58 protein-coding genes (1 of these 58 cut by a window edge) are annotated in these 57,671 nt (G+C 37.8%); 36 read left to right on the forward strand and 22 right to left on the reverse strand.

Features of this window, described 5'->3' with window-relative positions:
- The first annotated feature begins 592 nt into the window (after positions 1 to 592).
- The 5 genes from AC6CH7_RS13660 to AC6CH7_RS13680 all read left to right on the forward strand — a co-directional run bounded on the left by AC6CH7_RS13660 (position 593) and on the right by AC6CH7_RS13680 (position 6,495).
- Positions 593 to 1,357, forward strand: a complete 765-nt coding sequence (locus tag AC6CH7_RS13660) for an ROK family protein (RefSeq protein ID WP_498263271.1) — start codon at positions 593 to 595, stop codon at positions 1,355 to 1,357.
- A gap of 4 nt (positions 1,358 to 1,361) precedes the next feature.
- On the forward strand, positions 1,362 to 2,774 hold the full coding sequence (gene gnd, locus AC6CH7_RS13665) for an NADP-dependent phosphogluconate dehydrogenase (protein ID WP_498263272.1): 1,413 nt from the start codon (positions 1,362 to 1,364) through the stop codon (positions 2,772 to 2,774).
- A gap of 37 nt (positions 2,775 to 2,811) precedes the next feature.
- On the forward strand, positions 2,812 to 4,323 hold the full coding sequence (gene zwf / locus AC6CH7_RS13670) for a glucose-6-phosphate dehydrogenase (RefSeq protein WP_294869824.1): 1,512 nt from the start codon (positions 2,812 to 2,814) through the stop codon (positions 4,321 to 4,323).
- On the forward strand, positions 4,323 to 5,048 hold the full coding sequence (pgl, locus tag AC6CH7_RS13675) for a 6-phosphogluconolactonase (protein WP_498263273.1): 726 nt from the start codon (positions 4,323 to 4,325) through the stop codon (positions 5,046 to 5,048). Before zwf ends, pgl begins: the two co-directional genes overlap by 1 nt.
- 214 nt (positions 5,049 to 5,262) lie before the next feature.
- On the forward strand, positions 5,263 to 6,495 hold the full coding sequence (locus AC6CH7_RS13680) for a purple acid phosphatase family protein (RefSeq protein ID WP_498263274.1): 1,233 nt from the start codon (positions 5,263 to 5,265) through the stop codon (positions 6,493 to 6,495).
- Here AC6CH7_RS13680 and AC6CH7_RS13685 read toward each other — a convergent pair.
- Complete coding sequence (locus AC6CH7_RS13685; protein ID WP_498263275.1) at positions 6,492 to 7,073, reverse strand: DUF4833 domain-containing protein; 582 nt, start codon at positions 7,071 to 7,073, stop codon at positions 6,492 to 6,494. The two genes, AC6CH7_RS13680 and AC6CH7_RS13685, sit on opposite strands and share 4 nt — an antisense overlap.
- A 163-nt stretch (positions 7,074 to 7,236) precedes the next feature.
- Here AC6CH7_RS13685 and AC6CH7_RS13690 point away from each other — a divergent pair, with 163 nt between their 5' ends.
- From AC6CH7_RS13690 to AC6CH7_RS13700, 3 genes are all read left to right on the forward strand, one after another.
- Positions 7,237 to 7,977, forward strand: a complete 741-nt coding sequence (locus AC6CH7_RS13690) for an ATP-binding protein (protein WP_498263276.1) — start codon at positions 7,237 to 7,239, stop codon at positions 7,975 to 7,977.
- A 173-nt stretch (positions 7,978 to 8,150) separates the two neighbouring features.
- Complete coding sequence (locus tag AC6CH7_RS13695; protein WP_498263443.1) at positions 8,151 to 8,354, forward strand: DUF4143 domain-containing protein; 204 nt, start codon at positions 8,151 to 8,153, stop codon at positions 8,352 to 8,354.
- Positions 8,355 to 8,416: 62 nt separating this feature from the next.
- On the forward strand, positions 8,417 to 8,737 hold the full coding sequence (locus AC6CH7_RS13700) for a hypothetical protein (RefSeq protein ID WP_048904601.1): 321 nt from the start codon (positions 8,417 to 8,419) through the stop codon (positions 8,735 to 8,737).
- A gap of 69 nt (positions 8,738 to 8,806) precedes the next feature.
- Here AC6CH7_RS13700 and AC6CH7_RS13705 read toward each other — a convergent pair whose 3' ends face one another.
- Complete coding sequence (locus tag AC6CH7_RS13705) at positions 8,807 to 10,123, reverse strand: OmpA family protein (protein WP_498263277.1); 1,317 nt, start codon at positions 10,121 to 10,123, stop codon at positions 8,807 to 8,809.
- A gap of 235 nt (positions 10,124 to 10,358) precedes the next feature.
- On the opposite strand from AC6CH7_RS13705, the gene AC6CH7_RS13710 reads away from it, so the two are divergent.
- The 11 genes from AC6CH7_RS13710 (at position 10,359) to AC6CH7_RS13760 (ending at position 20,529) form a co-directional block, all read left to right on the forward strand.
- Complete coding sequence (locus tag AC6CH7_RS13710) at positions 10,359 to 10,838, forward strand: MepB family protein (protein WP_498263278.1); 480 nt, start codon at positions 10,359 to 10,361, stop codon at positions 10,836 to 10,838.
- Between the two features lie 928 nt (positions 10,839 to 11,766).
- Positions 11,767 to 14,046: an Ig-like domain-containing protein gene (locus AC6CH7_RS13715; protein WP_498263279.1), complete on the forward strand. Its 2,280-nt coding sequence runs from the start codon at positions 11,767 to 11,769 to the stop codon at positions 14,044 to 14,046.
- A 32-nt stretch (positions 14,047 to 14,078) separates the two neighbouring features.
- A complete protein-coding gene (locus tag AC6CH7_RS13720) occupies positions 14,079 to 14,846 on the forward strand; it encodes a hypothetical protein (protein WP_498263280.1) in 768 nt (255 codons plus the stop codon).
- Positions 14,847 to 14,880: 34 nt separating this feature from the next.
- Positions 14,881 to 15,828: a T9SS type B sorting domain-containing protein gene (locus tag AC6CH7_RS13725; protein WP_498263281.1), complete on the forward strand. Its 948-nt coding sequence runs from the start codon at positions 14,881 to 14,883 to the stop codon at positions 15,826 to 15,828.
- The gene (locus tag AC6CH7_RS13730; protein ID WP_498263282.1) at positions 15,825 to 16,814 is read left to right on the forward strand and encodes a PorP/SprF family type IX secretion system membrane protein; all 990 of its coding nucleotides are present in this window, start codon (positions 15,825 to 15,827) and stop codon (positions 16,812 to 16,814) included. Before AC6CH7_RS13725 ends, AC6CH7_RS13730 begins: the two co-directional genes overlap by 4 nt.
- A 169-nt stretch (positions 16,815 to 16,983) precedes the next feature.
- Positions 16,984 to 17,226: an AAA family ATPase gene (locus AC6CH7_RS13735; protein WP_498263283.1), complete on the forward strand. Its 243-nt coding sequence runs from the start codon at positions 16,984 to 16,986 to the stop codon at positions 17,224 to 17,226.
- On the forward strand, positions 17,223 to 17,837 hold the full coding sequence (locus tag AC6CH7_RS13740; RefSeq protein WP_498263284.1) for a DUF8612 domain-containing protein: 615 nt from the start codon (positions 17,223 to 17,225) through the stop codon (positions 17,835 to 17,837). Before AC6CH7_RS13735 ends, AC6CH7_RS13740 begins: the two co-directional genes overlap by 4 nt.
- Before the next feature lie 37 nt (positions 17,838 to 17,874).
- On the forward strand, positions 17,875 to 18,075 hold the full coding sequence (locus tag AC6CH7_RS13745) for a hypothetical protein (RefSeq protein WP_498263285.1): 201 nt from the start codon (positions 17,875 to 17,877) through the stop codon (positions 18,073 to 18,075).
- Positions 18,076 to 18,334: 259 nt separating this feature from the next.
- Complete coding sequence (locus tag AC6CH7_RS13750; RefSeq protein ID WP_498263286.1) at positions 18,335 to 19,408, forward strand: sensor histidine kinase; 1,074 nt, start codon at positions 18,335 to 18,337, stop codon at positions 19,406 to 19,408.
- A complete protein-coding gene (locus AC6CH7_RS13755; RefSeq protein ID WP_498263287.1) occupies positions 19,383 to 20,144 on the forward strand; it encodes a LytR/AlgR family response regulator transcription factor in 762 nt (253 codons plus the stop codon). Before AC6CH7_RS13750 ends, AC6CH7_RS13755 begins: the two co-directional genes overlap by 26 nt.
- A gap of 148 nt (positions 20,145 to 20,292) precedes the next feature.
- A complete protein-coding gene (locus AC6CH7_RS13760) occupies positions 20,293 to 20,529 on the forward strand; it encodes a hypothetical protein (RefSeq protein ID WP_172663739.1) in 237 nt (78 codons plus the stop codon).
- A gap of 53 nt (positions 20,530 to 20,582) precedes the next feature.
- Here the strand turns inward: AC6CH7_RS13760 and AC6CH7_RS13765 are convergent, their stop codons facing one another.
- The gene (locus tag AC6CH7_RS13765; protein ID WP_498263288.1) at positions 20,583 to 20,942 is read right to left on the reverse strand and encodes a DUF4172 domain-containing protein; all 360 of its coding nucleotides are present in this window, start codon (positions 20,940 to 20,942) and stop codon (positions 20,583 to 20,585) included.
- Positions 20,943 to 21,044: 102 nt separating this feature from the next.
- On the opposite strand from AC6CH7_RS13765, the gene AC6CH7_RS13770 reads away from it, so the two are divergent.
- The 7 genes from AC6CH7_RS13770 to AC6CH7_RS13800 all read left to right on the forward strand — a co-directional run bounded on the left by AC6CH7_RS13770 (position 21,045) and on the right by AC6CH7_RS13800 (position 26,543).
- The gene (locus AC6CH7_RS13770) at positions 21,045 to 22,172 is read left to right on the forward strand and encodes an NAD(P)/FAD-dependent oxidoreductase (protein ID WP_498263289.1); all 1,128 of its coding nucleotides are present in this window, start codon (positions 21,045 to 21,047) and stop codon (positions 22,170 to 22,172) included.
- Complete coding sequence (locus tag AC6CH7_RS13775) at positions 22,173 to 22,904, forward strand: methyltransferase domain-containing protein (RefSeq protein WP_498263290.1); 732 nt, start codon at positions 22,173 to 22,175, stop codon at positions 22,902 to 22,904.
- A gap of 12 nt (positions 22,905 to 22,916) precedes the next feature.
- On the forward strand, positions 22,917 to 23,969 hold the full coding sequence (locus tag AC6CH7_RS13780) for a type III polyketide synthase (protein ID WP_498263291.1): 1,053 nt from the start codon (positions 22,917 to 22,919) through the stop codon (positions 23,967 to 23,969).
- A gap of 142 nt (positions 23,970 to 24,111) precedes the next feature.
- Complete coding sequence (locus AC6CH7_RS13785; RefSeq protein WP_498263292.1) at positions 24,112 to 24,558, forward strand: 3-hydroxyacyl-ACP dehydratase FabZ family protein; 447 nt, start codon at positions 24,112 to 24,114, stop codon at positions 24,556 to 24,558.
- Positions 24,551 to 25,825, forward strand: a complete 1,275-nt coding sequence (locus AC6CH7_RS13790) for a beta-ketoacyl-[acyl-carrier-protein] synthase family protein (protein WP_498263293.1) — start codon at positions 24,551 to 24,553, stop codon at positions 25,823 to 25,825. The genes AC6CH7_RS13785 and AC6CH7_RS13790 overlap by 8 nt, the downstream gene beginning before the upstream one ends.
- Before the next feature lie 2 nt (positions 25,826 to 25,827).
- Positions 25,828 to 26,082, forward strand: coding sequence for an acyl carrier protein (locus AC6CH7_RS13795; RefSeq protein ID WP_498263294.1), 255 nt, complete (start codon positions 25,828 to 25,830; stop codon positions 26,080 to 26,082).
- Complete coding sequence (locus AC6CH7_RS13800) at positions 26,079 to 26,543, forward strand: 4'-phosphopantetheinyl transferase family protein (RefSeq protein WP_498263295.1); 465 nt, start codon at positions 26,079 to 26,081, stop codon at positions 26,541 to 26,543. The genes AC6CH7_RS13795 and AC6CH7_RS13800 overlap by 4 nt, the downstream gene beginning before the upstream one ends.
- Here the strand turns inward: AC6CH7_RS13800 and AC6CH7_RS13805 are convergent.
- The 3 genes from AC6CH7_RS13805 to AC6CH7_RS13815 all read right to left on the reverse strand — a co-directional run bounded on the left by AC6CH7_RS13805 (position 26,538) and on the right by AC6CH7_RS13815 (position 30,187).
- Positions 26,538 to 27,416 carry a Ppx/GppA phosphatase family protein gene (locus tag AC6CH7_RS13805; RefSeq protein WP_498263296.1) on the reverse strand — a complete coding sequence of 293 codons (879 nt, stop codon included), beginning with the start codon at positions 27,414 to 27,416 and terminating at the stop codon, positions 26,538 to 26,540. The genes AC6CH7_RS13800 and AC6CH7_RS13805 overlap by 6 nt on opposite strands.
- Before the next feature lie 4 nt (positions 27,417 to 27,420).
- Positions 27,421 to 29,475 (reverse strand): polyphosphate kinase 1, encoded by a 2,055-nt coding sequence (gene ppk1 / locus AC6CH7_RS13810; protein WP_498263297.1) that lies wholly within the window; start codon positions 29,473 to 29,475, stop codon positions 27,421 to 27,423.
- A 100-nt stretch (positions 29,476 to 29,575) separates the two neighbouring features.
- Positions 29,576 to 30,187, reverse strand: a complete 612-nt coding sequence (locus tag AC6CH7_RS13815) for a hypothetical protein (protein ID WP_498263298.1) — start codon at positions 30,185 to 30,187, stop codon at positions 29,576 to 29,578.
- A gap of 116 nt (positions 30,188 to 30,303) precedes the next feature.
- Between AC6CH7_RS13815 and AC6CH7_RS13820 the strand changes: the two genes are divergently transcribed.
- Together AC6CH7_RS13820 and AC6CH7_RS13825 are read left to right on the forward strand one after the other, a co-directional pair.
- The gene (locus AC6CH7_RS13820; RefSeq protein ID WP_172663750.1) at positions 30,304 to 30,795 is read left to right on the forward strand and encodes a YajQ family cyclic di-GMP-binding protein; all 492 of its coding nucleotides are present in this window, start codon (positions 30,304 to 30,306) and stop codon (positions 30,793 to 30,795) included.
- The gene (locus AC6CH7_RS13825; protein ID WP_498263299.1) at positions 30,795 to 31,235 is read left to right on the forward strand and encodes a GNAT family N-acetyltransferase; all 441 of its coding nucleotides are present in this window, start codon (positions 30,795 to 30,797) and stop codon (positions 31,233 to 31,235) included. The genes AC6CH7_RS13820 and AC6CH7_RS13825 overlap by 1 nt, the downstream gene beginning before the upstream one ends.
- Positions 31,236 to 31,254: 19 nt before the next feature.
- Here AC6CH7_RS13825 and AC6CH7_RS13830 read toward each other — a convergent pair whose 3' ends face one another.
- Entirely contained in the window at positions 31,255 to 32,565 is a 1,311-nt protein-coding gene (locus AC6CH7_RS13830) for a nicotinamide mononucleotide adenylyltransferase (RefSeq protein ID WP_498263300.1), read from the reverse strand.
- A 104-nt stretch (positions 32,566 to 32,669) separates the two neighbouring features.
- Between AC6CH7_RS13830 and AC6CH7_RS13835 the strand changes: the two genes are divergently transcribed.
- A complete protein-coding gene (locus AC6CH7_RS13835) occupies positions 32,670 to 34,385 on the forward strand; it encodes an ABC transporter ATP-binding protein (RefSeq protein ID WP_498263301.1) in 1,716 nt (571 codons plus the stop codon).
- Positions 34,386 to 34,393: 8 nt separating this feature from the next.
- Here AC6CH7_RS13835 and AC6CH7_RS13840 read toward each other — a convergent pair whose 3' ends face one another.
- Positions 34,394 to 35,296, reverse strand: a complete 903-nt coding sequence (locus tag AC6CH7_RS13840; protein WP_498263302.1) for a mechanosensitive ion channel family protein — start codon at positions 35,294 to 35,296, stop codon at positions 34,394 to 34,396.
- 110 nt (positions 35,297 to 35,406) lie between these two features.
- Between AC6CH7_RS13840 and rnr the strand changes: the two genes are divergently transcribed.
- Positions 35,407 to 37,539, forward strand: a complete 2,133-nt coding sequence (rnr, locus tag AC6CH7_RS13845; protein WP_498263303.1) for a ribonuclease R — start codon at positions 35,407 to 35,409, stop codon at positions 37,537 to 37,539.
- A gap of 18 nt (positions 37,540 to 37,557) precedes the next feature.
- Positions 37,558 to 38,526: a polyprenyl synthetase family protein gene (locus tag AC6CH7_RS13850; RefSeq protein WP_498263304.1), complete on the forward strand. Its 969-nt coding sequence runs from the start codon at positions 37,558 to 37,560 to the stop codon at positions 38,524 to 38,526.
- On the opposite strand, the gene AC6CH7_RS13855 is transcribed toward AC6CH7_RS13850, so the two are convergent.
- Positions 38,523 to 39,485 (reverse strand): response regulator, encoded by a 963-nt coding sequence (locus AC6CH7_RS13855; RefSeq protein WP_498263305.1) that lies wholly within the window; start codon positions 39,483 to 39,485, stop codon positions 38,523 to 38,525. The genes AC6CH7_RS13850 and AC6CH7_RS13855 overlap by 4 nt on opposite strands.
- 210 nt (positions 39,486 to 39,695) lie before the next feature.
- On the opposite strand from AC6CH7_RS13855, the gene AC6CH7_RS13860 reads away from it, so the two are divergent.
- Positions 39,696 to 40,076 (forward strand): helix-turn-helix domain-containing protein, encoded by a 381-nt coding sequence (locus AC6CH7_RS13860; protein ID WP_498263306.1) that lies wholly within the window; start codon positions 39,696 to 39,698, stop codon positions 40,074 to 40,076.
- Here AC6CH7_RS13860 and AC6CH7_RS13865 read toward each other — a convergent pair.
- The 5 genes from AC6CH7_RS13865 to AC6CH7_RS13885 all read right to left on the reverse strand — a co-directional run bounded on the left by AC6CH7_RS13865 (position 40,073) and on the right by AC6CH7_RS13885 (position 43,945).
- A complete protein-coding gene (locus tag AC6CH7_RS13865) occupies positions 40,073 to 40,945 on the reverse strand; it encodes an endonuclease/exonuclease/phosphatase family protein (protein WP_498263307.1) in 873 nt (290 codons plus the stop codon). The genes AC6CH7_RS13860 and AC6CH7_RS13865 overlap by 4 nt on opposite strands.
- A gap of 185 nt (positions 40,946 to 41,130) precedes the next feature.
- Positions 41,131 to 41,550, reverse strand: a complete 420-nt coding sequence (gene rpmA, locus AC6CH7_RS13870; RefSeq protein ID WP_498263308.1) for a 50S ribosomal protein L27 — start codon at positions 41,548 to 41,550, stop codon at positions 41,131 to 41,133.
- Between the two features lie 58 nt (positions 41,551 to 41,608).
- On the reverse strand, positions 41,609 to 41,920 hold the full coding sequence (gene rplU / locus AC6CH7_RS13875) for a 50S ribosomal protein L21 (RefSeq protein WP_498263309.1): 312 nt from the start codon (positions 41,918 to 41,920) through the stop codon (positions 41,609 to 41,611).
- A gap of 81 nt (positions 41,921 to 42,001) precedes the next feature.
- On the reverse strand, positions 42,002 to 42,430 hold the full coding sequence (locus AC6CH7_RS13880) for a hypothetical protein (protein WP_235207026.1): 429 nt from the start codon (positions 42,428 to 42,430) through the stop codon (positions 42,002 to 42,004).
- Positions 42,431 to 42,517: 87 nt separating this feature from the next.
- Entirely contained in the window at positions 42,518 to 43,945 is a 1,428-nt protein-coding gene (locus AC6CH7_RS13885) for a dicarboxylate/amino acid:cation symporter (RefSeq protein ID WP_498263310.1), read from the reverse strand.
- A gap of 129 nt (positions 43,946 to 44,074) precedes the next feature.
- Between AC6CH7_RS13885 and AC6CH7_RS13890 the strand changes: the two genes are divergently transcribed.
- Positions 44,075 to 44,572 carry an RNA polymerase sigma factor gene (locus tag AC6CH7_RS13890; protein WP_498263311.1) on the forward strand — a complete coding sequence of 166 codons (498 nt, stop codon included), beginning with the start codon at positions 44,075 to 44,077 and terminating at the stop codon, positions 44,570 to 44,572.
- The gene (locus tag AC6CH7_RS13895) at positions 44,559 to 45,158 is read left to right on the forward strand and encodes a hypothetical protein (RefSeq protein ID WP_498263312.1); all 600 of its coding nucleotides are present in this window, start codon (positions 44,559 to 44,561) and stop codon (positions 45,156 to 45,158) included. Before AC6CH7_RS13890 ends, AC6CH7_RS13895 begins: the two co-directional genes overlap by 14 nt.
- Before the next feature lie 141 nt (positions 45,159 to 45,299).
- Here AC6CH7_RS13895 and AC6CH7_RS13900 read toward each other — a convergent pair whose 3' ends face one another.
- Positions 45,300 to 45,734 (reverse strand): nuclear transport factor 2 family protein, encoded by a 435-nt coding sequence (locus AC6CH7_RS13900; RefSeq protein WP_498263313.1) that lies wholly within the window; start codon positions 45,732 to 45,734, stop codon positions 45,300 to 45,302.
- Between the two features lie 72 nt (positions 45,735 to 45,806).
- On the reverse strand, positions 45,807 to 46,661 hold the full coding sequence (locus AC6CH7_RS13905) for a helix-turn-helix transcriptional regulator (protein WP_498263314.1): 855 nt from the start codon (positions 46,659 to 46,661) through the stop codon (positions 45,807 to 45,809).
- Positions 46,662 to 46,868: 207 nt separating this feature from the next.
- On the opposite strand from AC6CH7_RS13905, the gene AC6CH7_RS13910 reads away from it, so the two are divergent.
- Complete coding sequence (locus AC6CH7_RS13910; RefSeq protein ID WP_498263315.1) at positions 46,869 to 49,754, forward strand: ligand-binding sensor domain-containing protein; 2,886 nt, start codon at positions 46,869 to 46,871, stop codon at positions 49,752 to 49,754.
- The gene (locus AC6CH7_RS13915; protein ID WP_498263316.1) at positions 49,747 to 50,379 is read left to right on the forward strand and encodes a response regulator; all 633 of its coding nucleotides are present in this window, start codon (positions 49,747 to 49,749) and stop codon (positions 50,377 to 50,379) included. The genes AC6CH7_RS13910 and AC6CH7_RS13915 overlap by 8 nt, the downstream gene beginning before the upstream one ends.
- Before the next feature lie 2 nt (positions 50,380 to 50,381).
- Here the strand turns inward: AC6CH7_RS13915 and AC6CH7_RS13920 are convergent, their stop codons facing one another.
- From AC6CH7_RS13920 to AC6CH7_RS13945, 6 genes are all read right to left on the reverse strand, one after another.
- A complete protein-coding gene (locus AC6CH7_RS13920; protein WP_498263317.1) occupies positions 50,382 to 50,990 on the reverse strand; it encodes a hypothetical protein in 609 nt (202 codons plus the stop codon).
- 52 nt (positions 50,991 to 51,042) lie between these two features.
- Positions 51,043 to 52,950 (reverse strand): beta-N-acetylhexosaminidase, encoded by a 1,908-nt coding sequence (locus AC6CH7_RS13925; protein ID WP_498263318.1) that lies wholly within the window; start codon positions 52,948 to 52,950, stop codon positions 51,043 to 51,045.
- A gap of 118 nt (positions 52,951 to 53,068) precedes the next feature.
- Positions 53,069 to 54,031: a thioredoxin-disulfide reductase gene (gene trxB, locus AC6CH7_RS13930; protein ID WP_498263319.1), complete on the reverse strand. Its 963-nt coding sequence runs from the start codon at positions 54,029 to 54,031 to the stop codon at positions 53,069 to 53,071.
- Between the two features lie 106 nt (positions 54,032 to 54,137).
- Positions 54,138 to 55,766 carry an acyl-CoA carboxylase subunit beta gene (locus tag AC6CH7_RS13935; protein ID WP_498263320.1) on the reverse strand — a complete coding sequence of 543 codons (1,629 nt, stop codon included), beginning with the start codon at positions 55,764 to 55,766 and terminating at the stop codon, positions 54,138 to 54,140.
- A 388-nt stretch (positions 55,767 to 56,154) separates the two neighbouring features.
- The gene (gene fabF / locus AC6CH7_RS13940) at positions 56,155 to 57,405 is read right to left on the reverse strand and encodes a beta-ketoacyl-ACP synthase II (protein ID WP_498263321.1); all 1,251 of its coding nucleotides are present in this window, start codon (positions 57,403 to 57,405) and stop codon (positions 56,155 to 56,157) included.
- A gap of 96 nt (positions 57,406 to 57,501) precedes the next feature.
- A protein-coding gene (locus tag AC6CH7_RS13945) for a MutS-related protein (protein WP_498263322.1) crosses the window boundary here: on the reverse strand, positions 57,502 to 57,671 show its final stretch. 1,174 nt of this gene lie beyond the right edge of the window; the window shows 170 of its 1,344 coding nt (coding positions 1,175-1,344); its start codon lies off the right edge, out of view — the gene reads right to left on this strand; the stop codon is at positions 57,502 to 57,504.

Raw genomic sequence — 57,671 nt, forward strand, 5'->3', positions numbered from 1 at the left:
CGCATGCCAGATCGCCTGCCAATCGAGCAGACTGAACAGCAACAAGTAAATAATTTAAAATATTTTTAAAACGATTTAGCTAGGGATCTCTACAATCGTTAGATTGCACAGCCTAGCTTCAGCATTTAAAAATGGCATGTTATGCCCAAGAAAAAAATTGCGATTATGCCGTGAGAACTCACTACATAGCTTTTTAGTAAAAGTTTGATTCATAGTTTGGCTTATTAGGTTAGTATTTGGTTTCCCGACAATGACTTATGGTGCTAAATCGATTATCTATAACAATAATACGAAAGAAAATTTAAATTCCAAATCTTTTACATCATTTTTTTTACACAAAATGACATAAGTGCATTCGATTGCCAAATAAGCCCTAATTAGCCCAGAAACCCATACTACAACGTTATCGTAGTAAAGATTTATTTAAGCGTCTATTATATATAAGGAGTATTCAATATTTTTCCATCTAAGCTACAATTATCACCTTGTAGTAATTATTAAAATATAAATACATAAACATGTCCTTTTTAATGAATGAAAATTTGTTATTTTGAACTATATTATAAAAGCAGGCCCCTTACACAAAACAGATATGCCAGTTAAGCAAAAAAAAGAAAGCGGAAACAACATTTTATCGATAGATATAGGCGGTACCAGTATTAAAGCCTGTATATTAAGTTCAAAAGGAGACCTGCTCTCTGAATTCAAAAAACTGCCTACCCCAAAAAATTCAACACCCGAAGAAGTTATTAAAACCGTCAAGGAATTGGCATCATCGCTCGAAGACGATTTCGACAGGATATCAATCGGTTTTCCCGGATACGTTAAATGTGGTAAAGTAGAAACAGCTCCAAACCTGGCCAAAAATAAATGGACCAATGTTAACCTTGCTCAACAAGTAAGTAATTTATTTAACAGACCTGTCCGACTTATTAATGATGCCGACCAACAAGCACTTGGAATTGTAAGTGGTATCGGTTTCGAAATTGTATTCACAGTAGGTACCGGTTTTGGTACTGCACTTGTATTTGATGGCGAACTACTCCCCCATTTTGAACTTGCTCATCTACCGGTATCAAAAACAAAGGACTATGATGATTACATAGGAACCAAAGCTTTTGAGAAAATTGGAAAGAAAGACTGGAACGAACGTTTAGAACGTATCATCCAAATCTATAAAACAGTATTCAATTACGACACATTATACATTGGTGGTGGAAATTCCAAGCACATTACCTTTGAGCTTGATCATAACATTCACCTGGTAACCAACAAAGACGGCATCAAAGGCGGTGCTAAACTTTGGGAAGTTGCCGAAAAATATCACGTATACACAACCCGCCCTAACGACAAATAAAATAATGAAGAATAAATACACTTTAGGAATGATTGGCCTCGGAACCATGGGCCGAAATTTATTGCTTAATATGGCCGATAATGGCTTTCAGGTTACAGGCTATGATAAGGATGCCCGCATGCTTAAAAAGCTTGAAGAAGATGGTAAGGCCCATAACTTAAAAGGATTTGAGTCATTAGAGGATTTTATACAAAGCCTTGAACTTCCAAGAAGGATTATGCTTTTAGTACCTGCTGGGAAAATTGTTGACAGCGTAATTCAGGAACTTGTTCCTTTGCTTGATAAAGGTGATATGATCATCGACAGCGGAAACTCTCACTTTACTGACACAAGCAGAAGAGCAATAGAGCTTTCAGACCAGGGCATCCACTTCTTTGGAATGGGTATATCTGGTGGCGAAGAAGGTGCCCGTTTCGGACCAAGCATGATGCCAGGCGGGGATAAAGCGGCTTACAATGCTGTAAAACCTATTCTTGAGGCTGTTTCTGCAAAAGTTAACGGCGATCCTTGCGTAGCGTACATTGGCCCCGGTGCTTCCGGTCACTTTGTGAAAATGGTTCACAATGGTATTGAGTATTCAATGATGCAAATTCTTGCCGAAACTTACGACCTTTTAAAGAACGTACTTGGCTATAACAATGAGCAGATATACAACACATTTGAAAAATGGAACAATGGCAGGTTAAAATCTTTCCTACTGGAAGTAACCCGCGACATTTTTAAAGTTAAAGATAAAAAAACCGGAAGCTACCTAATTGATGTCATCAAAGATCAGGCAAAATCTAAAGGTACAGGAAAATGGACGTCGCAAGTCTCTATGGATTTGCAGTTACCTATTCCAACTATAAACGAGTCAGTAAGCGCACGTGATTTGTCAAAATTCAAAACACTCCGTGTTGCACTATCACAAGCATTACCGCATCAGCAAATTAAAGTTGAAGATGCAGCTGCATTCGAAGTACAACTAGAGCAAGCGCTTTATTTTGCTATGATTACCTCTTACGCTCAGGGACTTCATTTGTTGGAGCAAGCCTCTGCAGAATTCAAATATGAGCTAAACCTGAAAGAAATTTCTCAAATCTGGCGTGGCGGATGTATTATCCGCGCGGTATTACTTGAAGACATTTATCAGGCTTACAAAAAACAACCGGAGCTACCGCATTTATATTCAGACGAGAGCATCCAAAATCAGTTAAAAGAAATTATCCCGGGCACAAGAAATGTTGTGATAACAGCATTAAACAATGGTATTGCAATTCCTTGCTTCGCCTCTGCCCTTACCTATTATGATTCCCTTAGAACGGATAAATCACCACTAAACCTAACCCAGGCACAGAGAGACTTCTTTGGCGCGCATACTTTTGAACGCATTGATGAAGAAGGTATTTTCCATGCCGATTGGAACGAGAACAATTAACTAAATCACAACCTACACTGCACATAATAACATTCTAATGAAAACTAGCCTCAACGTTAACCCAACCATAGTAGTAATTTTTGGCGGTACCGGTGACTTAAATTTGCGAAAACTTGCGCCCGCTCTTTACAACTTATACACAGACGGCTACATGCCTGAAAAGTATGCCATTATCGGAACTGCCCGTAGGCCACTTACTGATGAAAAATTCAGAGAGAATCTAATGGATGGAGTAAACAAATTCTCAAGATCAGGAAAAGTAAAGCAGGAAAAGTGGAACAAATTTGCAGAAAATGTTATTTATAATTCTGTTGATGTAGAGACACCTGAAAGCTTCGGTTTACTTAAAAAAAGCATAGAGAAACTTCAGAAAGAATTTGGTCCCAAAACACAGGTTATCTACTACCTTGCTGTAGCGCCAAACTTGTTTCCTCTTATCGCTAAGTGCCTGTCAGATTATGGATTGGCAGGAACTGAAGACAACTGCCGTATTGTAATCGAAAAACCTTTCGGAAGGGATCTTGAAACCGCTAAAGAACTAAATTGTATTCTTACCGGCATATTTACCGAGAAACAGATCTATCGTATAGATCATTACCTGGGTAAAGAAACCGTGCAGAACATAATGGCTTTCCGTTTTGCAAACTCATTCCTTGAGCCACTTTGGAACCGTACTTATATCGATCACATTCAAATTTCTGTAACGGAGCAACTTGGCGTTGGCGATAGAGGGGGCTATTACGAAGGTGCTGGTGCATTAAGAGACATGATTCAGAACCACCTGCTTCAACTACTTTGTTTAATTGGCATGGAAACACCGGTAAACTTTGATGCAGATGAGATCAGAAACAAAAAGGTTGATGTATTAAAAGCAATGCGTCCGTTTAGCCCTGAAGATATTCGTTTCAGCACAGTTAGAGGTCAGTATACCAAAGGATGGGTAGAAGGCAAGGAAGTACCGGGATACAGACACGAAACTGGCGTAGATGCCAATTCCAACACTGAAACCTTTGCTGCAATTAAGTTTTTTGTAGACAACTGGAGATGGCAGGGAATTCCGTTTTACGTACGTACCGGAAAACGTCTGTTCCAAACATCTTCATTAATTACCATTCAGTTTAAAGATGTACCACATCATATCTTCCCTTCTGGAGTAACTGAGCACTGGCAACAAAACAGATTGATCATCAGTATTCAACCTGAAATGAGTATCCGTTTGCAGGTACAAGGTAAAAGGCCAGGATTAGACATGGTATTAAACCCTGTTGACATGGTATTTGACTACAAAGGAACCTATAGCTCAGAAACACCTGAGGCTTACGAGACGCTTCTATTAGACGTTATGACAGGCGATCAGACTCAGTTTATGCGTGCCGATCAGGTAGAAGCTGCTTGGGAATTGTTAATGCCGGTTGTTAACGCATGGGAAAGCAAAAAATCTTTAAGCTTCCCCAATTACACTGCAGATTCATGGGGACCAGAAGACGCCGAAGCGCTGATTGCCAGAGATGGCTTCCACTGGTTTGCATTACCACTAAATAAAGAATAATGAATTTATTAATTTATAAAACTCAAAGCGAATTATTTGAGGATCTGATAGAATATATAATAACCATTGCCAATCAATCAATTGCAGAAAACGATTGCTTTAATTTTGTATTAACCGGTGGAAACTCACCTAAAGCTTTATACGAATTACTAGCTACCACTTATCGCGATAAAATTGATTGGTCTAAAGTATATTTCTTCTTTGGCGATGAGCGCAATGTATTGCCAAGCCACGAAAGTTATAACGGCTTAATGGCTAAAAGAGCAATACTAGATCCTTTGAATATTGCCAAAGACCATATATTTTATGTAGATACTACCCTTGCTCCTGAAAAGGCTGCAATTGAGTATAACAAAGCGATATCTGCACATTTTAATGGTGCAGATATCATTTTTGACCTGATCCTTCTTGGAATGGGCGATGATGCACATACTGCTTCGTTGTTCCCTGGAACATCTATTCTTGATAACAAGGAAGTAGAAGTAGATTCAGTATTCGTAGAAAAACTTTCTACGTACAGAATCAGCTTTACTGCGCCGCTAATTAACAAAGCTAAAAACATTGCTTTCCTTGTTTTTGGTGAGACTAAAGCAGAAGCTGTAAAACACGTTATCGAAGCTCCAAAAAAGAATACAAAATTGTATCCTTCACAATTAATCAACCCTGTTGATGGTAGTGTAACATGGTTTCTAGATGATGATGCAGCAAGCCTGTTAGATAGCTAGTAAAGTCATTGAGCAATAAAAAGGGGCAAATACTAAGTATTTGCCCCTTTTTATTGCTCAAACGTCGCCATCTCTCCTATCGATGACGGCGTGTATTATCGTATGATGTCATTGCCACTTCTTTGTATTTTCAATTCCCCAAAAAATACAAGTATGTTACAAAACAGAAATATTCCAATTTAGTATCTTGCTACTAAAATACTCCTTATTTGTTATGGAAAAAGAAATGAATGCATTACCCCGTCGTCAGTTTCTGGGCAATGTATCAAAAGCAGGAATACTAGGTTCATTAGCTGCCTTTTTACCAGGCAGTAGCTCCGCCGAGGTACTTAAATCCTTTACCGCTATCCCAGAAGACGGGCATACCTTTTTAACAAAACCCTATCTGCAATTACCTTCGGCAGACGGCATGACCATAAGGTGGGTTACCAACAAACTGTGTTACAGCTGGATTGAATACGGCGAAGGGAATAATCTAAACCTAAAGGCCCATAATGTAACCGACGGCCTGGTTGATGCCCACAACAGAATAAACTTTGTTAAATTAAAAGACCTAAAGCCAGATACAAAATACAGTTACCGTGTATTGTCTAAGGAAATTACAGATTTTCAACCCTATTCTTTAAAATACGGAGAAACCATCTTTAGTAAGACCTATTCATTTAGCACACCAAAAGCAAATCCTGAGGCAGTTTCATGGCTTATATTAAACGATATTCATGATCGTCCGGCATCAATCCCACATCTGCTAAAATTAAACAACGAGGATTACGATTACGTATTTTTCAACGGTGATATTTTTGACTTCCAGAAAGACGAACAACAGATCATAGACCACATGCTTAATCCATCTACAGATGTATTTGCAAGTACAAAACCGTTTATGTTCGTTCGCGGTAATCACGAAACCAGAGGAAAGTTCTCTCGTGAACTAAAAGACTATTTTTCTACTAAAGACGACAAAGGATATTTTGCTTACCAATGGGGTCCTGTTTTCAATATTGTATTAGATACCGGTGAGGATAAGCCTGATGATCATCCGGTTTATGCCGGAATAGTAGATTTTGACGGCTACCGTAAAGAACAGGCTAAATGGCTCGAAGAAATCATGAAATCAAGCGCTTATAAAAAGGCGAAATTCCGTGTGGTTATGATGCATATTCCGCTATATCATTCCGGCGACTGGCATGGGCCAATGCATTGCAGAGAACTCTTTGCGCCGTTGTTTAAAAAGTACAAGGTAGACATCGTAATTTCCGGACATACACATACCTATGGCGTTTGGCCACCATCTGCAGAACACCCCTACCCTGTTATCATAGGCGGCGGACCGCAAGAAGGAAAACGTACGCTTATAAAAATAAAAGCCAACAGTAAAACACTTGATTTGGTTATGCTTAAAGACGATGGATCGGAAGTAGGAAAATACAGCTTAAAGAGCAGCTAAACTTTAATTCTTTCTAAAACCGCAGCATTGTTTTCGGTATTTACACCTTTTAGCTCCACATATTTAACATTTGGCAACCAAAAAGAACCGCCTTCAATCCTCACAAAAATCCTGTCGAGCTGAATCTTTTTGTTATTAACCGTTACATAAACATGGAACTTCTTGTCGTGCTCAGATTTCAGCAAATACATCGGCAGTTTTTTATGCGAAACAAACCTTAGCTCATAGTGATCTTTCCCTATCTCTTTGGTTTGAATACCATATGCAAATTTCTTTTGGATGTAGCTTAAATCCTTTTTCTCCCCCTCATCTCCATAACGGATCCAATACACAAGAATCGGCTCTTTTCTGTCAACCTGTCCATTTTTATCTGCATTTAATTCACAGATGATTGTGTTGGTGTTAGGGTCTCTCTGCAGATAAAAAAGTTGATTGGCAATTCCTTTTGGAGTTGGAAATTTTAAAGGTGAAGGATCATTTTTATCAACTGCTTGAGCATATGCAGGGGTCACTATGGCTGTTATTAACAAACTAAAGAGCAACAGTATATTGAGGGTTAGTAATTTAGTGGTTTTCATTGGTAAAATATTAGGGTTCAAAGATAAAAAGAGAATTATAAACTCTTGATGTTCAATTGTCAAATTGCCGACATTATCTTGATCTTAATCCTTTTTTAGATACAAAATATATTTTTAATTCGTCATTGAAAATATAAATTTTGCGATTATAATCGCAATTTTAATGATTTCAAGAGCAGCAACAGTATCAATCAAACACCACTTAGGCGATGAAAAAGCCATCATACTACTTGGCCCTCGTCAGGTTGGTAAAAGTACTTTATTGCACCAACTGCCTTCCGATTTTAAACCTGACGCATTATGGTGGAATGGTGATGATGCAGATATTCGTGCTTTATTGGCTAATCCAACATCAAGTCTTTTAAGATCCTTAATTGGCAAGGCGAGAACATTAGTTATTGATGAAGCTCAACGAATAGAAAACATTGGCCTTTGTATAAAACTAATTGTTGATCAAGTTAAAGAAGTAAAAGTAATCGCTACAGGTTCCTCTGCATTTGAACTAAGTATTAATGAGCCATTAACTGGTCGTAAATGGGAATATAATTTATATCCGTTTTCATCCTCCGAAATGGTTAACCACCACGGTCTTCTCGAAGAAAAACGGTTACTAAATCATAGATTAATTTATGGATATTATCCGGAAATTGTTAACAATCCGGGAGAAGAGGAATCTCGCTTAAAACAACTCTCCAGTAGCTATCTATATAAAGACATTCTTGCGTGGGAAAGAATCCAAAAGCCGGATAAAATGGAGAAGCTAGTGCAGGTCCTTGCTTTTCAAATTGGCAGTGAAGTGTCTTATAATGAATTAGGGCAGTTAACCGGTTTAGATAACCAAACTACCGAGAAATTTATTAACTTATTAGAAAAATCTTTTATTATATTTAGACTTACTCATTAAGTCGTAATCTGCGTAATGAATTAAAAAAGAGTCGCAAATTTTATTTTTATGACAACGGTCTTCGAAATGCAGTTATTAATCAATTTAGCCCAGCTGTCCTACGTCAGGATATAGGAGCCCTTTGGGAAAACTTTATAGTTAGTGAACGTGTTAAATTCCTTGCCTACGAGCAAATTAATTGCAATCAGTATTTCTGGCGTACACATGCACAACAAGAAATTGATTATATTGAAGAACGTAATGGCTTAATGAAAGCTTATGAAATAAAGTGGAATGTAAAAACTAAAAGTAATTTCCCTAAAACATTCTTAAACGCTTACAAGGACACAGAAACTAAAATAATTACCCCAGATAATATCCATGAATTTTTGTTATAAGCCTAACACTCATTTTCACCTATAGTATAATTCTGAACCAGAACTGGTATATTGCAGCAATTATGGGTTACGCAAAAGAAAGAGGAAAGCTTGAAAAGCTATCAACAAAAATAGTCGGCATAAGCATTTATGACGAGAAGAATTTAGCAATTCTAATCGATATTCACGAGCAGTACTCGCATACGGTAAGGATACTTAAAAACAAAGAACCAGAAACATTTAGTGATCTATACAACAATGAATTACAGGAAGTAAAAACTGGAAAAAGGTCTCTTAGAGAGAGCGATTCAGACGAAACTCGCCAGGCTAATTTCATTGCATACAAAGAATCCATACAGCGTGCTTTAGAGAAAACAATTAAAGCAACAATAGAATCTTTATAAGAAGAATAGAAAGCAAAAAAGACCCGATTGAAAATTCAATCGGGTCTTTTTATTGCATCAAATTATACTTTACTTTTGCGTTACACGCACATCAATACGACGATTTTGGGCCCTGCCTTCTGGAGTATCATTGCTCGCTACCGGATGTTCCTGGCCATAACCTTCGGCAGATAAACGCTTAGCGTCTACTCCCAATTTAACCAACGCCTGCATTGCAGTATTCGCTCGTTCATTGGATATCGTCTGATTTACAGCGGCATCGCCTGTATTATCGGTATAGCCTCCCATTTTTAGCTGCACATTTGGATAAGCTTTTAAAATTGCAGCTATATTTTTTAGTTGTTCCTGAGATTCTGCTTTTAAAGTACTTTTTCCAGTCTCAAAATACAGCCTGTCAAACGTAAACCAGGTGGTTTTATCAACCGGCTTATTCGTATCTTCAATAAATGAAATCAGGCTGTTCTCTACAGAATTCTCAGCGATACTAAGATCAGTACCATCAGGTAGTTTCTTACTGATTTTAGCACCCAGATCCTTCACAAAATCCCCTGCCTCATTTAATTTACCTGCTACAGTTGATACCGCGGCATCGGCAGCAGAATCTATCGCTGTACCAGCAGAGTCAACATTAGCCGATAAAGAATCAGTAACATTGGTCATTTCTGTTTTATTACATCCAGATTTGCCCATAATCCACCATGCCCCTAGCAAAATAACAAGCAACGGTATTAACCATTTTAAAAAGCTACCACCCGCTTTAGGTCTTTCTATATCCGCATAGTTTGTTTTTGGCAATTTCACCTCATTTGGAATATTCACTTTTGGTATATCTACCTTCGGTATATCTACTTTTGGAATATTAATGCTGGCCAAACCTAAAGAGTCACCTAAACCAGTTGGTAGTGCGGCAGCGATATCCGATTTGCTTTCAAAGATTTTGCTTATTAAATCAGAAATACTCCATCCTTTACTGGCCATTAACTTAGAAATATAACCTGTAATTAGTGGAACAATCATGGCCAGCAAACCTGTAGTTTTTGCACCGCTTAAACCACTTGAAGAGGAAACTGCATCAGTTACTGCTCCGGTATCGCCACCAAATAAGCCACCCAGCAATGATTTGCCTTTCTCCAATAAAGAATCCTTATCATCATTTAATAAATCTGCAGGATTACTGTCGGCACCAGAACTGGTAACGCCGGATAAAATTTTGCCTAGAAAGCCCGTATCACCGCCGGCTCCATTCTTTAGGATACCTGCTAAAACGGCTGGAATGCCAGCGGAAAGCCCTGTTTGAACCTGATCTTCGGTTACGCCAGCTTTCTGACTTAAAGAAGAAATCGCATCACTGCCTATTTCATTCTTTATCATTTCAATTAAATTCATGTTTATAGTTTTAAGTTAGTATTCTAAAATAAAAGCAAACACCCGCTCCTTTAATCTCAAATGGTACATAAAAAACAGAACATACCCGCACTTTTATTAAATATAAGATTAAGCTGTTATAAATACAAATCTAATAGCCTAATAGCAAACCATTTAGGTGCCGCCCACAACATCTTACCCTTCTACAACAATAATTCAAGGCAGAAGTTTAAATTTGTAGACTAATACATTGATCTTGGAGGAGCACACTACATCAAAAATTTTTCATGAAGACTTTTATGAGGCAGGAAAAGAACTGCACGCCAAATATGGTATTGAGCTTCTAGAGCTAAGCGCAAGAGAAAGTGCAGACTATGGAGCATGCAGTTTTAAACTACCAGGAAAAACTATTGAATTTAGGGTCTCTAAAGTTACCCCTAAAAAAGTGGGCCAATTTGTTGCCATTTGGAGAAGAAATGAACAAGGTTTAACCCAGCCCTTTGAAGAAACAGACGAAATAGATTTCATGGTAATCAGCTCAAGAACTGAGCATAACTTTGGACTATTTGTTTTTCCAAAATCTATTCTTATCGACCAGGGAATCATTACAAGCAACAAGAAAGCAGGAAAACGAGGAATCAGAGTGTACCCACCCTGGGACAAATCAACAAATAAACAAGCCCAAAAAACTCAAAGCTGGCAAATAAAGTACTTCATCAGTATCAACACCAATTAATCGAACGGATTCTCAGGTCAAAAATTTACCGTTAAAATGTGATTATGCCCGTTTCAACTCATTTTTCATAGGAAGAGTTGTAAAGTGGGCCTACTTTTGGCTGTAAATAATATCAAAAAATTACAGCCATAAATTTGATTTCAAATACAGAAAGCGGTTTACAAATACGTAGGTCCCGGTACACTCTCTGTGCAATTACTAAATGCCTCTACTAAAAAGAACCTGGGCGCCCTCGATATCACAGACCTTCAGGCACGTAAAATCTACACGCTTTATTTCGCAGACGATGCCAATGGAAACCTGGTAATGAACAAAGTTCTGTACAATTAAAAACAAACAAAATTCTCATTGTCAATAAAACTACAGTTAGTTTGTGTGTAGGTCAGATAACGGCTGAATAATATTTTAGGCTAAACAGTCAAAATTGCTGTAAAATTGCAGCAATTTTGACTTAAGTCTCCCTCAATAAAGCGTACGATTTTCTAGTCATATTAACTGACAATTAAGAAAAAGATTATCACTTTTTATTATCTCAAAATTATGAGAAAGCCCTTCATTCACATTGTTACACAGATTTCGGCTTTTTCAACGAAAATTCATTACCTCTAGTATACTTTAAGAAGAAAATTGCTCAACAGAATATGTAAGTACAGAATACTTTGTTTAAGTCTGAATATTGAATAAAATGAACAAGATCAGAACTTCTTCAAAACAATCTGTACTACAATTATTTACGAGCAAAAATTTCTGATTGATTTCCACTTTTGTCTGTTAAAAAATAACCTAAACGAAACTAAAACTGAATGCAATGAACAAAAATCATTGAAAAAACTGTAATAAGTTTGCTATACCATACATTCAGATAACTTTTTTATCCTAAAAATTATTAACAGATATTATAGGTTAAACTAATTTACCGCTCATAACTTTGAAACTTTATCGCTCATATGCTCCAGTTTTAGGATTACTATTTACAGTGATGTTGATCGTTTTTGGAGGAGAGGTGAAGGGGCAATGTGAAGCAAAAACCAGAATCTATGCAAATTTTCAAGGAAGTCTTGAAAAAGGAACGGGAGCTTTAACCTTACCAGTTTTAGTTGGCTCTGTACAAGATGCTTCTTTGGCAATCGATGGGAATTTTAGTAGACATTCAACTTTAAGTGTCCCACTTGCGGCTTTGAATCTTGCGTCTGCAACTCAGTATCTTGAATTCACATCCGATGGAAATCATGCTAATAAAAGAACCATAGTTGCAAATACAGAAGTGACAGTAAAGTTCACTTTACCCAAAGAATTAATTGGACTAGTTAGTGGGTTGTCAATTGGAACATTTCAAGATTTAAAAACTGAGATGAAAAGCTGGCCACCTCTAATAAGTTTAGGCGACGGCCAGAACGCCGGATACAGTGGAATTGGTGAAGTAGAATATTTCACAAGCACATCATTACTTAATTTACTAAATGGCACCGGAGAACTTGAAGTTTCTTTTAAGCCAACAGCGACTTTTAGTGGCGTTTATTTAAGATTAAGTAGCGTCTTATCCTTAGGTCTATCTTCAAAATTATTCCACGCTTACATAATGGGAGATACCCCAAACGACATCAATTGTGACGAACCAATAGATGTACTTTCCGGAGTTAAAGCAACAGCAGGACTTGGGCTTGCAAACATCACAGGGAGCGTAACTAACCCTCAGAATTCAATCGATATAGAAACAGCAACTCCAACCTTCACTTACATGGATGCCGGAGCTCAAGTATTAAGTAAAACATTTGAAACAATTATTTTCAATAAATCTTCTGTCCCTGGGGATTCTATTAGGCTCGTTTTAAAAGGTGGAAATAGCGGACTAATTGATCTTGATCTCTTAGGAACATTCACTATACAACCTTATCTAAAAGACGCTATTGCCGGCCCAGCATTTTTAAGCAACAGTAACTTCCTAAAATTAAGACTTTTACCAGGCTCCTCAGAATTATCCGTCGTAACAATGCCAGTCACTTCATCTTTTGATAGAGTAGAAATATCTATGATGGGTGTTGCAAATTTATTATCAAAGTTAAGCATATACGACGTAAAGAGAATTATTCCCAAGCCCATAATCCAATCAACAGGCTTAACCGACAAAAACCTATCCGTATGTTTTGGACAGACACCAGTCTTAATCATTTCCAATTCACAAACTTCATCATGTATAACATACACATGGTATAAAGACGGAATAGAACAATCTCCCAAAGGATCCTCATACCAACTTCCTCCTTCATTACCCCCTGGTACATATACTTACAAAGTTATAGCTAAGCGATTAGGTTGTTTAGAGTCTACAGAAAGCGAGACAATAATTGTAACAGTTAATCCGTTACCCTCTACATTTGTAAATATTGGCCCTTCTACCCTTTGCGTTGGTACCGGTGATACTTTTAAGAACGCAAACCCAACTATCGGGGTATGGAGCAGTGACAATCCTAGTGTAGCTACAGTTAATTCATCAAGTGGTTTGGTAGTTGCTCTTGCAGTTGGAACTACCAAAATAACATACACCGTAACCAACAATTCAACGAACTGTTCCAATTTTACTTCCACCACCCTTGCTGTTTATGCACCTCCATCAATAACCCTTAATGAACTTACATCAGTATGCGCAGGAACAACTTCCACGCTTCTGCCTTACATTTCAGCGTCAGGTGGAACATTAAAATATGATATAAACTGGAATACATCTGACCTCGCAAATGTGACTGGAGCAGATCTACCTGCAAGTCCAATTACTCTGACAATCCCTACTAGTGTTACCCCGAACACATATTATGGTTCTTTTATCATACGAAATACCATGGGGGTTTGCACTAGTACCTATCCTATAAGTATCACAATCGACCCCCGACCATCAATTACATTAGAAACTGAACCAACTGCTTGCAAAGGAATAACTAATGCATCTTTGGCATATTCGTCTACCACTTCTTCTCCAACAACATACAGTATTAATTGGGATACTCCAGCTCATAATTCGGGGTTTGCGGATGTTATTAATTCAACATTACCCGTAACGCCTATTGTCATAGCTGTACCTATTAGCGCAACTCCGACCACATACAAGGGAACAGTGATCGTTAAAAATGCGAATGGCTGTTCAAGTGAACCGATAAACTTTCATATGGTTGTACATCCCAAACCCCCAACCCCCCATGTCTCAGTACAATAATTAAAAATAAATAGACTTAAAATTTAGAAATCATGGAAACAAAAATTAAAAAATTGAAATTAATTGTAACGACACTTTTTTTATTTGCAATGCCATTTGGAGCATTTGCTGAAATCTATCCGTTGTACATTTGCGGTGGCGGAACAGCAAATTTAAAACCTGATCCTACTGTAGAAGGAGCATTAATTGTGGGAGACAGAGTTGTATGGCAAGAGTTTAATAGTTCGGATGCTCCTATAGGAGCTGCTTTGACGCTTCCCGTTACCGTAGCAGGAACTGCTCCAAATTTTGCAACAGATGTAGCTTTAACAGCAGGAGAACACAGATTTAAAGTTTTTGTAATCTCTGCAAATCCCAATAATTGTAGTGGCGATGTATCAGACGCATTTAAGCTTTATGTTTTACCTACCAAAACATTGGCACTTGCAGCACCGTCTACACCACAGTATTGCGAGAATGCGACAACACCTTCCTCAATTCTTGTTGCAACACCTACCCCAGCGGCCACACTTCCAGAGGATATTGGCTACGCTTACACCTGGAGTGCAATAAAAGATGGCGGATCGTCAGTTAATGGAACGACCATAGGCACTGCCACATCTGACGCAACAACTGGAACTTTGACCGTTAATACTACTGATAAAGGAGTCTATCTAATAGGCGCAAGTGTTGCTTATACTGTACCATCGGGTAGTGTTCTTAAGTCAGGAGATAATGCTGGTTGCACACAACCTTCAAATACACAAACCATTACCGTAGCGCCTCAACCAGGCAAACCAACCGTTACAATTGCTCTTTAATTAGCAACTAATTTATAAAGGCGCATTGAGATCCATGATTAATAGAAAAATAAGTTTTGTGTCAAGTATGCTGTTGCTCAGTGCAACGGCATGCTTTGCGCAATCTTCTGGTCCCCAAACTGTGAATCTCCCTCAGGGAGCTTCTTTAAAGTTGCGGGCAAATTCTGTTAACGCATCAACCTATCAATGGCTTAAAGACAGTCAAATTGTAAGTGGCGCCATTGGTCAGGAATTTACAGTATTTGTTTCTGGAACATACACTGTAATATCTTATAACACCGAAGGCTGTGCTTCTGATATATCAGAAGCTGTTATCGTTGTAGGCGGCTCTCCTCCTGTTATTCTCAAAGCTGATGTAATGGTTACTAAAACATCAGAAAACAGAGCTTTAACACTCAACGACTCATTCGATTATACCATTAACGTAAAAAATAATGGAGTCGATAAGGCAACCAACATTAAGGTTACAGATGAACTACCTCCTGAGGTTGAATTTCAGCAACTAACCCCTACTGCCGGCAGCAACGCCAGGTATAGCTTTGCAACAAGGACCGTGCATTGGGAAATTGACAGTCTGCAAAATGGTGAATCTGCTGATTTAAGGATAAAAACAAAAGCGCTTAAGGCCGGTGTTATTTACAACACTGCAAAAGTTTCGGCTGATCAGGCTGATCCAAATCTGGCTAATAACGTTTCCAGAGCTAGTACTTCGGTAGCAGGTATTATTATTCCTAACGTGTTTACGCCAAACGGAGACAACAAAAATGAAACCTTCGAAATACCCGGTGTACAAGCATTTGAAAATGAAATCACCATCCTAAACAGATGGGGAGGAACTGTATACTTCAAAAAAGGCTACAATAATGAATGGACCGGACGAGGGCTTAATGAAGGTACTTATTTCTATGTACTACGACTAAAAATAGGCACTAAATGGGAAATCTATAAAGGCTATATCACTTTATTAAGAGGCAAACAATGATGAAAAGAATCATACTTCTGTTTTTAGCATCTATTGGAATTATGTGTAGTTCAAGTGCACAGCAAGACAGTCAGTTTACACAATACATTTTCAATACAATTCATATTAATCCTGCTTATACAGGGTATAAAAAAGAGCTATATATACAGGCTTTTTATCGCGCACAATGGGTGGGCGTAAGAGGTGCACCAACAACAGTTTCAGTAGCTGTAGATGGTGCCATCGATGATGGAAATGTTGGTCTTGGATTTATCGCTTCAAACGATAAAATTGGTGCGCAAAAAAACCTTTCTGCATATGCAAACTACGCCTATAAAATCCAATTGGGTTATGATGAAAATTCCAGACTCTCCTTTGGTTTGGCAGCTGGCGTAATGCAACTTGGCCTTGATGGAGATAAATTAACCAGCATAGATCCCGATGATGAAGTTATCCCTACTGGAATGCAAAGCCGATTTTTTCCTGATGCCAGAGCTGGTATTTACTACTCTAATGAAAAGTATTTCGCCGGACTTTCGGCAAGTAATCTGATCGCAAGCTGGGCTGCAAAAAACTACAGCAACAATCTTCTTGTTCCTGTTCCTCAACCGCACATATTTTTAACTGCAGGGGCTTTAATCCCCATTACTTATGGATGGGCGTTAAAACCTATTATTTTATTAAAAGACGATATAAAAGGCCCAACTTCTCTGGATGTTAACGCCTTCGTCCTACTTAATGAAAAGGTATGGATAGGAGGTTTTTACAGAACCACGGTTCCTCTATACAACAAAAAATATCTCCAAAACGACCTTACTAAGAAAAATGCACTGGGCATGATGTTCGAACTCTTTGCTACAGACAACCTAAGAGTCGGCTATTCTTACGACTATTCTTTAAACAAGCTCCAGTACTACAACTATGGTAGTCATGAGTTTTCAGTAGGCATTTATTTAGGTCCCAGAAATATGAGAAAAATCAGATCATCCAGATGTTACGATTTTTAAATGGTATAAAATCGAAATATTGATTTGTATTCAAGTCAATATTTATGTATTCTTGACTTGAAATCAAGTCAAAATCGAATCTTTAATTGCATATCAAGAGAATTTATTAACGCATACAGAAAGCGAACTCTTTCGTTTTCTTCATAATAAAATACCCTGGGATCAACGAATGATTGCAATAAAGGGTTTGCGTGCCACAATGATCTTACAGCACATCAAATATAATGCTTCCAGCACCGTTAAAAGTCTGTATGTGATTGCTGATCATCCATGGTTTTATAATCATTCGCTTCTAGACCTGGCAGATAAATGGCATAAGGCCGATGGAAAAGTATTATATATTGATGAGGTACATAAATATGTAAACTGGTCACGCGAATTAAAGAACATTTATGATGGGATCCGGGCATGAAGGTGGTATTTACAGCCTCGTCTGCTTTAGATATCTATAGAGGTGAGTCCGATTTGAACAGAGGGGTACTTAGCTATGAACTTTCTGGAATGTCATTTAGAGAGTATCTTGATCTGGCATATAAAATAAAGATTCCTCAGGTATCACTTGATGAGCTATTGTTAAGCCATGTTGAACTTACCAGGTCTTTTTATAATAAATTAAAAGGTTCTTTGGTGCTATTTAAAGAATACCTGATTAGCGGCTATCTTCCATTTACCAAAACAAATAAAGAAATCGATTACCTGACACGATTATACCATGTTATAGATGCCTCCATTTCACATGATCTGGCATTTATACAAAATTATTCGACTACCCATACCGTAAAAATCAAGAAACTTTTAGGGGTAATAGCAGAATCGGCACCTTTTGAGCCAAACATTGCTGCAATAGCAAAGAAATTAAATCTTGGCAAAGACACCGTAAATAACTTTTTGCAAAATTTGCAAAGCGCTTACCTGTTAAATCTGATTAACCGGCCTACACAAGGCATAGCGGCATTACAAAAGCCCGATAAAATCTATTTAGAAAACACCAACCTGAGTTTCGCTCTAAAACAACAATCCTGAAATTGGAACAATAAGAGAAACTTTTTTGTTTAATCAGTTGAAAAATTCAGGGCACAAAGTTCAGCTGGCCGAAAAAGGAGATTTTCTGATTGATGGAAAACAAATTATAGAAATTGGAGGGAAAAACAAATCGTACAAACAAATACAGAATCTTGAACATGCCTATATTGCCAGTGACGAAATTGAAATAGGTTTTGGAAATAAAATCCCGCTTTGGTTATTCGGATTCCTCTACTAATATCCTACCTCAATAACTTCCCGTTACATTAAAATATTCTAATCCGATTAGCAATAAATTTTACATCCCAGTAAGATAATACAAAGCAAACCGGTTCCCTATTTAAACTGTTCGGGTTTAATTTTGTCCGTTTGAGTAATAAACACCTTTAATTGAATCCTCAAACCATTCATTTTTGTGGAACTCAATTTCATGAGAACTTTAGGAGCTTTGTGATAAAATAAAAGTTCTTCGTTAATCATGAATATATTTGCACTGAATGAAAACGAAACTTCCTCTTAAAAGCTTAATAAAAATAAGCTGCTGTTTTACTACAGCGGTCAGTTTGTTTTTGCTGCTTTCTTCTTTTATTCAAGATGGGGAACTGTACTCATCTCTTGTAAAATGTTTGTTTTTTCAACTGCTGCTTACGTTAATGTGCTTATCTAACATCCGTCTATTAGTGGTTTTTGGGGATGAAAAATCGCCTCCTATCAGTAAAAGTAACAAAAAGTTTTACCTGGCAAGTTTTGTGATGAGCGCGGTAATAATTATATGTATTTACTGGTTTGGTCAATACCTTACATATCGCGGCATAATAGAACAGCACGAACCATTTAGGGTTAGAGGCAATGTAATTTACATTTATCTCAGTTTACAGGGATTCTTTATTAATGGTATTGTTTTGCTGCTCCAAAACTTCATTATTGTACAAGATTCCAATAACCAGGTGCAGTTGGAGAACTCACGCTTAATTGCGGCAAGGTCTCAGGCGGCCAATGAATTGTTACTTCAGCAAATACATCCGCATTTTCTGTTTAATGCGCTCAACATATTAAAATCTTTAATTAAAAGGAGTCCCGATAAAGCTGAGGATTATTTACTCCGCTTATCTGACTTCTTACGTGTCTCCATATCGGGCAATAAAAGCGGAATAGCATCTCTGAATGATGAGCTGAAATTATGTGCAGATTACCTGGAGATGCAAAAAGTAAGGTTTGGTGAAGCCCTGAGCTTTAATTTAGACATACAAGAACAAGAGAAAGAAAGTTCCGGACTGGTGCTTCCTATTTTTTCGCTTCAGCCACTTCTGGAGAACGTAATTAAACACAATGAGCTTACCGATGCTGCTCCGCTCAACATAAATATCAAACAAAATGGCAACTGGATCAGTGTAACAAATAACATTCAACTTAAGTCGAATCTAGAACATTCTACCGGTAGCGGCCTGGCTAATCTTGCAGAAAGATATAACCTGTTATCTGGTGATGAGATTGACATCAGAGATGATGGACTTACCTTTTCTGTTAGCTTAAAAATATTAAAACATGAAGATTGTAATTATAGAAGATGAACAAATAACGGCTGAGGATCTTGCTGATCTGATCATCAGATTACAACCTAATGCTCAAATTGTTGCAAGCCTAAGATCTGTAAAAGAATCACTGCATTATTTTAGAACGCACGGCATGCCTGATCTTATCTTTAGTGATATTCAACTCGGTGATGGATTAAGTTTCGACATATTTAAAGCTGTCGAGGTTACTGCTCCTATCATTTTTTGTACCGCTTATGATGAATATGCATTCAACGCTTTTCGCACAACGGGCATCGATTATATATTAAAACCAATTGTTTCATCAACAGTTGAACAAGCGCTAAAAAAATATCAAACCTTACGCAAGGAATTTACTACTTCAGCGGTTTCATATGATTCTATTTTAGATCTGTTTGCAAACAAACCTGTGCAAAAAACATTTTCTATTTTAGTTACCCATAAAGACAAGATCATTCCTGTAAAAATGGAGCATATTGCTTTGTTTTATATTAAACATGAAGAAACCTGCTTGTTTACTTTTGACGACAAAACGTATGCGGTTAGCAAGAAAATGGAAGAGCTGGAACGTATTTGTGGCGATGATTTTTTTAGGGTAAACAGGCAGTGCCTGTTAAACAGAACGGCGGTTAAAGATGCGGCTCATTTTTTTTCCCGTAAGCTGGTTATAAACCTCTTAGTCCCTTTTAAGGAAACCATCACCATAAGCAAAGAAAAGACACCTCAATTTTTAGACTGGCTTGCCAGAAAATAAATATACGCTTACAATTCAGCTTCAATTTTGTCCGTTTCGGTGTAAATTCTCTTTTCTTAAATTCACAAATCAACCATCTTTATATGTGTTAGGTTGAGGCAATAAGGATTGCAACCTGATAATTGTTAGACACAATCAATGAAGAGTGATGAACATAATTATTTTTAAAACTTCGGTACGGGACAAAAATGATCTTAGTACCATTAGACGTAAGATGGACAATCTGCTTGGCACAAAAAACTGGACTTTTGCATTAGAGGATGAAGATAAAATCCTTAGGGTAGTCAGTGCCAGTTCCTATGTACCTGCCATCAGAAAAATTTTAATGAAATATGGCTTTATTTGCGAAGAATTGCCCTACTCTTTAGATGAGTTTAAAGTTTAGGTCATAATGCACACCACGCCCACTTCCAGCGGCTATTAAAATTTCTAAATCACTTAGTTCCTGCAAATCGCGTGTGGCCGTGGCTTTTGATGTTTTAGTAATTGAAATGTATTACCAATGCCTGATGCTCTTCTGTCGTGCACAACATCAGACGGAATATTAAGTCCAAGATTATTACGAATAGAGAACATAACTTCCTGTCGGCTTAAAAACTCTCCTTCAATTTCAGAAATCTTCAGGGCTTCTGAAATCATTATCTGTAGCAATGCTACTTGCTGAATGTCTGGTGGCAAAGTTTGAACTATGCCATTCATTTCACCTGTTTCCAGTGTAAAGGCGTATAACATAGCCTCACTTTTGTTAAGCTGAATCTTAAAACCTGACCAATCCGGTAGTTCCCAGTTATATTTCATGAGCCGATTATTTTTGCTAATCGGCTCACAAATTCAGTATGACTTTTAACGAACAATAACGAGTTTTACAGTGTTATGTAGTCACTAAGTTCGTTACCTGCTGTGAAATCAGAAAAAAATGACATAATTATAGTTGGTGGTGGCTTAGCTGGATTAACCTGTGCAATACATTTGCTAAAGTCAGGATTTGGCGTTACCCTAATAGAAAAAAACCATTACCCGCAGCATAAGGTTTGCGGCGAATACGTTTCAAATGAGGTGCTGCCCTATTTGAAATCGCTTGATATTGATCCGGCCCAGCTGAATCCGACAGAAATTATCCGATTAACTATTTCTTCTGCCAGCGGCAAAACAACAAACACAGAATTACCGCTCGGCGGTTTTGGAATTAGCCGCTTTGCGCTTGATCATTTCCTCTACGAAAAGGCATTGCAAAATGGCTGCACTTTCATAAATGACACTGTAAACGCCATTGATTTCAAAGAAGATGTATTTAGCATTAGCACAACCAAAACTGGTTTGCTTAATGCAAAAATGGCAATTGGTGCTTTTGGAAAAAGATCATCATTGGATCAAAAGATGGAACGGGGATTTATTCAAAAAAAATCGCCATGGCTTGCTGTAAAAGCGCACTACACGGGTGATTTCCCGGATGACCTGGTTGCACTTCATAATTTTAAAGGCGGGTATTGCGGGGTTTCTAAAGTAGAAAACGATCACATTAACATCTGTTACCTCACAGATTACCAAAGCTTTAAAGCCTATAAAAACATTGCTGATTTTCAAAAACAGGTACTTTATAAAAACCCTCATCTAGAGGAGGTATTTGAAAACTGTATTCCATTGTTTGATCAGCCACTAACAATAAGTCAAATTTCTTTTGAGAAAAAGGAACCTGTTTATAATCATATTTTGATGGTTGGAGATACCGCAGGTCTAATCCATCCTTTGTGTGGAAACGGGATGGCAATGGCCATCCATAGCGCCAAGATCTGTGCAGAATTAACCATTCAGTTTTTGAATGGCAATATCTCATCAAGAACGCTATTAGAAGAAAAATATGAGAAAGAATGGAACATAAATTTCAAAAATAGACTGGCTGTGGGGAAACTCCTTTCAGGGATTATAAGAAAAGAAAAACTCTTTGCTCCATTGTTAAATCTATTGATTAAATTCCCTTCTATATTGCCCCAAATCATTAAAAAAACTCACGGAAAACCGATAATTTAAATGCTTGTAAACACCAGAAGAAGAAGCGGAGCATCTGAAATAATGGATAATTTCTCTATGGAAGGAGAAATACTAAGGGATGCTTTAGACAAAATTGCAAGCATAAACAGATTACTGGGTGGGAACAAAGTGACCTTGCATGGCGTAACAACCTTAATAAAAAGCAGTGAGGCTTTTAGCAATAATACTTCGAAAGAGATTAGCATTTTAGATGTAGGTTGTGGGAATGGTGATATGCTGAGAACCCTTGCTGACTATGCTCTTAAAAATAATTTAAAGTTTAAACTGATTGGAATTGATGCCAACAATTATACCATTGGCCACGCGCAGCAGTTGTCCAAAAACTACCCAAACATTAGCTACGTATGTACAGATATTTTCAATGAAATTGAACAACAAAGCACTTACGATGTTATCCTTTGTACATTAACTCTTCACCATTTCAAAGATCCCGAAATACTGAAACTGATGAACGGTTTTAGAAATCAGGCAGAGATGGGTATTGTGGTTAACGATTTACATAGAAGTGCTGTTGCTTATTACCTGTTTTTGGCGATATGCTTTGTTTTCAGACTCAATAAAATGTCTAAAGATGATGGACTGGTTTCGATACTTAGGGGTTTTAAAAAGGCTGACCTGCAATCCTATTCCAGGGAACTGGATTTTAAAAAATATACGGTAAAATGGAAATGGGCATTTCGCTATCAATGGATAATTCCAACTTCCAATTAACAAAAACCATCTATGAATGTAAAGATCAAAACCATTGCTAAGCTGTTGCCCCGGTATTCAAGAAAAACTGAAGAAATTATACCTTTTTTAGATTCATGGTTAAGTGGACAAGATGAACGTTTCATTAGAAAAGTAAAAAAGATATTTGAAAATGCAGGGGTTGATCAGCGCTATTCGATCATGTCGCCCGAAGAAGTTTTCAGCAATCTGACTTTTGAAGAAAGGAACAATATTTATGTGAGAGAGGGCATAAACCTTGCTACCGAATGCTTAAAAAAAACTTTAGAAAAAGCAGCATGGTTACCTGATGATCTGGACTATATAATTACAGTGAGCTGCACGGGTATTATGATTCCTTCATTAGATGCATACCTCATCAACACCTTAAATCTGAAACAAGATATAGTTCGCTTACCGGTTACAGAAATGGGTTGTGCGGCAGGTGTTTCGGGTATGATATATGCCAATAATTTTTTGATAGCTAATCCGGGGAAACGGGCTGCAGTAGTTGCGTACGAATCGCCTACAGCAACATTTCAGGTAAATGATTTTTCTATGGCCAACATTGTCAGCGCGGCAATTTTTGGTGATGGTATGGCTTGTGCGTTACTGTCATCCCACCCAGATGATGAGGGCCCGGAAATTATAGCGAATGAAATGTATCACTTTTACAATGCAGAACAGATGATGGGCTTTAAACTGGCAAACAGTGGTTTGCAAATGGTTTTGGATGTTGCAGTGCCTGATACGATAGAAAGTCATTTTCCGGATATCATCCATCCGTTTTTAGCGAAACACAATTTAACAATAGGTGATATTGATCATTTGATCTTTCATCCGGGAGGAAAAAAAATTGTGCAGCTTGTTGATGACTTATTTGGTAAATTAGGTAAGAATATAGAAGATACTAAAGCGGTTTTAAGATTGTTTGGAAATATGTCGAGCGCCACGGTTATGTATGTTTTAGAACGCTTTATGGCGAGTAAGCAGAGTACCGGAGATTTGGGACTGATGTTAAGCTTTGGCCCCGGGTTTTCTGCGCAAAGAATATTGTTGAAATGGTAGTACCTCAGGTTATGCTGAATTTATTTCAGCATTTCGGACTTACTGGATGGCCTTTCTAATTCGCGATGCTGAAATAAATTCAGCGTGAGGATCGCTTTAGAAACTAAAAAAAGAATACTTTTAACGCAATAATTAGTTTAACATGAATAAAGAAGAAATTTTAGCCCACTTGCCTTACTCCAAACCGTTTTTATTTGTAGATGAAATACTTCATATCGATGAAAACGGATCAAGCGGAACTTTCACATTTGATAAAGATCTTGACTTTTACAAAGGTCATTTTAAGGATCATCCGGTAACACCAGGCGTAATTTTAACTGAAACAATGGCTCAAATTGGTTTGGTTTGTTTGGGTATATATCTTACAGGAAGTGCTGAAGGTGGCCTACCAGGACATGTAATGCTAACTTCTACTGCTATTGATTTTATAAAACCTGTATTTCCGGGAGAAAAGGTAAAAGTTGTTGCAGAAAAAGTATACTTCCGCTTTAAAAAACTAAACTGTACCGTGCAAATGTTAAATGAGCAGCATGAAGTGGTATGCAAAGGCACAATAGCCGGAATGGTAACCAATAAAATGAATGGATAAAAGAGTTGTTGTAACAGGATTAGGAGTTGTTGCCCCAAATGGAGTTGACTTAACTGCATTTACGGATGCCATAAAAAATGGCACTTCGGGTATTAAGCATGATCCTCAGTTAGCACAACTGCAGTTTTCTTGTCAGATAGCTGGTAAACCTGAGCTGTCTGATGATTTTATTGCACAATATTTTACCGCCTTAGAATTAAAAAATTTTAACAGTACAGGGATCCTGTATGGCGTTATTGCCGGTATGGATGCCTGGAAAGATGCGGGTCTAACCATTACCGATGGCGATGAACCTGATTGGGACAGTGGAACAATATTTGGAACCGGCACTTCGGGCATTGATAAGTTCAGAGAGTCTATCTACAAAGTTGATGAACTGCAACTCAGAAAACTCGGCAGCAATGTAGTGGTACAAACCATGGCAAGCGGAATCAGCGCTTATCTGGGCGGCAAGCTCGGATTGGGAAATCAGACAACCACCAACTCATCGGCCTGCATTACAGGTACAGAAAGCATTTTAATGGCTTATGAGCGAATTAAAACCGGACAGGCGACAAAGATGCTCGCTGGCAGCACCAGTGACAGCGGACCCTATATATGGGCCGGATTTGACGCAATGAAAGTTTGCACTTACAAACACAACCCATCTCCTGAGCAAGGATCCAGACCAATGAGTGCCAGTGCAAGTGGCTTTGTACCCGGAAGCGGCGCGGGAGCTATGGTTTTGGAATCATTAGATAGCGCCCTTAAACGGGGAGCAACAATTTATGGGGAAATACTGGGAGGGCATATCAATTCAGGCGGACAAAGGGGCATCGGAACCATGACAGCTCCAAATAGTATTGCTGTTCAACGCTGCATAAAAGGAGCCTTGCAAAATGCAGGCATTAACCCCAGTGAAGTGGACGCCATTAACGGGCACCTTACAGCAACTTCTAAAGACGCTACAGAAATCCAGAACTGGAGTATTGCCTTGAATAGAAAAGGCTCTGATTTTCCTTATATCAACTCTTTAAAATCTACAATCGGCCATTGCCTAAGCGCTGCCGGAAGCATTGAATGTGTAGCCTCAATCTTACAATTGCATCATGATTTTATATTTCCGAGTATCAATTGTGAAGATCTAAATCCAGAGATTAGCGACATGATAGATTTCAATAGAATTCCGCAACAATTGTTGAACACAAATGTTAATATTGTGGCTAAAGCAAGCTTCGGGTTTGGCGATGTAAATGCTTGTATTATCTTAAAAAAATACGCTAAATAAATATGGACAGAGCAGAATTAATAGCAAGGCTTACGCCTATTATTACTACCTATGCGCAAGATAAAGATGCCGTAGCCTCAATAAATGAAACTACTGATTTCATTAAAGATTTGAAGATCAATTCTGCCAACCTGGTTGATGTAATTTTAGATGTTGAAGAAGAATTTGATATCGAGATTGACAACCTATCAATGGAACGAATGCTGAATGTTAGCGCTGCAATGGAAATCATTGAAGATAAACTGAAAACAAAATGATAGGCAACGACATAGTAGATCTTGTACAGGCTACGATAGATAGTAACTGGAAACGGAAGGGTTATCTGGATAAGATCTTTAACACCGAAGAGCAATTTATGATCACCTCCGGTATTCATCCTTCTATGATCATATGGTTGTTGTGGAGCATGAAGGAATCTGCCTATAAAATATATTCAAGGGAGGCTAAACTCCGTGAGTTTGCCCCACTTAAACTTCGGTGCAGCAACCTGATCATTCATAACGATACTGCCACCGGAAATGTTTCTTATGAGAATGAGCTATACTATACTGAAAGCTTTTTTGATGAGAATTACGTTCATACCATAGCCTCAACAAAACTGGAAGAACTTGAAAAGGTTGAAATTAAAATAACCGACCATGCCCTGTTTGATTACAAAAAGACCAAACCGGCATCGGTAAGTCACCATGGTGCTTACCTTGCCTTAGTCTACCTATAAATTCTCTTCGATCAACAGGTTAATTATCCCATCTACCAGTCCAACTTTAGGTACATAGATCTGCTTGATACCTGTCCACTTCATTAAAGTAATGTAGATTTCGCAGGCAGGAATAATTACGTCTGCCCTATCCGGATTAAGGCCAAACACGCTAATCCTTTCTTTTAATGAATGTCCGTTCAGTTGATTGTACAATCCTTTTAATTTCAGGAATGATAGTGGCATTCCGTCCTTTTCGTCCGACATTCTGAACAGCTTATTGATGTTCCCACCAGTTCCAATGCCTGCCACATTTTTAAGGTTTTTGGTGTTCTCTTTAATCCAAAGTCGCATATCTTCCCAAGTCTCATCCTTGTCCTGATTGTCGAGGATTCTGATGGTTCCTATATCGAAGGATTTAGAGGCTACCGGCTCTTTGTTTACAAAAACCGAAAGCTCAGTACTACCTCCGCCCACGTCTATATACAGATAGCTTTTTTTAGCATCCAGGTTTTCTTCAATATGGTTAGCGTAAATGATGTTTGCTTCACGCTGACCTTCAATAATTTCGAGATCAAGATCGGCAACTTCTTTAATTCTTTTTATCACCTCGGCTCCGTTCTCCGCTTCGCGCATTGCAGATGTAGCACAAGCCAGATATTCTGAAACATGGTAAACATCCATCAGATTTTTAAAGGCACTCATTGTTTTAACAAGGTCTTCAACTTTGCGATCTGATAACCTGTGATCTAGAAACGCATCATCTCCCAGCCTTAATGGTACCCTTACCAGGGTGTTCTTTTTATAACTATAGCCCTTTTCCGTTTTTGAGATATCAGCTATCAGTAACCTTACAGCATTTGACCCTATATCTATTGCAGCGTATCTTAACATTGCTCTATTGGTGTTTATTTTTTAAGTAATTATAGGTTTGCACCTGCGCCCTAACATTTGTTGTGAGTCTGTTTTTATGATATTTGTTGTTATTTAAGCGGGTAATATCTCTGGCCTTCACATTATCTTGTAATTGAAACTCAATGATATCTCTTATTTCCTGTCTCACTTCTTCATCTAAAACCGGAAAGCCCACTTCTACCCTATGTTCAAAGTTCCTGCTCATCAGATCTGCAGACGAAAGAAACATTTCTTCTTTATTATTATTGCCAAATATGAATACCCTGGCATGTTCCAGAAACTTATCAATGATGCTTATAACCGTGATGTTTTCACTAAAACCTTCTATGCCCGGAACAAGCGTGCAGATACCGCGAACAATAAGCTTAACAATTACACCCGCATTGCTCGCCTCATAAAGTTTCTCTACTATCCCTTCGTCTGCAAGGCTGTTTACCTTTAAAATGAGGTAGGCTGTTTTACCTTGCTTTGCAAACTTAATCTCTCTTTCTATCAAGCCATATATCTTGGTTCTGGATTCGAGTGGTGATACAATCAGATGCCTAAATCCTTTTATGACCATCCTTTTGTTCAAGGCATTAAAGAGCTTAAGCAAGTCTTGTGTAATTTCTTTTTTAGCAGTAAAAATACTGTGGTCGCAATAGAGTTTAGCTGTTTTCTCGTTAAAATTACCGGTAGCAAGATTGGCATAGTAAACCGCTCTCCCCTTCTCCATTCTTTTTACCAAACAGATTTTGGAGTGTACTTTATAATCCGTTAAGCCGTAATTAACATGTACACCCTCTTCTTCTAATTTGCTTGTCCAGAATATGTTTGCCTGCTCATCAAATCTGGCTTTTAACTCTACAAGGCAATGAACCTTTTTGCCATTTTTAGCTGCATTTATCAGGGCATTTACAACCCTGGAGTTTTCTGCCAGTCGGTAAAGGGTAATATTGATTTCTGTTACCTTAGGATCAATTGCAGCCTCACGTAAAAACAGAATAATATAATCGTACGACTGATAAGGTAAATTGATCAGATAATCCCGTTCGCTTAGTTTATTAAAGATGCTTTCGGTGCGGTGCAGACCGGCGACTTTCAATGGTGTATTTTTTGCATACTCCAGGTCTTTAGAACCCACATTTGGAAAGGCAATAAAATCTCCGAATTTATGATATCTGTTTCCAGGGATTAAGCTTTCGGCTTCTATCTTAAGTTTAGAAATCAAAACCGTAAGCATCTCAAACGGCATTTCGGTATCGTAAAGAAGGCGCATTGGCTTACCCTTTTTACGTTTATCGAGACTGGTTTTGAGGTCTTCAACAAATTTATCATTGATGTTCTTATCTATATCCAGCTCTGCATCTCTGGTGAGCTGAATAGAATATGCGTCTATCACATCGTAGTTAAAAACATAGAAGATATCGTCTAAGCAGTATTTAATTATATCCTCGGCAAGGATGATAAATTTAAGTCCGTTCGTTTCAGGCAGAACAAGGAACCTGGGCAAGTCCGGAGGCAGTTCTATTAGTGCATACTTCTCGCTTTTCTTGGATGTTTTTTTTGAAAGCCGAACAAAAAAATATAAATATCGATCTTTAAGTTCGGGAAAGGGCTTATCCAGATCAATCATAATAGGAACAAGCGTTGAAAGTATCCTGTCTCTGAAATGGTTGCGAACAAATTCTCCGCGCGAAACGTTAAGTTGCGTTTCGTTTAAAATAAAGATCCTGTTCTGTGCTAGCTCATTAATTAGTGTTGCCTGAAAAAGCTGTTCAAATTTGCGTTCCTGCTTTACAACAATATTCTTTATTTCGTTTAAAATCTTTTTAGGGTTAAAGCCCAATAATGCTTTGGCTTTATCATTTAGGTTAGATAACCGGCTTAATGTGGCTACCCTTACCCGATAAAACTCTTCAAGGTTTGACGAGAAGATAGATAAAAACTTTATCCGTTCTATGAGCGGTACGGTTTCATCGGCAGCTTCTTGTAAAACCCGTTCGTTAAAATATAACCAACTGATCTCTCTGTTTAGAAACGGCGCCTTTTTTTTCATTAAATATTATTGGTCCTCAAAACTGCAAATTCTATTGTTAAGTAATTGTTAATTATTACTCAATTAATAGATTAAAACTTAACTCTTAATCTAACCGGCCTTATTTAGTCTTTTGGGGCGGTGTTTTTGGTGCAGTTGGCTTTGTGGCCTTCTTAATAGGGGCCTTACTTGCAGCAGGTTTTGCAGGTGCTGTTATTTTAACCGCTGGTTTTGCAGCAGTTTTAGCCACTGGTTTTGCGGGTGTTTTTACAACAGGTTTTGGCGCAGTTATTCCCGCTACTTTAGCAGCCGCATCTTGTACAGGTTTTGAAATTGCTTTAGCTGCCTTCTCTTCTGTTGCAATTGCGGCAACTTTTACACTTTGTGCTACTGGTTTAGCTTTTGCAACCGCTTTCTGAACTACCTTTTTGGCATTTTTAGCTCCTTTTACTGTACTTTTCTTCACCTCTTCAACCTTTTTAGCTACGGGTGCATTGGATGAGGTTGCTTCGTCAATTTTATTTTCTACAACTGATTTCACCTCCTTAAATTTCTTCGATAATTTTTTGGCAACAAACTTACTGGCAATCTCAATATCCTTACCTATCCTTTCTGCATCATGCCCCAGATGTTTTACAACTTCCAGAAACTTCTCTCTCAAACTTTTTTCTAATTCTTTTTTAACCGCCTTTTTTGAGTCTTTTTTTTGCACCTTTGAGTTATTGGTTTTCATATGTTATAAGTTTTAGTGTAACAGCTTATGAATGGTTCATAATAATTTCGTTTTTTTGTACAGAGAAATCAATATTTACTTAAATCTAATATATTTTTTACTATAAAGCTATAATCATGCCCACTTTCGATATTGTAAGCAAAGTAGATGCTCAAACATTTGATAATGCAATGAATAACGCAAAAAAGGAGATCCTTAACCGTTATGATTTCAGCACTTCAAAAAGCACCATTGACCACGATAAAAAAACCAATGTAATTACCATAGTTACGGAGGATGATATGCGCTTAAAAGCTATTGAAGACGCTATTATTTCCAGAATGGTAAAGCAGAATCTCGATGCCAAGAGCCTGGATTTTGGTAAAGAACAATATGCATCAGGCAACATGATCCGTAAAGAAATTACGGTTAAAGAAGGCATAGATAAAGAGACAGCTAAGAAGATAGTTGCAAAAATAAAGGCAAGTGGATTAAAAGTACAGCCATCTATGATGGATGATCAGGTTCGTGTACAAAGCAAAAGCATTGATGACCTGCAAGCTGTGATTTCACTTTGCCGAAAAGAAGATTTCGGGCAACCTTTGCAATTCATTAACATGAGGAACTAATGGAAATTGAAGATCATGGTTTTATCTTTTCAGATGATAAGAATAAAATAGATCCTATTGCTATTCATCATTATCTGAGCACCCAATCTTACTGGGCAGAGAATATTCCGTTAGACACTGTTAAAAGATCCATAGAGAACTCATTGTGCTTTGGAATTTACAAAGACACCAAACAAATTGGTTTTGCCAGATGGATCACAGACAAAGCTACTTTTGCATACCTTGCTGATGTTTATGTTGAAGAAATATATAGAGGGCAAGGCTTATCAAAAAAGCTCATGTCGCTAATGCTTTTCCATAAAGACCTGCAGGGATTAAGAAGATACATGCTAGCCACCCAGGATGCCCATGGCTTATATGCCCAATTTGGTTTTAAACCAATCGAACATCCTGACAGGTTAATGGGAATAGCAATTAAAAACCCGTATAAAGACTTATAATGTTTTGTAAAAACAGTTTCTAAACTGTTTTTACATCATCATCGCTATAATCCTGAATATCTGTGATATACCCATTTAAGATCAGAAAATCAAACAAAGGTTTGGCATCTGGAGTTACCGGCATATTTACCGAAGTAACCACTTCATTTGTTTTCTTATCAAGGAAGGGATAAGCGAAAAGCTTTACATTTTTGCTAAACATATCGCTCACATAACTTAACAACAGGCTGCTGTAATTTTCACCGAAGTTATTTGAGTTAAATACGAATTTCAGGTTATTGATATTGGTAGATATGCCTACACTTTTTGGTCTACAGCGATCCAGATATTTAGCCAGTTTATTGTGTCTGGAAAAGTTGGATACGATCACCTTATTTCCGGTTTTACACATCTCTTCTGCCCTTTTTGCAACAGCCCTCAAATCTACTTCATGCAGGTCATCGCCGGTCGACAATAAGTTAGACATCAACACTTCTATAAGAACACTCAGGTTCTCTTCCTGTACATTTTCTGTTTTCACAAACTGATCAACAGCTTTGTTGAGCATGCTGAAATTTGGATGAGATTTTTGCGCATACTTTGTACGCAAAATCATGATATCTTTTTTATACAGCAAATCTTTAGGCAAACAAGGCTGACCCTGAGCATCAAAAATAGCTGCATCGGAGAAGTCCTTAACGATCAGATAAAGATTTAACAAAATGTTATCCGCTCCTTTAAATACTGGCCCGTTTACAGAAATAAGATCAATTTCAACTGATCCAACAGTTAAATTATCTGCCAGTGATTCAATCATTGCCCTGCGGTCCTGATTGTAATAAAATGCTGCGTAAACAAGGTTAACACCAATTATCCCCAATACATTTTGTTGTAAAGCGGCATCCGTATCAAGCAAACGAACATGAAAAAATATTTCGTTGGGCTCTCCCCCAGGTTCTGATTGAAAGCGAAGTCCTATCCAACCATGCGGGTCATTAGATTTGTTGTAGTTAAGTGTAGTTACTGTATCTGCAAAAGCGAAAAAGGTTCTGTCATCATACTTTTCGCCACTTAATCTTTCTGTTAATAAACCAAACTCGTGATTTAACATTTTTAATAGTCTGGATTTGCTCACATATCTGCCAGACTCTTCAACACCATAAATTGCATCACTAAATGTCATGTCGTATGCCGACATTGTTTTTGCAACCGTACCCGATGCGGCACCTGCGGTAAAGAAATTACGGGCAACTTCCTGTCCAGCACCTATCTCTGCAAATGTTCCGTAAATTTTAGGGTTTAAGTTAATCTTTAAAGCTTTACGCTTAGTATCAAGGATTTCTCTTTCCATTTTGCAAAAATAGCACAATCAGATGGATTTAGACGATAAAATCCCTATATTGATGCCAATTATTTTCATCTGTATATAAATTTGTTTTTTGTTCCGTTAAATCGATGCTGAACGTTAAAAACCTCGACATACAATTCTTAAACAAAGAGGACAAATCCTGGCTTAAAGCAGTTAACAATGTGAGCTTCTCCATTGACAAGGGTAAGGTGCTTGGTATTGTTGGAGAGTCGGGATCAGGAAAATCTGTAACTTCTTTCTCTATTATGAGGCTTCATGATCCACAAAGCACAATGATTGGCGGTGAAGTGAAATTTGACAACATCGATCTGCTAAATTTAACGGCCGAAGACATCAGAGGATATAGAGGCAATAAAATTGCCATGATTTTTCAGGAGCCCATGACTTCTTTGAATCCGGTGTTTACTTGCGGGGCCCAGGTTGAAGAAGCGATTATACTACATCAGAAGCTTGACAAGTATACGGCAAAAAATAAAACCATAGCCCTTTTTAAGGAAGTTCAGCTTCCGCGTCCCGAACACATATTTGACAGTTACCCTCACCAACTTTCCGGAGGACAAAAGCAAAGGGTTATGATTGCCATGGCGCTTAGCTGCAATCCGGAACTTTTAATAGCAGACGAACCTACGACAGCTCTTGATGTAACGGTTCAAAAAACGATCCTGGAGTTATTACTAAAACTTAAACAGGAACGTGATATGGCCATGATATTCATATCTCATGACCTTGCCGTAATTAGCGAAATTGCAGATGAGGTTGCCGTTATGTATAAGGGAGAAATTGTTGAACAAGGTTCGGCAGATCAGATTTTTCATCATCCACAACATCCGTATACAAAAGGTTTACTTGCCTGCAGACCTGCACCGAATAGATTGCTGAAAAAGTTACCCGTTGTGGCCGACTTTTTAAATGAAGACTCAGATCAGTCCATTGCCCATCTGATGGCGCAAAATAGCTATACCGATTCTGAAATCGAACAGCGAAGGGTCCATCTTTATGGCCAAAAACCGCTATTAGAGGTTAAAGACTTGTGTACCTGGTATCCCATAAGGAATGGTTTGTTTGGCAAAACCACTGATTATGTAAAGGCGGTTGACCATATTAACTTCGATGTTTTTCCTGGTGAAACACTTGGACTTGTGGGTGAATCGGGATGTGGAAAAACCACTTTAGGCCGTAGTATTTTAAGACTGGTTGAGCCTACCTCAGGACAGATCATTTTTGATGGCAACAACATTACTTCTCTTAACAGAAGAGACCTGCGTGGAATGAGAAAAGATGTACAAATAATTTTTCAGGATCCATACTCCTCTTTAAATCCAAGGCTTACCATAGGTAATGCTTTAATGGAACCGTTACAGGTACATCAGGTATTTGATAATGATGCCAAACGAAAAGCTCATGTGCTAAATTTACTTGAACGTGTTGATCTAAAAGCCGAACATTTCAACAGGTATCCACATGAGTTTTCGGGTGGTCAGCGCCAACGTATTGTAATTGCCAGAGCACTTGCCTTACAACCGCGATTTATTATTTGCGATGAATCGGTATCCGCACTGGATGTTTCTGTACAGGCCCAGGTATTGAATCTGTTGCGCCAGTTGCAACAGGAATTTGGACTTACCTATATTTTTATCTCTCACGATCTTGCCGTTGTAAAACACATTTCTGATCGAATGATTGTGATGAATAAAGGAAAAATTGAGGAACAAGGATATCCTGAAGATATTTACAACAATCCGCAAGCCGAGTATACACGCAAGTTAATCGCAGCCATTCCGGGTGCAAAATCCTTAATTTGATTGTTTAATTAGAGGGTTGTAGGCGTTGTTTGTTTATCGGTTTTCAGAACGGCCGATAATCTTATCAATGCAGTATTTATTGCTCTCCTGATCTCCCTTTCTTTAACCTTATCGTATCTTTTCAATAAAATCATTGCCTTAAAGATAACAACGTCTTTATTGATCGCTATGGTTTTAACAGTAAGGCCTCCGGGCATCACATTGTCGGCATAATTTTCAATAACCTTATTTAATTGGTTTTCTATAAATTCAGGGGTATAGCCATTAGTCAGCGACATATCAAATTCGATACTCAGCTTCTTGGTATTTTGCTTAGACTGGTTTACAATAACAGAGCTAAAAGCAAGTGAATTGGGAATTATCACCATATCGCTATCTTCATTTTGCAAGATCATATTGATCAGTGTGATGTCTAATATCTTACCCTCATGATCGCCTATCTTGATGTGATCCCCTAATGAAAGTCTGTCGGAAAACATGATAATTAAACCATTGATCATATTGGCAACATAGTCTTTGAATGTAACTGCTAAGGCTGCGGCAACAATGGAAATACTAAATACCAGATCCTCTAATTTCACATCCCAGAATGAGGTTAATGCAAACGCAAAAAAGACGGTATTTAATATAGACTCAATCCGGTTAATACCCAGAATGAAATTATCCTTAATGTTGCTCTTAAACTTATGTTTTTTGATGTACCAATAAATAACAACCAACCTAATAATAGAGATTGCAAGACTTGGTCCCAGAAAGATCATCAAACCATCAGCGATCCGCTCCAAACGTGGATAGTCTTTATACATTTGGGGCTGATTGAAATAAAAATAAATCAACAGTAAACAAATTACTGCCTTTATCAGGATCATCAGCAATTCCTTTCCGGTTTTTCTTTCTCTGTCTTCTATCATTTTATACTATAAATAAGAATAAGTTTGACATTACTCTGCCTAAGCAAAGGTACAAAATACAACAATCTATCGCTTCAAATTGTTACCTTCGGGTGATTCATATTTTTATTATGGCAAAAAAGAAAACATCGCACTTAGAACTTGTTTTAATACAATTGATTAGTGATGTATTGGAAAAAAACAGTAATGAAGCACTGAACTACAAACAAGTTTCAGCTAAATTAAATATAACAGATCCGGAAGCTAGAGAAACAATTCTTGAGGTACTTAAAGAGCAATCGAGAAAGGGTGTTTTTTTAGAACCAGAAAAGGGGAAATTCCGCTTAAAGGATTTGAAAACTTTCGTTATCGGTAAAGTAGACATGACCGCTGATGGTTCTGCATTTGTAGTTCCTGAAGATGAGTTTGAAAAAGACATTTTTGTATCGGCACGCAAACTTCATAATGCACTAAATGGTGATACCGTAAAAGTTTACATCTACGCCAAAAAAAGTGGCCGTAAAAATGAAGGCGAAGTAGTTGAGATCATCACCCGTGCAAAAATAGATTTCATTGGAGTGATAAAGATCTCTGATCGTTTTGCTTTTGTAAATATCGACGACCGTAAAATGCTGCACGATATATTTGTTCCTTTAAGCGACCTCAACGGCGCTAAAAACGGACAAAAAGTACAGGTAAGCATTACGGATTGGCCGGAAGGCGCAAAGAATCCAATCGGAAAAATAACCACTATACTTGGCGAGCAGGGCGAGAATAATACTGAAATGAACGCCATCCTGGCTCAGTTTGGATTTCCTTTGGTATTTCCGCCTGAGGTGGAAAATGAAGCAAATGCGATACCTGAAGAAATTACTACCGCCGACTTAAAAGGGCGCAAGGACTTCAGGGAAACGGTTACATTTACCATTGACCCGGCCGATGCAAAGGACTTCGATGATGCCATATCTTTTAAAACATTACCGAATGGGAATTATGAGATAGGTGTACACATTGCTGATGTGTCTCACTATGTTACCCCTAATAGTCATCTCGATAAAGAAGCTTATTCAAGAGCTACCTCAGTTTACCTGGTAGATCGCGTGATTCCTATGCTTCCTGAACGCTTAAGTAATGGGGTATGTTCCTTACGTCCGAACGAAGACAAGCTGTGCTTTGCAGCCGTATTTGAACTCGATGATAAAGCAAACATCATTACAGAATGGTTTGGCCGCACGGTTATCCATTCGAACAGACGCTTTAGTTATGAAGAGGCTCAGGAAGTTATTGAAAATAAAGAAGGTGATTACGCTGGTGAAATCCTGAAACTTAATGAGCTGGCTTATATACTTCGCGACAGGAAGTTTAAAAATGGAGCCATCAGTTTTGAAAGTACTGAGGTTAAATTTAAACTTGACCAAACGGGTAAACCAATTGGCGTGTATGTTAAAGAACGTAAAGATGCGCATAAGCTCATAGAAGATTTTATGTTGCTTGCCAATAAAAAAGTAGCTGAGTTCATTGCCAAAAAGGGAAAAGGAAAGCAGAAATATACTTTTGTATATCGTTCTCACGATTCCCCTAACCTCGAAAACCTGGGTAATTTTGCACTTTTTGCAGCCCGTTTTGGTTATAAGATAAATATGAAATCGGATAAGGAGATTGCGAAATCTCTGAACTACCTGATGGAAGATGTTGAAGGGAAAAAGGAACAGAATGTATTAACGCAACTTGCCATCCGCTCTATGGCAAAAGCTGTTTACACCACAAAAAAGACAAGTCATTACGGATTGGCCTTTGACCACTATACCCATTTCACCTCTCCTATCAGACGATATCCTGATGTTATGGTACACAGACTTCTGGCTGCTTACTTAAACAATGAAAAGTCTGCAAATGAGGAAGAATATGAAATAGCATCCTCTCATTCCTCAACAATGGAAAAACGCGCTGCAGATGCGGAGCGTGCTTCTATTAAATACAAGCAGGCCGAATATCTTGAAGAAAACATAGGGAATACTTTCCTTGGCATCATCTCCGGAGTTACGGAATGGGGAATGTATGTTGAGATCATTGAAAACAAATGCGAGGGCATGATAAGACTTCGTGACATATCTGATGATTTCTATGTGCTGGATGAAAAAAACTACTGCATAGTGGGGCAACGTAAAAAGAAAAAATACCAATTGGGCGACGAGGTAAAGGTAAAAGTAAAGAAAGTAGATCTGGCTAAACGTCAAATAGATTTCATTTTAGTACAGGATTAGATAACAACAATAAAAAGAATGCATTCTCCTTCAGAATTATTAAAGCACGTAGAACAAGCAATAAGCGAAATCCAATACCCAACATATCCTGGTAATTTATATGAGCCTATTAGCTATATTATGAGCTTAGGCGGTAAAAGAATAAGACCTACTATGCTATTAATGGCAGTAGATTTATTTAGTGGCGATATTTTTAAGGCTTTGCCCGCGGCAATGGCAATTGAAACATTCCACAACTTTACACTTATTCATGATGACATTATGGACAATGCCCCTCTTAGAAGAGGCAAGCAAACCGTACACGAAAAGTGGGGTACAAATACGGCCATACTAAGTGGCGACGTGATGATGGTTGAAGCAAACAAACACATTACAAATGTTGATGTAAGCATTTTAAAGCCCGCTCTTGATACTTTTAATACCACTGCACAGGGTGTCTGTGAAGGTCAGCAACTCGATATGGAATTTGAAGACCGTAGCGACGTAAGCATTCCCGAATACCTAGATATGATACGCCTTAAAACAGCTGTCTTATTAGGTGGCGCAATGAAACTGGGTGCAATTGTTGCTAAGGCGAAACCAGAAGAAGCTGAACTTATTTATGTATTTGGGGAAAATCTGGGCATTGCTTTTCAACTGCAAGACGATATTCTGGATGTGTTTGGCGACCCGGAGAAATTTGGGAAACAAATAGCCGGTGACATTATAGCTAACAAAAAAACTTTTCTACTGCTAAAATTACAGGAATTGGTAAGCAAAGAGGATCATGCTAAACTTACCGATCAATTTGCCAACAAGAACATAGAAGATAAAATCAAACACATTACCGATTTATATCATAGCTATAAGATCAGGGAGTTGGCTACTCGGGAAATGAAAAGTTATCTTGACAAAGCATTTACGGCCTTAAACAAGATTACGATAGTTGAATCAAGGAAATCTGAAATTATTAAATTAGCTGAGGAGCTGATGAACAGAGAACATTAATGATCAAATATTGATCTTACCTTTTCGTCAGTAAGTGGCTTAGCTATAAAATCTTTCACAAACGGAAATGATTTTGCAATTGTTCTATCCATTGGATCAACTGATGATGAGACAATAACAACATCGATAGAGATCTTGTTTTCATCTAACATCTTCAGAAATCTGAGTCCATCAATATTAGGCATGTGTAAATCCAAAAGAATAAGATCAGGCTTGTTCTGCTTGATGTAATCAAGTGCACTTTCAGGATTATTGAACAAAACAACCTGCTTTTCTCTATGTTGATTTCTTATCAAGGCCTGATGCACTTTAATGGTCATCAGATCATCATCAACAAGCACTACATGCTTTTTCCCTGATTCTAAGTCCTCATTTTCTGGCAGATTATCAGTTCCGGGCCTACCAAGGGAAATACAAAGTTCCCGAATTACATTATCCAGTTTTTTTGCCTGATAATTAACATCGCTTAGCAACTGATTTATTTTTGAAATATCGTATCCCCCCAAGCGGCCATAGCTGGTAACGTTAAACAAGCTGGATACATTAGCCGTAAGTGAGCGTAGTTGATGAGATGTAAGGTGAGAATAGTCATTAAGCTTCCTTAAATGATCCAGACGTTCATGATTCTTGATGATGGTGCAAACAACACACTCAATCTTACCTTTCATCAAAGGAGTAAACACGAACTGAAAAGACGAATCTATTCCATCATACGCTGAAGGAATTCTTACCTCTATACTAAAACATTTATTGTTAAAACACTTTTCAAGTAGTTTTAGGAATTTATATTTATAGATTTGCGTAATTATTTCCTCAACATTGTCCCCAATTTTAGGCGAACCAGTAATAAATTCCCGTAAATTATTTTCAGGAACGATTTTGAAAAATAATAATTCAAATTTTCTATCAATCAGAAAAAATGAACAAGATGAATGCTCCCACACATTACTAACAAGCATTGTTAATCTTATCTAAACTATTATATTGCCCACCTCTCATTTTTTTAACGGATTTTTTAATTATGTCATAAGCCCTGGCTTAATACTCGTAATGTCTATGCTGCAATTCTAACTTAATAATTATCCCAATTTATTTATGGTTTAGAATTTGCAACCTAGTAACAGATTTCAGATTTGACCATGTACAAATCAACACAATATAAATCAATTATGCAAGAAATACTATCAAAAGTAAACATCGGAGAAAGGATTAAAAACTTGCGATTAGACCACAATTTATCACAAGCTGCCATAGCCAACATATTAAATATATCTAGAAGTAATTATTCACAAATAGAATTAGGAAATCAGTTCCCTTCTTTTGACACACTACACCTAATCGCCAGATATTATAGCAAAAGTTATGAATGGATTTTACATGGGGAATCACAGGATTCAGAAGATCATAAATCAGTTAATAAGATCCAATCCTTAATTAATAATCTTGAGAAATCTGTGGCAGGTTTTAAAAAGGTGATAGAAACCCTTGAACAGGAACTAATTGAAATTAAAACCAAAAAATTCAAAGGCAACCAACCGAATGAACATTAAAATTCGACAATAATCGTTACCGGGTAATGATCAGAAGGGACTCTAGCCTGCGAATTCTGAAGCTTTAACTCCTTAGGGGCGGTAGCCGGATTAAAAGCTACATTTGAATCATCAAGGGTATGATATGTATCCGTTAAAATACCATAGCGTTTAACCTTAAATTGTTTTGTTAAAAAGATATGATCAATACGGCTTGCCGTTATGGCGTTGCTTCTAAAGTTATTAAACGTTCCATTCAATGCATAAGGTGCATCGGTCATTTCAAAAGAATCTTTCAATAAACCCGACTCATCAATTACCTTATAACTTTCGCTAAGCTGATCTACATTAAAATCACCGGTAAGTACTGCCGGAATACTTGTTCCTCCAATTTCTCTTATTTTAGCCATTATAAGTTTGGCACTTTCTAACCTGGCTGTAACGCCTACATGGTCAAAATGGGTATTAAAAAACATGAATTTTTTCTTGGTTTTCAAGTCCTTGAACAGACCCCATGTACAAATTCTTGGTAATACTGCATCCCATCCTCTATTGGGCGCTGTGGTGTTTTCAGACAACCAAAAAGTACCGCTTTTAAGCACTTGAAACTTATCTTTCTTATAAAAGATAGGAGCGTATTCTCCCTTTTTTATACCGTCTTCACGTCCAACACCTATGTAAGTATATTCGTTTAATTGACCAAGCATATCTTCGAGCTGATTTTGTAATACTTCCTGAGACCCGAAAATATCAAAGTCGTGGTATTTGATCAATTGTGTTAATGGAATGTAACGCTGTTTCCATCCGTCTCCTTGTTTAACATCACTGGCCGCATCCATTCGGATGTTATAAGTAGCAATTTTAACAACCTGTGCATTAAGGACAGTCAAACAAAAAAACAGTAACAAAAAAGGAATAAAAAATCTGGCACTCTGAAAAAACTTTATCATATGCAATTATAATCATTTGCGTCATCGATCTCCCCTTCATGAAGAAAGATGAACAAAAATATTACTTTACAAAAAAAGGGTTTCAACATATGCTGAAACCCTTTTTTTGTAAAGTAAATATCTTACTATTCTGCAGATTCTGCTTTAGTTTCTACTTCAGCTTTAACAGCTTTTTTAGCAGGTGCTTTTTTTGCAGGTGCTTTTTCAGCAGCAACTTCCTTTGCAGGAGCAGCAGCTTTCTTAGCAGGTGCTTTTTTAACAACAGGTGCTTTTTCTACAACTTCTTTAGCTACTGTAGGTAACACAGAAACGTATGATTTGTTATCTTGTTTCTTTTTGAAGATTACAGTACCATCAACCAAAGCGAATAAAGTATGGTCTTTACCAATACCTACTCCTTTATCTGGATGATGTTTTGTACCACGCTGACGTACTAAAATGTTTCCAGCGATAGCTTCCTGACCACCAAATATTTTGATACCTAAACGTTTGCTATGCGACTCGCGTCCGTTTCTCGAACTACCGGCTCCTTTTTTATGTGCCATCTTGTTTTATATTTTATTAATTACCTGATTAACCTGGTAATCTTTGTTTAACAACTAATTATAAACTGATACCAGAAATCTGGATTTTGGTGAAATACTGACGGTGACCGTTTTTCTTTTTGTAACCTTTTCTACGTTTCTTTTTGAAAACGATTATCTTATCACCTTTTAAATGAGACACGATTTTAGCTGAAACTGAAGCACCTTTCAATGTAGGAGCTCCTACAGAGATTTTACCACCATCTTCAACCAACAATACATTGTCAAATTCAATACTAGCGCCTTCATCTCCTTGTAAACGGTGTACAAAAAGGTGCTGGTCTTTTGCAACTTTGAATTGCTGTCCTGCTATATTTACTATTGCGTACATTGTTAAATATTTATTATTTTAAATTGTTTATTTTTATCGAGGTGCAAATATAGAATTAATTTTTCTAAATCCACAACAGAATTACTTTTTATTCCCGTAACGTTCTTCAGCGTCATTTATGCTTTGTCCGATAAGCTTTTGCATTTGAGCTGCAACATCTCTTAGCTTAGGTATTTCGTTGTAATCAGTCAAATAGATCACTTTCTTTGACTTTGTTTTGTAATTAAACTGGATCTCATAACGCAGTATCTTAGGCGAATTTAAATCAGATCCGTTATTTGCAATTACACTTGGAAAATTCCATAAACCTAATTCATTTGCCTTGCTGTGTAAATAGATCATGTCATTTTTTCTAAGCTTTACATGGGTCTTAACCAATGAGTCTTTATCATCAAGGTATTGATAATCGCCGGTAGCAGAATTGTAGCTATTGGCAAGGGTTTTCCCTACCCCCCACTTGTACTCAAATGAAACAAAGTCTGCTGATCTGAAAGGTGCATTCTTTATCATTGGGGTATAATATACAATGCAATAAATCAAGAACGGCACTACAATACTTAGCGCTAAAAAAATCTTTTTTCCTTTGTTAGTCATAAATTATGCTTCTACTGGTACCTCATAGTCAGGATTATATTCACCCTCCCATTTTGCGATTACAACTGTTGCTAAACAGTTCCCTATTACGTTTAATGATGTTCTGCCCATATCCATCAACTCATCAACCCCTAAAATTGCAGCAATAATAAAGGTTGGAAGACCAAACTGATCTGCAGTTGCTATCAAAATAATTAGAGATGCCCTTGGTATTGCAGCCACCCCTTTACTGGTAATCATCAGCGTAAAAACAATCAACAACTGATCGCCAAACGACAAATGCATTCCTGCAGCCTGGGCCACAAAAATAGCCGCTAATGAGAGATATAAAGTTGTTCCATCTAAATTAAAACTATAACCAGTTGGAATTACAAATGATACAATTTTACGCGGAACCCCAAATTTTTCCATTGCACTCATTGCTTTAGGTAGTGCAGCATCAGAACTGGTTGTTGCAAAAGCAATTGATACTGGTTCTTTTATCGCGCTAATAAACTTCCGTATAGGCAGCCTGATATATAAAGCCACCGGTAGCAATACAATAAGGATAAAAGCCAGCAACGCCACGTATAGGGTTGCCACCAGCATAAACAAATGCTTTAGGATATCTACCCCCATATGCCCCACCGTGTACGCCATAGCTGCCCCTACTCCAATTGGAGCAAAATACATGATCACATTTGTGAACTTAAACATGGTTTCAGATAAGCTTTCACAAAAATCAACCATAGGCTTTCGCTTCTTTTCGTCTACCATAGCCAAACCGATACCGAAGATCACCGAAAAGATCACAATCTGTAAAATTTGGGCATCATAGATAGATTTCGCTATATTCTCAGGGAAAACGTTTCTAAAAAAGGCAAGTGTTTTATACAACCAATGTATGCTGTGCGGTAAACTCTGCAGAATGCTTTCATCAGTCAAATCTTTTACTGGTTTAGGCAATTCATTATGAGGCATGTTTTCAATATTAACCCCTACGCCCGCCTGAGAAATATTGATTGCTGCTAATCCAATAAATAATGCCAATGTGGTAGCACAATAGAAGTACAACATAGATTTCCATGCCATCCTGCCTACTTGTTTCAAATCAGAATGACCAGCGATACCATAAACAAGGGTTGCAAATAATATTGGGCCAACTATAGTTTTTACCAGTTTAATAAACCCTTTGCTTAGCGGCTGCAATGCTATAGCTACATGTGGATAATCTACCCCAATAAATACACCTAAAATCATACAGACCAATATCCAGGTTGTCAGATTCTTTTTAATAAGGGCATAAATAAACAATTCCGCTGCAAGAATCCAACGAACTGCCATCATCAGATTGTCTGGAATGGCAACAATGTCAAAATCTTTCAAAACTCCGAGCAAAGTTGCAATTGTAATAAATATCAATGTAATTAGCCCGATGCGGTTTTGCTTCATAAATTAGTTTTTAGTGGCAACAAAAGTAATTAATTGTGGTAAGCCCGCAAACATTTATTATTTTTGATACCGCAACCGCTTGTAACAATTAAAGATTACAACGATCAAACTACCATCAGCCGTTAATTAATGGAACAAAAGGATCAGTTATTTAAACAAATTTTCGACACAAACTCCAAGAAAATCTTCCATTTATGTTATGGTTATACTGGCGACGAGGACTCGGCAAACGATCTTCTTCAGGAAACATTTTTAAAAGTTTGGCAGAATTTAGATAAGTTCCGGAATAAGTCTTTGATTTCGACATGGATCTACCGTATCGCAGTCAATACTTGCTTAACCTACTTAAGGTCAGAAAAAAGGCAGGCAAAAGATGAGCTTACAGACAATATCATCGAAAACAGGCCAGAGGAATTGTCAGAAAAAAACGAACAGGTTGCACTACTTTATAAATCAATATCAAAATTAGAAGAAAACGATCGCCTCATAATTACAATGGTACTCGATGATCTACCCTACAATGAAATAGCCGATATATCTGGCATCAGTGAAGGGAATCTGAGAGTAAAAATTCATCGCATTAAACAAAAACTTACAGAACTATACAATCAACATGCAAGAATTTGATCATATACAATCGCTTTGGCAATCACATTCAGTTGAGGTAAAAATCTCTTCTGATGAAATGCTTTCGCAGGCAAAAAAAGAAGTATCAGGCATCAAAACAAGATCTCTATTGAACATCGCCGGAATGTTGATTTCTTTTGCATCCCTTGTTACACTTTTGATATTCTATCCATTCACATCCTGGACCACACCTGCTGGCTTAGGCATCATTATTATTGCTATAGCGGTATCCACCTTTATTTTATATAAGGATTACAAAATAATATCGAGGAATGACTTTACGCAGCATCCCAATGAGTTTTTATCACAATTAAAAGTCTACCAGTTAAATAAGTTCTCCATATACAACAAGCTATATTGGTTTTATGCCGCAGCAATATGTCTTGGCTTTGTCCTTTATTTCTACGAAATGCTCGACAACCTGGAATTATGGTTTCAGATCGGAATAACCTCCTTCTCTGTTTTCTGGATGGCATTATGTGCAACCTTTTTACGTAAAGCTTATTTGAAAAGAGAAAAGGAACGCCTGGACCTTTTAATAGAGAAGTTCGAACGTATTAGCAGCCAGTTCAAAGAGCATCCATAAAAAAAAGTCATCCTAGCTATTGGATGACTTCTATTATTAACTAACCCAAATTTAAATTTATCCAAACTTATTGCTGGGCTTCCTGGTTCAAATATAGGTTTAGGGCTTAACTATGAATAAGCGAAACTCACCAATTCTTTTTTAGCCATTAAATCTGTGGATCTGGCTTATTTTCCAAATGCCGTTTTGATCTTTTACAACAGTTACATAGTTCTCCTGGGTAAACAATGGATATTTAAAATCTACCCTTACCATCACTACGCAATCGCTAGTAGATAAGATCTCGAAATTCGAGGTACAGTTTAATGTAATGTCGCCTCTTTTTTTATAAAAATCTACCAGATCCCTTTTGTTTTGTTCTATAATTTTACCTTGCCTGGTTATTTTTAGCACAGCCTCGCTACCCATCACCTGATTAAGTAATGCCGCATTACAGTGAACATTTGCATCAATGTAAGCTTCTATTACAGAGCTTGATTTTAAATTTACACTTGCCGCTGGTTTATCAGTATCGGCGGACGCAACAGTGAAGGAGATACCCAGTATCGCCATGCACAATAGGATTTTTCTTTTCATAACCATTTTTTCTAAAAATTTTTAAACTAAACACATATCGTGTACTCTAAAAAGCATCGTATACGGTACAGATTACCTGTACTGGCCGGGAGTAACGTTAAATGAACTTCTAAACAACCTGATAAAGGAACTTGGGCATTCAAAGCCCACCATATCTACAATCTCGCTAAGGGGATAATCTGTATTTCTTAAGTAGTACTTGGCTTGCTGGAGTCTGAATGTTGTTAAAAACTGGTGTGGCGACTGCTGATACGCTTGTTTAAAGGTCCTGAGTAAATGATTTATCGACAAACAAGCCATCTGTGCAATATCATCCAGTCGGATGTTCTTATTGTAATTGCTGATGATATAATCCTTAGCCATAGACAGGCGCCTTAATATTTCGGATTTGGTAACATGACTAAGAAACTTCAATGATGCAGTCCGGTTTACCACTTCAGTGTTGTATATGCCATAATAATTTAACAAACAATTGTGTAAGCAATCATTCAAGAGCAATTGATTAGTTGTATTGCTCTTAAGAAGTGTTCCAAGATTTAACAGGCCATCTTTTAATGCACCCTGCAAAGGATAAATAGCTTCTACAAAAACCGGGTTCTCATATTTATAATCAAATGGGTTATCCAATAAAACAGCTTGACTTTTTCTCGAATATTCGAAATCCTGAACGAAAGAGGGATCAAAGAAAACAGACAGTGCATTTACCGGTATTGCTGAATCAATTCTGCTGGAATAGTTGGTATGGCTATTTAGAAATATAAAGTTTTCTGGATGCAATCTCAACTCCCTTTTGCCTAATTTATAGTCGGCAGTGCCATTAAATACCATATTAATGGAATACTTTCCTGTTAAGCCAGCGAAGCTGCTGGCACAGGAATTTTGACTTACAATTTCATTATTACCAACAAGTATTCTATTACTACTCATCACAATTAAATTAGCGTGTTTAACTCAAATCAGTCAACTTCAATGTTCAAAGTTTCTAATCAAAATTAAACCGGGATATCGTGTTTCTTTTCACCCCTGAAGGGGTATTTTGAGGTAAATGAAAAAAATACCCCTTCAGGGGTGATTTTTTAATTGTATATTGATAAATATATTTACAATCGGATTAACCTTGTATTTCCGTATCAAGTGGGCAAAAAGATATTGTTACTTTTTCTCATCCTTTTCAGCTATTGTCCCGATGGTTTTTCCCAGCGGTATAACTTTGAACAATATGACATAGAGGATGGTCTAACGCAATCGCAGGTAACTGCTATTACGCAGGATAACAAGCGTCGCTTGTGGATTTCGACCCTTGGAGGGCTCAGCTGTTTTAATGGCAAACAGTTTACCGATTACACTAAAACACGTGGTCTAAGCAGTAACTTCATTCTTGCACTGGCCGCAGGAAAAAAAGATGAAATATGGATAGGATCTGCCAAAGGCTTATCAAAATACGATGGTAAAAATTTCAGCAATTCGGCTGACACAAAAAAATGGGTTAGTGCACTGGCTACCGATAAAGATGGAACTACCTATAGTATAAAAGCCAAACACTTATACAACGCCAGTAAAGATCAACCAATAACCATTTCAAATGATACCACAGAAATAGTTACGGCTCTTAAAACAGACTATTCAGGTAACATATGGGTAGCCGTTCATAGCAAAGGGTTATATCATCTTGAAAAAGGTAAATGGATACTATGGCCATTAGATGAAAAAATAAAAACCCTAGTAGTTACTAATATTTTAGTAGACAGACTTAACAAAGGAAAGGTATGGCTTTTAACGCCCGAAGGGATCTACGTTGCCCAGAACAACACCATTGATAAAGCATATAACGAAATTACAAGTAAATGCAATGCCATAGCTCAGGATGGCAAAGGATCAATATGGATAGGTACAAACAAGGGTGCCTACTACATCACCCCTGCCAGTGTTATCCATTTCAACTCCAAAAATGGGTTTACAGATAATATTGTTAATGAGATATTTAAAGACGTAGAGAACAACATCTGGCTTGGCACAGATGGTTCAGGCTTATTCAGGTTTACCAATAACAGCTACGTAACATTTGATGAAACACAAGGAATAGAAAGCCGAATTGTAATGGCCATTGCCAACGGTCCTACTCCAGGATCAATATGGTTAGGCTCATATGGTGGCTTGTATGAATACAAACAGAATCAAAAGATAACAAACATTAAAATACCCTCTCAAAATCCGGATTCCTACCGCATTAATTTCTTATATAACGACCGTAAAAATGATCTTTGGGTAGGCACTCCCGGTGGTGGCCTCTGGAGGCATAACGGGCAGCGCCTGGAGCGCATGGATACAGATAAGGGGCATATAGCATACAATGCAATGATCGAGGATAGTGGTGGCACCATATGGCTATCAACCAATTACGGATGCTTAACCTTTGACGTGAACACCAGAAAACTTACCAGAATTACCCAACAGTTTGGTGGTGGATTAATGGAACTGGGCCGCGATTCAGTAATTTTAGGCACCCAGGATGGAGCATGGTTAATTGTAAATAAGAAAACAATTACGCCGTTAAAGATTAAGGGCTTATCGGGTTCAAACATACTCTGTATGCTTAAACATAAGGATTATGTGCTTTTTGGGACCGCAGATTATGGCTTGGTGATCTGGAATATTAAAACCGGGGCAACAAAATTTTTAAATACAAAGTCTGGAATTGCATCTGATCATATCTATAGCTTACTAGAAGATAAAAAGGGAACAATATGGGTTGGAACCGGAAGAGGCATTGATAGGATTGATCCTAAAAACTTTACAATTATACCAACACAAAGTGAGGATGAGCTACTGGTAGAGTGCAATCAGAATGCCATACTCCAACACGACAACAATGTATGGATTGGCACAACTAAAGGTGTTATTGTTTATGGCGTAAATCCTAGTTCAGAAAAAAAAGTAAACCCATACATTTACATCAATTCAGTAAACATAACACCAAACTACAAGCCTGAATATGTTGAGGGTGTGCTTACACTACCTTATAACCACAATCACATCAATATTAGCTATACCGGAATTTATTTGAAAAATCCCGATGCTGTAATGTACAGGTACCGACTAATTGGATTGGATAATAAATTCAGTCAGCCAAGCAGTAATTCGTCCATGAATTTCACTGCTATCCCTCCCGGAAAATACACTTTCGAAGTAAAAGTGATTACCAAAGACGGACTTTTTTCAGCTAATACGGCCTCAGTTGCATTTGAAATACGACCAGCATATTATCAAACGCCGCTTTTTAAGTTCTTTATTGTGATACTTATTATCCTGCTGATATTATTTATAGTATATATCATCCTGATGCTGAATGAGCGTAGGCGCAAATTAAGACTAAAAATAAAACTGGAGGAACAATTTAAGATCAGAAAACAAACTGCTGAAGATTTTCACGATGACCTGGGCAACAAGCTAACCAGAATAACAGTTCTTTCGGAAGTATTGGGTAGTATGATCGATAAAGATGATACCGAAAAAAGAAATATTTTAAAAAAGATCCGCTGCAATGTTGATGAACTGTACAATGGAACTAAAGATATATTATGGTCGTTAAATCCAAAAAACGATTCCTTAGATCAGGTATTGAACCACATTAAAGATTTCGGGCAGGAAATGGTTAATGAAACCCCTGTTCTGTTTAAATTTGATATTGATCTCAATAATAAATACACCAAGTTATCATTAGATATGAGTAGAAACATATTGATGATCTTTAAGGAGTCGATACATAATTCGTTGAAACATGCCAAGGCTAAGGTGATAAATTTTGAAGCCAAATTAAACAACGGCACGCTGTTGATCACCCTTCAGGACGACGGAATAGGCTTTGATGTAGCTCATGCTAAAGACGGGCATGGCATGAACAATATGTACGTAAGGGCTAAAAGAATAAATGCCGATTTAAAGATCATTTCTAATGACAATGGCACCAGTATATTATTACTTCTTAATTTTTCATCCTTAAAACATTTTAAAAATGCCTAGTCAGGAAGCCGCTAGAATTGTAATTATCGAAGACGACAAAACCATTAGAGAAGGCTACCACTACCTGATAGACAATACCTCTCCCTATACTGTTGTAAACGCTTACCCTTCATTTGATGTTGCAAAACTTAAAATTGCAAAAGACAATCCGGATGTGATCATACTGGATATACAGCTACCAGGAACAAGCGGTATTGATGCTTTACCTCAGCTAAAAAGGATGCTGCCTAATGTTTACATCATTATGCTTACCGTATATGAAACCGAAAAAATAATACTGGATGCGCTGGCAAATGGTGCTTCGGGCTACTTTACCAAGAATACGCCTTCATCAAAAATAATTGACGCAATTAAAGAGGTAATGCACGGTGGCGGGCCCATGAGCCCGGATGTTTCAAAGAAAGTAATAATGTCTCTTCAAAAGAACCAGCACTCGCCGCTTACTAAAAGAGAAACGCAGATACTGGAATTAATAGCCGAGGGAAAAGATCGCGGTCAGATCGCTACTCAATTGTTTATAGATGTAGAAACGGTTAAAACTCATGTAAAGAACATTTACATTAAATTAGACGTCAACTCGAAAGCTGACGCCATAAATGTTGCAAGAACCAATAAGCTGATATAAGCCTATTCTTTTATTTCAGATATAGAGAAGCTATTGCCGCTAAGTCTATACTGTAATGTTTTTAGAGTACCATCCTTTTCGGTAGTGTCCTTTGAATTTACGATAGGATAAGTGCGAAACAAGTCGCCATTCTTGATAACGAATTTATCATTACCCGCGTAGGTCTTTTTAGCTCTATCGCTTAATGCCGGGAAAGTGATCTTGTTAAAATTGCCATCCGAATATTCGAAAACATTGAGATCCAGAACATTCTTCTTACTTAATAACTCGATGTAAATTTCCGGATTACCATCGTTATCCAGATCCATGTTCCATGCATCAGTTATAATGCCACTACGTTCATTGGAAAACGATTTGTAACTGCTTTTAAGCGAATCGGACATCAGTATCAGATAACCACCTACACTATCAACCCCTTTACCCCAGCTTACTACCTCAAAATTGATACCTGGTCTTATTGCAATATCCTTGTAAAAAACAAACTGACCTTTTTCCTTAGTGGCAACAGGTTCACTTTGCTTTACGGCTTCATCTTTCTTAGAAGAGTCACCGCAGGAAGCCAATAAAAGCAGCCCCGCAAATAGAAGAGGCTGCTTTATTAAGTATTTCATCAATTTCATCATTTACTTTTTAATGTAAATACAATTTATACAATGCAAACTACTATTTAGTTTTTACATCCGAAGCACCATTGTTCAAAATTGTTTCTGTAACAACGCTGCGTTTACCACTTGGAGTAATTACAATTGTTTTTAAAACACGTTTCTCTCCTTTAGGAACAATCACTTTAACAGGACTGTTGACCAAGGTCGCGGTTTCAGACGGACGCGTAAGGTCTAAAGTATAAAATACTTTTGAACCTGGTATTGGTGCTTTCAAATCAAGACTAATCTCTTCACCGTTCACTACCTTCTCAGTTGTTAAGCCAAGCGGAGTTGGAACCCAGTAGTTCGTGTTGGTTTTATCTAATCTGGCCAAATGTACAGGAATACGTTCTTCAGAGAAGTTTTTAAAGTCCTTACGGTCAAGCTTGCTCCATGCAATCTCAGCTAATGAGAACATTCTTGGTAAAATCATGTACTCCACTTTTTCAGGAGTTTGAATATACTCAGTCCATAGGTTAGCCTGTACACCTACAATATGTTTCTGCTGATCTGCAGTTAATTCTTTTGGCATTGGATCGTAAGCATATGCTAAAGAATAAGGTGCTAAACCACCAATATTTGTTGGCTCATCAACAGAATTAGATTGTTTATGATCAAAGTAAAGTCCAATAGGTCCGCCTGGGGTCATGATCACATCATGGTTTTGTTTTGCCGCAGCAATACCACCTTCGGTGCCTCTCCACGACATTACGGTAGCGTTAGGTGCTAAACCACCTTCAAGAATCTCATCCCATCCAATAATTGAGCGGCCTTTTGCATTGATGTGTTTTTCGATTCGCTGGATAAAATAGCTTTGCAATTCGTGCTCATCTTTTAACCCAAGTTTTTTAATTAAGTTCTGGCAAAACTCACTTTCTTTCCAGTATTCTTTAGGGCTCTCATCACCACCGATATGAATATATTTAGAAGGGAAAATCGCGATTACCTCATCCAAAACATCTTCTAAAAATTTAAAGGTATTGTCGCTAGGAACAAATACATCATCAAATACACCCCATTGTTGTTGCACTTGCTTTCCTTTTCTAGAACCAGACCAAGGTGTTTTCGCATCAACAAAAGTATCTCTGTTAGGGAAACAGCTTAATTCCGGATAAGCCGCAATTGCTGCTGAAGCATGGCCCGGAAGCTCAATCTCAGGAATTACGTTAATAAATCTTGCTGCTGCATAAGCAACAACTTCTTTGGCCTCTTGCTGAGTATAAAAACCTTTGTACTCTTTGTTATCTGTACCTACCCCAGGGTGGTGACCAATAATGGTACCGCTTCTGGTTGCACCAACTGTAGTTAGTTTAGGGTATTTCTTGATCTCAATTCTCCATCCCTGATCTTCGGTTAAATGCCAGTGAAAGTTGTTTAATTTATATTGAGACATTAAGTCGATGTACTTCTTGATAAAAGCTAACGGGAACATGTGGCGTCCAACATCAAGGTGCATCCCCCTGTATTTAAAACGAGGATAATCGTTAATTTCTGCCGCACTTATCGTTAACTCATTATTTTTCTTTTCAGGCATTAACTGGATCATAGACTGAACTGCGTAGAACAATCCTGCATCTTTACCTGTTACTGTGATTTTTTTATCAGTAATATCAATAGTATAACCTTCTGCAGGCAATTTATCGGCGCCTACCGAGGTCAATACAATTGCTCTTTCATTTGCTTTTAAAGCTTTTGTTTCTCTAAGTGCAAATCCTGCCTTCGTAGTAATAGAAGCGTTTAGCAAATCTGCCATCTTTGCATTGGCTGCGTCTGCAGACAACAATACAACAGTTTTGTCCAGTTTAAAGGCTCCGCTTTTCTTTATTACAGATACGGGTGCAGGAATAATGCCCATATTGGCATCTGTTTGTGCAAAAGCACTCACAGACATAAATGCCACGAGAGCAACTGATAATAATCTTTTCATGTGTTAGGTTAAATAATTTATTTTAAATCAAGCCCCAAGATAAAAAAATCTTAGAGAAAGGTGGGCAAAAAAAAGGCAGAACCATACGATTCTGCCCATATTTTCATTAAAATGTTACTTACAACACTTCTTTTACTTCATGCTCTTTAGCCGCCAGATAACGCTCTGCATCTAAAGCAGCCATACAACCAGAACCCGCAGCTGTAACCGCCTGGCGGTAGTAATGATCCTGAACATCTCCACTGGCAAAAACACCTTCTATGTTGGTTTTCGAAGTTCCAGGGATTGTTCTTAAATAACCAGTTTCATCCATATCCAACCATCCTTTAAAGATATCGGTATTAGGTTTATGGCCAATAGCCACAAAGAAACCTTCAACAGGCAAATCAGTTTCTGCACCAGATTGATTGTTTACTATTCTTACCGCAGTAACATTTTTACCGTTACCAAGAATTTCTTTAGTTTCAGAGTTATAAATCACTTCGATATTTGGTGTATTTAATACCCTGTGTACCATAGCTTTTGAAGCTCTAAACTCATCTCTGCGCACAATCATATATACTTTTTTACAAAGCTTTGCAAGGTAAGTAGCCTCTTCAGCAGCAGTATCACCGGCACCAACTATAGCTACGTCCTGCCCTTTAAAGAAAAAGCCGTCGCATACCGCACATGCAGATACACCAAAACCATTATATTGTTGTTCACTAGGTAAACCAAGCCATTTAGCTGTGGCACCTGTTGAGATAATTACAGTATCAGCTGTGATGGTTTTAATCTCATCAACAACTACCTTATGGGGCAAAGATGAAAAGTCTACAGAGCTTACATATCCAAAACGGATATCAGTTCCAAAACGTTCTGCTTGTTTACGGAAATCTTCCATCATCTCAGGACCCATAATGCCACCTGGGTATCCCGGGAAATTATCAACATCAGTAGTCTGCGTTAATTGACCACCAGGTTCCATACCAGTATACATAACCGGTTTAAGATCAGCACGGGCTGCATAAATTGCAGCAGTATATCCTGCCGGACCTGAACCTATAATTAAACATTGAACGTGTTCTATTTCTTCTGACATATATGTTTCTTTCTTATTAAAGTACAAAATTACGCTTTATCCCGCTATCCGTCAAACGCTGACGCACAACAAAGGCAACATTGTGATTTCCAGATTATAATTCCGCTTAGGTCTGTATAACACCTACGTTAAACTGCTTCTTTATAGGAGATTGATTGGCCGCTTCTATACCCATAGAAATTACTTTTCTGGTTTCTGAAGGGTCAATAACACCATCAACCCATAACCTTGCCGCAGCATAATAAGGAGTAGTCTGACTGTTATACCTATCGGTGATTTCTTTTAACAATTCTTCTTCTTTTTCTGGTGTAATCACCTCTCCTTTTGCTTTTAGCGATGCTTCCTGAATCTGCAGCAGTACTTTAGCAGCCTGCGGGCCACCCATTACGGCAATTTTGGCGCTTGGCCAGGCATAAATCAATCGCGGATCATATGCTTTACCACACATGGCATAATTACCGGCACCGTAAGAATTTCCTATCACGATGGTAAACTTAGGCACAACTGAGTTTGCAACCGCGTTTACCATTTTTGCACCATCTTTAATGATGCCTCCATGTTCAGATCTGCTACCTACCATAAAGCCGGTAACATCCTGTAAAAACACCAAAGGGATTTTTTTCTGATTGCAGTTCATGATAAACCGTGTTGCCTTATCAGCACTGTCAGAATAAATTACCCCCCCGAACTGCATCTCCCCTTTTTTGGATTTAACAACTTTACGCTGATTGGCAACTATACCAACCGCCCAGCCATCAATACGGCCCAATCCGCATATGATACTCTGTCCATACAATTTCTTATATTCTTCAAATTCAGAGTTATCCACCAAGCGATGAACTACCTCAAGCATATCGTAAGGCTTTTCTCTGTTTTCTGGCAGTATCCCATAAATTTGTTCGGGATCTAATTTAGGTAAAGCAGGCTTAATCCTATCAAATCCAGCTACCTGAGGCGTCCCCAGCATGCTCATAATGTTACGAATGCTATCTAAACAAGCCTGATCATTAGGATGTTTATAATCGGTAACGCCTGATATTTCACAATGGGTGGTAGCCCCACCCAGGGTTTCATTGTCTACATCTTCGCCAATTGCTGATTTAACAAGATAAGACCCTGCCAGGAACACAGAACCTGTACCATCAACAATCATTGCTTCATCACTCATGATTGGCAAATAAGCACCACCAGCTACACAAGAGCCCATTATTGCCGCAATCTGTACTATCCCATCGGCCGACATGATGGCGTTGTTTCTAAACATTCGTCCGAAATGTTCCTTATCAGGGAAAATCTCATCCTGCATGGGCAAATAAACACCTGCACTATCAACCAGATAGATTACCGGCAGTCTGTTTTCCATTGCAATTTCCTGTGCCCGAAGATTTTTCTTTGCAGTCATAGGAAACCAGGCACCTGCTTTTACGGTAGCGTCGTTGGCAACAATCATACATTGCCTGCCCGATACATATCCGATACCGCAAACCACACCGGCAGATGGACAGCCACCCTGCTCCGCATACATTTCATCGGCCGCAAAAGCGCCAATTTCCAGAAACTGACTTTCTTTATCTATCAGGTAAAAGATACGTTCTCTTGCCAGTAGTTTACCCTTGTCCTTTTGTTTAGCAGCATTCTTCTCTCCCCCACCTTTATATATCTTTTTGAGCCGTGTTTTTAAGTCATAAACTGACTGTTTATTAACGTCTTCATTCTTATTGAATTCTATGTTCATACAGGCAAGTTAAATCTTTATTTTTAGGAGAACAAAAGTCCAATTCGGGCTTTGGTATAGCTTTAGAAGTTTAACATCCATTTCCAAACTGGCATTATTAGAATATGTACACCGTCTATGGTTAATTCTTCTTCATCGAGCGTGATAACCCATGCTTCCTTAGCCCTACAATAACCGGCAGCTTTAAGTAGCCCTTTTATTTTCCTGTTCCTGGTGTCTGGATCAGTGAGGATCCAGCTTAGCTGTATAGGTCAAGCGAATCCACCTTCGGGATAAATTATAAAATTGTCTTTATTTCAAAGACAATTTATACAATAATCGTCTTTGAAATAAAGACGATTATTGTAAAGTTAGAAATGCCACCCTAAGTAAAACAATTAATTATTTACTATGCCTCATACTTTTTAAACACAGAAGTTGCAGTGTGACCACCGAAACCAAATGTGTTGTTCAGCACGTAATTAACCGGCTGATGAATAGATTTACCCAATACAATATTTAAGCCTTCAGGAATTGCAGGATCAAGATTTTTAGTGTTGATAGTTCCCGGAATAATTCCGTCCCTGATGGCAAGAATACTGATTATACTTTCTATAGCACCTGCACCACCCAGCAAATGGCCGGTCATAGACTTGGTTGCACTAATTTTAACCGGCAAATCGCCAAATATCTTTTTAATTCCATTCAATTCTCCAGAGTCCCCTAAACCTGTAGAAGTTGCATGGGCATTGATATAATCAATTTTATCAGGAGTTATTCCTGCATCAGCAAGTGCTTTGGAAATACCTAAAGATGCGCCCAAACCATCCGGTGGAGTACCAGTAAGGTGATAAGCATCAGCTGCCATACCGCCACCAACAATTTCCGCATAGATATGTGCACCTCTTTTTTGAGCATGTTCCAGTTCTTCTAAAATCAAAGCACCGGCACCCTCACCAATCACAAAACCATCTCTGTCTACATCAAACGGACGCGAGGCAGTTTCAGGATCATCGTTTCTTTTTGATAAGGCATGTGCCGAGTTAAAACCACCTACTGACGACTCAGTAATACCCGCCTCGGAACCACCTGCTACCATAATGTTAGCTTTACCTAAACGGATGGCATCAAAAGCGCTGATAATTGCAGTGTTAGAAGATGCACATGCCGAAACAGTAGCATAGTTAGGGCCATGAAGTTTATTGCGTATTGAAATTACACCAGCGGCAATATCAACAATCATTTTAGGGATAAAATACGGGCTAAATCTAGGCGTTCCATCACCAAGATGGTACTCTTTCAATTGCTCTTCAAAAGTACCAATACCACCATTTCCAGATCCCCAAATCACCCCCACTTCATAGCGTTCAATTTCGGGCATTGTTGTAAAGTCTAATCCTGAGTCTTTAATGGCCTGATCGCTGGCTGCAATAGCGAACTGAGTATACAAATCATATTTCTTGATTTCCTTTTTATCAATATAGGCTTCGGCATCAAAGTTTTTCACTTCAGCAGCAAAATTGGTTTTGAATTTTGAGGTATCAAATTTTGTTATTTTAGCTGCACCACTTTTACCGGCAACTATATTGTCCCAAAATTCTTTTACTGTATTTCCCACCGGGGTTACAGCACCTAAACCTGTTACTACTACTCTTTTCATATTCACTTCTATTTTATATTTAGCGGCGTGTTTGTATAAACTTACCGGGTTATTTCTTTTGCAAAATTACCATAAATACTTAAATCTGGCGGGCATTTATTTGTTACAATGTGTCATATTGTTCAATATTTCCATTAACCCCTCATTTTCAATTATCCACATACCCATGCGTTCATCAGTTATCCCCTCTTTAAGCTCATGAGTAAACATAGGTTTCCCATCTATTATCCTGGTTTCCAAAAAACGGAAATTAACATTACTGTTAT

This window comes from Pedobacter sp. GQ55, from assembly GCF_059758925.1.

Coding starts and splice junctions, on each gene's coding strand:
- AC6CH7_RS13660 (WP_498263271.1), top strand. CDS start 593: ATGCCAGTTAAGCAAAAAAAAGAAAGCGGAAACAACATTTTATCGATA.
- gnd (WP_498263272.1), top strand. CDS start 1,362: ATGAAGAATAAATACACTTTAGGAATGATTGGCCTCGGAACCATGGGC.
- zwf (WP_294869824.1), top strand. CDS start 2,812: ATGAAAACTAGCCTCAACGTTAACCCAACCATAGTAGTAATTTTTGGC.
- pgl (WP_498263273.1), top strand. CDS start 4,323: ATGAATTTATTAATTTATAAAACTCAAAGCGAATTATTTGAGGATCTG.
- AC6CH7_RS13680 (WP_498263274.1), top strand. CDS start 5,263: ATGGAAAAAGAAATGAATGCATTACCCCGTCGTCAGTTTCTGGGCAAT.
- AC6CH7_RS13685 (WP_498263275.1), bottom strand. CDS start 7,073: ATGAAAACCACTAAATTACTAACCCTCAATATACTGTTGCTCTTTAGT.
- AC6CH7_RS13690 (WP_498263276.1), top strand. CDS start 7,237: ATGATTTCAAGAGCAGCAACAGTATCAATCAAACACCACTTAGGCGAT.
- AC6CH7_RS13700 (WP_048904601.1), top strand. CDS start 8,417: ATGGGTTACGCAAAAGAAAGAGGAAAGCTTGAAAAGCTATCAACAAAA.
- AC6CH7_RS13705 (WP_498263277.1), bottom strand. CDS start 10,123: ATGAATTTAATTGAAATGATAAAGAATGAAATAGGCAGTGATGCGATT.
- AC6CH7_RS13720 (WP_498263280.1), top strand. CDS start 14,079: ATGGAAACAAAAATTAAAAAATTGAAATTAATTGTAACGACACTTTTT.
- AC6CH7_RS13725 (WP_498263281.1), top strand. CDS start 14,881: ATGATTAATAGAAAAATAAGTTTTGTGTCAAGTATGCTGTTGCTCAGT.
- AC6CH7_RS13730 (WP_498263282.1), top strand. CDS start 15,825: ATGATGAAAAGAATCATACTTCTGTTTTTAGCATCTATTGGAATTATG.
- AC6CH7_RS13735 (WP_498263283.1), top strand. CDS start 16,984: ATGATTGCAATAAAGGGTTTGCGTGCCACAATGATCTTACAGCACATC.
- AC6CH7_RS13740 (WP_498263284.1), top strand. CDS start 17,223: ATGAAGGTGGTATTTACAGCCTCGTCTGCTTTAGATATCTATAGAGGT.
- AC6CH7_RS13750 (WP_498263286.1), top strand. CDS start 18,335: ATGAAAACGAAACTTCCTCTTAAAAGCTTAATAAAAATAAGCTGCTGT.
- AC6CH7_RS13755 (WP_498263287.1), top strand. CDS start 19,383: ATGAAGATTGTAATTATAGAAGATGAACAAATAACGGCTGAGGATCTT.
- AC6CH7_RS13760 (WP_172663739.1), top strand. CDS start 20,293: ATGAACATAATTATTTTTAAAACTTCGGTACGGGACAAAAATGATCTT.
- AC6CH7_RS13765 (WP_498263288.1), bottom strand. CDS start 20,942: ATGAAATATAACTGGGAACTACCGGATTGGTCAGGTTTTAAGATTCAG.
- AC6CH7_RS13775 (WP_498263290.1), top strand. CDS start 22,173: ATGCTTGTAAACACCAGAAGAAGAAGCGGAGCATCTGAAATAATGGAT.
- AC6CH7_RS13780 (WP_498263291.1), top strand. CDS start 22,917: ATGAATGTAAAGATCAAAACCATTGCTAAGCTGTTGCCCCGGTATTCA.
- AC6CH7_RS13785 (WP_498263292.1), top strand. CDS start 24,112: ATGAATAAAGAAGAAATTTTAGCCCACTTGCCTTACTCCAAACCGTTT.
- AC6CH7_RS13790 (WP_498263293.1), top strand. CDS start 24,551: ATGGATAAAAGAGTTGTTGTAACAGGATTAGGAGTTGTTGCCCCAAAT.
- AC6CH7_RS13795 (WP_498263294.1), top strand. CDS start 25,828: ATGGACAGAGCAGAATTAATAGCAAGGCTTACGCCTATTATTACTACC.
- AC6CH7_RS13800 (WP_498263295.1), top strand. CDS start 26,079: ATGATAGGCAACGACATAGTAGATCTTGTACAGGCTACGATAGATAGT.
- AC6CH7_RS13805 (WP_498263296.1), bottom strand. CDS start 27,416: ATGTTAAGATACGCTGCAATAGATATAGGGTCAAATGCTGTAAGGTTA.
- ppk1 (WP_498263297.1), bottom strand. CDS start 29,475: ATGAAAAAAAAGGCGCCGTTTCTAAACAGAGAGATCAGTTGGTTATAT.
- AC6CH7_RS13815 (WP_498263298.1), bottom strand. CDS start 30,187: ATGAAAACCAATAACTCAAAGGTGCAAAAAAAAGACTCAAAAAAGGCG.
- AC6CH7_RS13820 (WP_172663750.1), top strand. CDS start 30,304: ATGCCCACTTTCGATATTGTAAGCAAAGTAGATGCTCAAACATTTGAT.
- AC6CH7_RS13825 (WP_498263299.1), top strand. CDS start 30,795: ATGGAAATTGAAGATCATGGTTTTATCTTTTCAGATGATAAGAATAAA.
- AC6CH7_RS13830 (WP_498263300.1), bottom strand. CDS start 32,565: ATGGAAAGAGAAATCCTTGATACTAAGCGTAAAGCTTTAAAGATTAAC.
- AC6CH7_RS13835 (WP_498263301.1), top strand. CDS start 32,670: ATGCTGAACGTTAAAAACCTCGACATACAATTCTTAAACAAAGAGGAC.
- AC6CH7_RS13840 (WP_498263302.1), bottom strand. CDS start 35,296: ATGATAGAAGACAGAGAAAGAAAAACCGGAAAGGAATTGCTGATGATC.
- rnr (WP_498263303.1), top strand. CDS start 35,407: ATGGCAAAAAAGAAAACATCGCACTTAGAACTTGTTTTAATACAATTG.
- AC6CH7_RS13850 (WP_498263304.1), top strand. CDS start 37,558: ATGCATTCTCCTTCAGAATTATTAAAGCACGTAGAACAAGCAATAAGC.
- AC6CH7_RS13855 (WP_498263305.1), bottom strand. CDS start 39,485: ATGCTTGTTAGTAATGTGTGGGAGCATTCATCTTGTTCATTTTTTCTG.
- AC6CH7_RS13860 (WP_498263306.1), top strand. CDS start 39,696: ATGCAAGAAATACTATCAAAAGTAAACATCGGAGAAAGGATTAAAAAC.
- rpmA (WP_498263308.1), bottom strand. CDS start 41,550: ATGGCACATAAAAAAGGAGCCGGTAGTTCGAGAAACGGACGCGAGTCG.
- rplU (WP_498263309.1), bottom strand. CDS start 41,920: ATGTACGCAATAGTAAATATAGCAGGACAGCAATTCAAAGTTGCAAAA.
- AC6CH7_RS13880 (WP_235207026.1), bottom strand. CDS start 42,430: ATGATAAAGAATGCACCTTTCAGATCAGCAGACTTTGTTTCATTTGAG.
- AC6CH7_RS13885 (WP_498263310.1), bottom strand. CDS start 43,945: ATGAAGCAAAACCGCATCGGGCTAATTACATTGATATTTATTACAATT.
- AC6CH7_RS13890 (WP_498263311.1), top strand. CDS start 44,075: ATGGAACAAAAGGATCAGTTATTTAAACAAATTTTCGACACAAACTCC.
- AC6CH7_RS13895 (WP_498263312.1), top strand. CDS start 44,559: ATGCAAGAATTTGATCATATACAATCGCTTTGGCAATCACATTCAGTT.
- AC6CH7_RS13900 (WP_498263313.1), bottom strand. CDS start 45,734: ATGAAAAGAAAAATCCTATTGTGCATGGCGATACTGGGTATCTCCTTC.
- AC6CH7_RS13905 (WP_498263314.1), bottom strand. CDS start 46,661: ATGAGTAGTAATAGAATACTTGTTGGTAATAATGAAATTGTAAGTCAA.
- AC6CH7_RS13915 (WP_498263316.1), top strand. CDS start 49,747: ATGCCTAGTCAGGAAGCCGCTAGAATTGTAATTATCGAAGACGACAAA.
- AC6CH7_RS13920 (WP_498263317.1), bottom strand. CDS start 50,990: ATGAAATACTTAATAAAGCAGCCTCTTCTATTTGCGGGGCTGCTTTTA.
- AC6CH7_RS13925 (WP_498263318.1), bottom strand. CDS start 52,950: ATGAAAAGATTATTATCAGTTGCTCTCGTGGCATTTATGTCTGTGAGT.
- trxB (WP_498263319.1), bottom strand. CDS start 54,031: ATGTCAGAAGAAATAGAACACGTTCAATGTTTAATTATAGGTTCAGGT.
- AC6CH7_RS13935 (WP_498263320.1), bottom strand. CDS start 55,766: ATGAACATAGAATTCAATAAGAATGAAGACGTTAATAAACAGTCAGTT.
- fabF (WP_498263321.1), bottom strand. CDS start 57,405: ATGAAAAGAGTAGTAGTAACAGGTTTAGGTGCTGTAACCCCGGTGGGA.